The following is a 57,671-nucleotide window of genomic DNA, read 5'->3' on the forward strand; positions in this document are numbered from 1 at the left end:
TGTTTCAGGGCCTACTGTAAGCACGGCAAATAACTTCATAAGATCCTAACCTTCGTCAGGATGACGACGATTAAGGATGACAGTTATAAGAGTGACGATTATAAGTAATACGTCACCCTGAAATTGTTTCAAGGCCTACTGCAAGCACGGCAAATAACTTCGTCAGGATGACGACGATTAAGGATGACAGTTATAAGAGTGACGATTATAAGTAATGCGTCACCCTGAACTTGTTTCAGGGCCTACTGCAAGCACGGCAAATAACTTCATAAGAGCCTAACCTTCGTCAGGATGACGACGATTAAGGATGACTGTTATAAGAGTGACGATTATAAGTAATGCGTCACCCTGAACTTGTTTCAGGGCCTACTGCAAGCACGGCAAATAACTTTATAAGATCCTGACCTTCGTCAGGATGACGGCTATTTAGGATGACGACGATTAAGGATGACAGTTATAAGAGTGACGATTATAAGTAATACGTCACCCTGAGCTTGTTCCAGGGCCTACTGAAAACACCTGGATTATTAAAACGCTACTTGGTGTACGCTAATATCTCTTTGCTCACCACATATTTCAATCATAGTGTCTTCAACATAATATAAACCTAGCTTTTCTATCACTTTTCTGGAACGAGTGTTTTCAGTAAAATGTGTAGCCGCTAAGCCTTTAAGCTTATGCTGATAATGGTGCACCAGTGCATTTACAGCCTCTGGCATAAACCCTTGCCCCCAATATTCAAAGCCAAGCCAATAGCCCAATGTGCCAACGCCATTGCTAAACTCAACAAAACTCACCGTGCCAATCACGTTATCGTCACCTTGTTTAGTAATGGCGTAATTAACCCCTTCACCACTTTTAAATAGCGCGTCGTGCGTTGCAATCCAGTCAATCGCCATTTGCTCCGAGTATGGGTGGGGGATGTTTTTCGTCATTTCACTCACACGTTTATCACCCGCTAATTTAGCAACTTGCGCGGCATCAGTTAACTCAAACGCCCTTAAAGCCAGCCGTTCGGTCGTGATAATATTTTGCATGGGCTATTCCTTAATCTACTTCTGATAATTTTTATAGTGATTTAACCATATAAACACAGCCATCAAGTGCCATCTCTTCTGGGTATGGTGTAATAACAAAGCCAAACTTCTCGTATGCTTTGATGGCTGATTGATTATATTCGTACACAAACAGCGAGGATTCTCTCACTTTTAGAGACTGTAAACCCCGTTTACACAGTTCTAGCATTAATGATTTTGCCAAGCCTTTACCACGCTGTAATGGACTAACTACCAGCCTTGCCAAGTGGCAACGGCCAAGCCTTAAATAGTACTGCCCAAAGGCTAATAACTCATTGTTATCATCCACTAATGCGCAGCATTGTAGTTCATTTAGCTGTAAATCAGCTTTAAAGGTTTGCAAGTTAAACGGGTAACGAAAGCCTGGCCCTGACCACTCAGATAAAGTCTGCTCGCTATCAAACCAAGTCATCAACTCCAAGATTTCGCTATCTGTTGGGGTAACCACTTTCATCTATGCACCACTTAGTAAGCCTATTTTATATGTCATTACTAAAGTAACAAATCACCTCTTTAAATCAATATTAAAGTCTATTAAAAGCAAGACCATAGCTAACTATAAAGCTTAAAAAGACAATTTATCGATGTTTGTACCTAGTAGGTATTGATTTTCCAACACGTTATAATATAACATAATGAAAATGATATATTATAACATCACTGGAGTTATACAATGAAAATGCGTTTTGTACTTGGCTTAATTTCGCTTGCTGTTTTATCGGGTTGCGGATCTGAAAAGCACACAGTAACGCCCATTAACAATAACCAACAAGTCAATGCCGGTAGTGGTAGTGATGCGGGTAATAGTAATAATGAGCAGCCCGAAATTATTCTACCTCAAGGGCGAATTGCGCTAACTCACGACAACACGGTGCTCTTGTATAACCTAGACAATGGTAACTTAGTCGATACGCTCAATACCACCCACTCAAATGTGACACTCAAAACAAGTCCACAAGGGCGTTACATACTTGCCATTGCCCGCCAACAAGATTTGGTGCAATTTGTAGATACTGGTGTTTATCTAGAGGGCGAAGATAGTGCCGAGGTTGTTCATCAAGATAGCCCAAACTTATTGAACTTTGAATTACACGATAGCAGAGCAACCCACTACGTACCTAACGCACAAAACGCCCTGTTATTTTTTGATGGTAATAAGGATGAGGCCGCTGATGCTGGCTTTGCATTATTATCAGATAAAAGTATTGGCGACGAAGCGTTAATTGCACAGCACCACTTTAATACTTACATGCACGGTACTGGAGAAGTTCGCTCAGATTGGGTTATTGCCACTTTACGCGACGCACAAAGTGACAGCACACTGCCAAGTCAATTGGGTTTGTTTGAAATTCATGGCGACCACTTTCATCAAGAGCACACCTTTGAACCTGCCTGCCCCGACCTTCACGGCAGTGTACAAACCACCACCCATACTGCTTTCGCTTGCAGCGATGGTATTGTAAAAATAAGCCAAGAAGGAGACGCATTTACCGCCTCTCATATTGCCAACTCTCAAGCGCTACCTGAACAACATAGAATTGGAAAATTACTGGCAGGTGAGGATGACAACCACATTCTGGGAATCGCACGCAGTAACTTTTACCATGTTGATTTAGCAAGCAACGCAATATCTGCGTTTAATTGGCAACCAGAAGGCATAACAAGTTATCTAACCTATGGCATCAGTGCAATCTCTCAAAGTCTTTTGATTTTGGATGAACAGGGCTACATCAATGTATTTGATAGCGAAAACGATTGGCAAACGACTGGGCGCTTTAAGGCAGTAGAGTCTGTGGTGGCAGATACCAATGCCATGTTAATTAATAACCAAGCATATGATATTACTTACCTTGTTTACGGCCAACAAGTGATCACTCTTGATTTAGCCAAACAAACAGCCACCCCGTTACTTAACCTTGAACAACCTATTAGCTCCGCAGCTTGGAGTGGTATTACACAACAATAATTAACATACTTTCTTCCCTGACCTTTGTGCGCTAACATTAATTAGCGCACTTTTTTAGACATCAAGTAACCAACTTATACTTGAAGCAGGCTTACAAAAACACTTATCAATAACGCAATGGCAAAACCTATTCGCAGCTTTGTTGCCTGCTCAGGTTTAGCAAAAAATGGCCTAAGTTTTGCTCCTGTTGCCATCCACAGTCCATCCACAACGACTGCGACAACAAAACATATAGCACCAGTGAGCAGTGCATTCATCTGGGACGAATAGTCACTCAGCATGTTATTGGCAAAAATAGCTAAAAAAGCAGCGTATGCTTTGGGGTTGATCAGGTTTAAAATAAAGCCGTCTTTAAAACTTGGTGCTTCTGCAGTTTGACAGGCTACCCCCCCTTTTGCAGTCGCAATTTTATAAGCCACATAACACAAATACACAGCTGCAATGCCTTGGCAAATAAGTTTGGCGGTTGGATAGGTTGTGAACAAAGTTCCTAGCCCTGCTCCCACCAACACAATAACCATCAACAAGCCTGCGAGAATGCCAACCAAAAAACCAGTCCCTTCACGAAAACCAAAGCTTGCCCCCACTCCCGCTAAAGCAAGTGGCGCAGGCCCAGGGGAGCCTAGTAATAGTGCGGTTGTTAGTGCCAACGATATAACGACTTCCATGGTATTTCATTCCTATATTAAATTTAGCAGCGCTAAAAAAAGCCCATAGCGGGCCTGTATTACTATTAATACCAATTGCATTAAGTAAATGATCAGATATTGCGGCAGATAAATGGCTTAGTAACAAGGCAAATATTTCGCTATGTAGTTATTCTACATGAGAAATGTTTAACGCAGTTAATGAGTTATTTAGCTCGCTAGAATGATCAATAATTTAATAAAATTGGTATAACATCTATTGTGTATTGAATTTATACTTGTGGTACTCGCACGTTGCCTTGCATTAATACACGAGCACTGCGACTCATTACCGCCTTTTCTGCATGCCATTGACCGTTTGACTCAATTGCACTGGCTCCTACTCGCAAAGTGCCTGAAGGGTGACCAAAAGTCACATTATCGCGCGCCCCGCCTCCTGCGGCTAAATTTACCAAGGTGCCGGGAACAGCGGCTGCTGTAGCAATCGCAACAGCAGCCGTGCCCATCATCGCATGGTGTAATTTACCCATAGATAAAGCCCGCACACAAATGTCAATATCATCGACATTTATGTGTTTTCCGCTTGATGCTACATAACTTTGTGCTTTGCTAACAAATGCTATTTTTGGCGTATGTTGGCGGCTTTGTGCTTGGTCTAAATTGCTGATCAAGCCCATTTTTAACGCGCCATGAGCGCGAATAATTTCAAATCGCTCAAGCGCCTGTGCATCGCCATTAATCGCTTCTTGTAGCTCTGTGCCGATGTAACCTAGTTCATCCGCATTGAAAAATAGTGTTGGAATACCGGCATTAATCATCGTCACGGCAAACTTGCCAATATCAGGCACATCGAGCATGTCTACAAGGCAGCCAGAAGGAAACATCGACCCTTCACCATCTGCAGGGTTCATAAACTCAACCACAACTTCAGCTGCGGGAAAAGTCACCCCATCAAGCTCAAAATCACCAGTCTCTTGCACTTCACCTTGAGTGATTGGCACATGAGCAACAATGGTTTTTTTAATATTAGCTTGCCAAATACGTACCACAGCAATGCCATTATCTGGAATACGTGTTGAATCTACCAAGCCATTACTAATGGCAAATGAGCCCACCGCGGCGGTTAAATTGCCACAGTTACCACTCCAATCAATAAAAGGCTTATCTATTGCCACTTGGCCAAACAAGTAATCTACGTCATGATCAGGCTGTGTGCTCTTTGATAAAATCACTGTTTTACTGGTGCTTGATGTAGCACCGCCCATACCATCAGTGTGCTTAGCGTAAGGATCTGGGCTACCAATCACACGCAATAACAGCGTATCACGCTCAGGTCCAGCTACTTGTGCTTCAAGCGGTAAGTCAGTGAGGTTAAAAAACACCCCTTTACTGGTGCCGCCACGCATATAAGTAGCAGGCACTTTAATTTGTGGTTTAAAAGACATTATTTGTTCCTTTATATACCTATATAACCAAATAACAAGCCCATGTTATTGGGCTTTAAAGTAACGTAATGTTTATTAGCTGTGCGCGTCTAAAAAGTCTTTAGCAAAGCGCTGTAACACGCCACCAGCGGCATAAATAGAGACTTCTTCAGCGGTATCCAAACGACAAGTCATTGGCACTTCAACACGTTCACCATTGTTACGGTTAATCACTAAAGTAAGTGTGGCTCCGGGGCTTGGTTCACCTGCAACATCAAAGGTTTCTGTACCATCGATACCCAGAGTTTTTCGAGTCGTGCCCGCTTTAAATTCAAGTGGTAATACACCCATTCCGATAAGATTGGTACGATGAATACGCTCAAACCCTTCAGCTGCAATCACTTCAACACCAGCTAAGCGCACGCCTTTAGCAGCCCAGTCACGAGATGAGCCCTGACCATAATCAGCACCCGCAACAATAATCAACGGCTGTTTACGTTGCATGTAGGTTTCAATCGCTTCCCACATACGGGTTTGCTGCCCTTCTGGCTCAAGGCGTGCCAATGAGCCTTGCTTTATTTGACCGTTTTCATCACACACCATTTCGTTAAATAGCTTAGGGTTAGCAAATGTGGCACGCTGCGCGGTTAAGTGATCACCACGGTGCGTGGCATATGAATTAAAGTCTTCTTCTGGCAAACCCATTTTGGCTAGATACTCACCTGCTGCGCTACTTGCCATAATTGCATTAGAGGGCGATAAGTGATCAGTGGTGATATTGTCACCAAGTACCGCCAGTGGACGCATCCCCTTCATGGTGCGCTCTGCTGCTAATGCACCTTCCCAGTATGGTGGACGACGAATATACGTGCTCATTTCACGCCAATCATACAAAGGGTCGTTGTCTTCGCCATAATCAACCGTTAGGTCAAACATAGGCTCATACACTTGGCGGAATTGCTCTGGTTTTACACTTTTAGCGATGACTGCATCTATCTCTTCATCACTTGGCCATAAATCTTTGAGTGTAATTGGGTTACCTTGCTGATCATGACCCAGCACGTCTTTTTCAATATCAAAGCGAATTGTACCGGCTATAGCATAAGCAACAACCAGTGGTGGTGATGCTAAGAAAGCCTGCTTTGCATAGGGGTGAATACGCCCATCAAAGTTACGATTACCCGATAGCACCGCAGTGGCATACAAATCACGCTCAATTAATTCTTGTTGAATTTTGGGGTCAAGCGCACCACTCATGCCATTACAGGTGGTACAAGCAAACGCTACAATACCAAAGCCTAGCTGCTCAAGTTCTGGCAATAGGTTAGCTTCTTCAAGATACATCTTTACGGCTTTAGAACCCGGTGCCAGTGATGATTTAACCCAAGGTTTACGCATCAAACCTTTGGCATTAGCATTACGCGCTATTAGACCCGCAGCAATCACATTTCGTGGATTGCTGGTATTGGTACAACTGGTAATTGCGGCAATAATTACCGCACCATCTGGCATTTTCCCGTCTTCATTTTCAACCACACCTGAAATACCCGCTTTGGCTAAATCAGCTGTTGCAACACGCTTATGTGGGTTTGATGGGCCAGCAATATTGCGACCGACCGATGACAAATCAAACGTCAATACTCGTTCATATTGCGCTGTATCTAAACTGTCAGCCCAAAGACCTGTGTGTTTAGCATAGTCTTCAACCAAACGAACCTGCTCGTCTTCACGACCAGTCAGTTTCAAGTAATCAATAGTTTGTTGGTCAATGTAGAACATTGCAGCAGTCGCACCATACTCTGGTGTCATGTTGGAAATAGTCGCACGATCGCCAAGAGTTAAGCTAGCTGCACCCTCACCATAAAACTCAAGATATGCGCCAACCACTTTTTCAGCACGTAAAAATTCGGTGATTGCTAACACAATATCGGTCGCGGTAATACCGGGTTGTGCTTTGCCTGTTAGCTCTACACCAACAATGTCTGGCAAACGCATGTAAGAGGCACGACCAAGCATCACGCTTTCTGCTTCAAGACCACCGACACCCACCGCAATCACACCCAGCGCATCAACGTGAGGAGTATGACTATCTGTACCAACAAGAGTGTCTGGAAAAGCAACACCGTCACGGGCATGAATAACGGGTGACATTTTTTCTAAATTAATTTGGTGCATGATGCCGTTACCCGGTTGAATAACGTCAACATTTTTAAACGCGGTTTTAGTCCAGTTTATAAAGTGAAAACGGTCTTCGTTACGCCTATCTTCAATTGCGCGGTTTTTTTCAAAGGCATCTTCTTCAAAACCTGCGTGTTCCACCGCTAATGAATGGTCCACAATAAGCTGTGTTGGTACGACAGGATTCACCTTGGATGGGTCGCCCCCTTTTGCCGCAATAGCGTCACGCAAACCTGCTAAATCAACCAGTGCGGTTTGCCCCAAAATGTCATGACATACAACACGAGCAGGAAACCAAGGAAAATCTAGATCGCGACGGCGTTCGATGATCTGCGTTAAACAAGCATCTAGCTTTTCAGGTTCGCAACGACGTACTAAGTTTTCGGCGAGCACACGAGAGGTATAAGGCAAAGTGTCATAGGCACCCGGTTTTAAAAAATCAACGGCTTCGCGCGTGTCGTAAAAGCTCAATTGCGAGTTTGGCAACAGCTTACGGTATTTGGTATTCATAACTACACCCATTGGAAATTGATGACGGTACTAAAAGGCAAGCGGCTGATAAAAAATCAGCCACAACAGCGTGTATTAACGCTCAGAAATAGCTGGTACTGGGCGAATTTCTTCACCGGTATATTCAGCTGATGGGCGAATAATTCGGTTATCAGCACGCTGTTCCATAACGTGAGCAGCCCAACCTGTTAAACGAGACATAACAAAGATAGGAGTAAATAGTTTAGTTGGAATACCCATGAAGTTGTATGCTGAAGCGTGGAAGAAATCCGCATTACAGAACAACTTCTTCTCACGCCACATCACTTCTTCACAACGCACAGAAACGGGGTAAAGTACTGTATCACCTACATCTTCTGCTAACTTTTCAGACCATAACTTAATAATCTCATTACGTGGATCGCATTCTGAGTAAATTGCGTGACCAAAGCCCATAATCTTTTCTTTACGTGCTAACTTACCCATCATTTGCTCTTCAGCATGATCAGCTGAGGTGAAGCTTTGGATCATATCCATCGCCGCTTCATTAGCACCACCGTGAAGTGGACCACGTAGAGAACCAATCGCCCCCGTAACACATGAATGCATATCCGACAGTGTCGAGGCACAAACGCGTGCAGTAAAGGTAGAGGCATTAAACTCATGCTCTGCATATAAAATAAGAGATACATGCATTACGCGCTCATGCAGATCGTTTGGTTTTTTGCCGTGCAACAGATGCAAAAAGTGCGCGCCGATTGAGTCATCATCGGTTTCAACCTCAACACGTACGCCATCGTGGCTAAAACGATACCAGTAGCAAATAATGCTAGGGAAACACGCAAGCATGCGGTCGGTTACTTTACCCTGTAGGTCAAAGCTCGTTTCACCTTCTAAATTGCCTAGCATTGAACAACCCGTGCGTAATACATCCATTGGGTGCGCGTCAGCGGGAATACGCTCTAATACTTCTTTTAGTGCTACTGGTAAACCACGCATTGAACACAGCTCGCTTTTATAGCTATCAAGTTGCGCTTGAGTGGGTAAGTCACCTTTAAGAATAAGGTAAGCGACTTCTTCAAAATCACAATGCTCTGCCAGTTCTTTTACATCATAACCACGATACGTTAAGCCAGATCCTGATTTACCGACTGTTGAAAGTGCTGTTTTCCCTGCTACCTGACCGCGAAGGCCAGCACCGCTGAGTACTTTTGCCATTTTGTTGTCTCCTGAATTTTTACCTGCTGAGTATTATTTTTAGTAGTGATTGATGCAGTTAGTTACTCACTACCTACTGTTATTTTACTATTACTTGTTTTTACCTTCGGCAAACAGTGAGTCAAGCTTTTGCTCGTAATCGTGATAGCCAAGGTAATCGTATAAGTCCATACGAGTTTGCATGTTATCGATGACAGCTTTTTGATCACCATCAGTTAAAATCGTTTGATAAACCAGCTCTGCTGCTTTGTTCATTGCACGAAATGCACTCAACGGATACAACACCATATCAACACCCCATTGTCCCAGATCTTCTTTATTCCAAAGTTCCGTTTTACCAAACTCAGTAATATTCGCTAAAATTGGCACATCTAGCGCTTCGCTAAATGCGCGGTAGTGCTGCTCAGTTTGAACTGCTTCAGCAAAAATACCATCAGCACCAGCTTCAACATAGGCTTTTGCCCGTGCAATCGACGCATCTAAGCCTTCTTGAGCGAACGAGTCAGTACGCGCCATGATGAAAAAGTTAGGGTCGGTACGCGCATCAACGGCTGCTTTAATACGGTCTACCATTTCTTCGATTGATACAATTTCTTTGTTAGGACGGTGACCACAACGCTTTTGCGCCACTTGATCTTCCATATGTACCGCTGCGGCTCCCGCTTTTTCCATATCGCGAACAGTTTTAGCAATGTTAAATGCACCACCCCAGCCAGTGTCAATATCAACCATAAGTGGTAAATCACAGGCCGCTGTAATACGTTGAACATCAGCAATAACATCGTTTAACGATGTCATACCTAAATCAGGCAGACCATAAGACGCGTTTGCAACGCCGCCACCTGAGAGGTAAATAGCTTGGTGGCCGATTTTTTTTGCCATGATGGCTGAGTAAGCATTAATAGTACCGACTATTTGCAACGGCTGATTTGCCTTTAATGCCTCACGAAACTTTGTACCTGCACTTTTAAATCCTGTCATGATGTTCTCTCTTATAAGCTGTTTTGAAGTTTGGCTTCGATATTATTTTTTGAATACGTGATATGTCGGCGCATCAGCATTTCGGCCAGTTCTGGGTCGCGACTGCTAATGGCTTGAACGATATTTTTATGCTCATCAAATGCGCTTGTTACTCTGGGACCTGCCATTCCTAGTTGCACACGATACATGCGCACTAAGTGGTAAAGGCCATTTACCAACATAGAGATGAGGTGACTATTTTTACTGCCTAAAATAATGCGATAATGAAAATCTAAATCGCCGGCTTCTTGATAATAAAGCTCAGCATTTTTAACTTCATCAGATTGGCTGTTTAGTAAAGCATTGAGCTCAACTATCTCTTGCGAGGTCATATGCAGCGCTGCCAACCTTGCTGCCATGCCTTCAAGTGATTCTCTTACTTGATACAGTTCAATCAGTCCTTCAGGACTTAATGAGACGACACGTGCCCCGACATTAGCCCTACGCTCAACGATATTACATGCCTCTAAGCGGTTAATAGCTTCACGCACAACAGCGCGACTAACTTGATACTTTGTCGACAATTCCGTTTCACTCAATTTAGTACCAGATGGAATAACACCTTCAACAATCTCTTTTCTAAGGCGAAAAAAAGCTTTATCTGAAGAGGTTACAGCTTGCTCTTGAAAAAAATCCATCTTAGCCTGTGTTATTTTGAGTGATAATAAGTTGTAGACAATATAGTGATGCTTTACGTTAACGTCAACCTTGCAACGACAAGATTGTCGACAATTTAGGTTATAGCCTTCATAAATATGGTGAATACCTAACTAGCGGCCCTATTAAAACCAGCGCCAGCCATGAACATAACAAAGAGCAAAATCATATTGACTGGGTAGTCACTACGTGAAAACTATTTTGCTATACTTTAATGTACGCACATATTCTAGGTAGCACTGTGGTAAAAAATAAACAGTATTTATTTTTAGCATTAACTGGCCTGTGCTTTTTATGCTTAAGTCTTCGATGCAATAGCCATGACGTTTCAGCACTGCCAACGCTAACCGTAGTAACAGAGCTATCTCCACCAAATCAAACCTACAGTAATGGAGTTGTGGGTGGTACTAGCACTAGGCTTGTCCAAGAGCTACTGCAGCTCACTGGTTTAAAAGCAAGTTATCAGATCTACCCTTGGGCAAGAGCGTTTAAAGTTGCAAGCGAACAAGCAAACACCTTAATTTATAGTATTGCTAGAACATCATTACGAGAGCGGCACTTTCATTGGATTGGTCCAGTCGCAAAATTCGAGCTTGGCTTTGTCACTAATACATATCGTAATGATGTGATTGTAAACTCTTTAGAAGATGCAAAAAAATATAGGCTTGCTATACAAAGAGGAGATATTGCAGTTGAGAGATTAAAGGAATATGGTTTTGACTACGTGTTGACATCTGACATTACTCAGTCATATCAATTATTAGTCACTAATAAAGTCGATCTTGTACTTGATGACCCTAGATACGTTAAGTCTATGGCTGATACTTTAAACCTTCCAAAAGGCCATTTCCGTTTCTTATTAAGTGTACCAAATTTATCTTTACATGGTTATTTAGCGGCAAATATTCATACCCCAGATGAAGTCATTAAAAAATTACGCATCGCATTTGAAGGTATAAAACGCACTCAAGCTTATCAAGAAGTACTGACAGGTTACCATTAGAGCGGATTGATTGAATAAAAAGTTTAAACATAAAAAAAGCAAGCCTTAACTTGCTTCTATATGATCATATAAGCCAAAAGCTTAGATTGCAGTGATGTTCTCTGCTTGTGGGCCTTTTTGGCCTGTAGCTAAAGTGAACTCAACACGTTGGCCTTCAGTAAGAGTGCGGAAACCGTCACCTTTAATTGCGCTGAAATGAGCAAAAACGTCTGGACCATTCTCTTGAGCAATGAAACCAAAACCTTTTGACTCGTTGAACCACTTAACTGTGCCAGTTACTGTATTAGACATATCTTGATATCCTGATTTAAAAATTTAACTATGCCCATCTGGGCGCATAGAGCAAAAATTAGACGGTACTTAAAAACTTCAGGACGGTACTACAAGTATAACTTATACAACAACGTAATGGAGATTTATAAACACTGACATATATTTTTGTCTGATTTCAGTCTAACGAGATGAACTGCCAAGTCAACCGATTTTGCGGCCGATGAAATGAAATTTCTATGACACTCTATTAACACTTTTAATTTGTAATAATATTGAATTAATCACGCTAAAAAAATTAATAAAAAAGAATTTAAAAAAGAATATTTGAGCTCGTGATACCTCTGTTGGTTATCTATTCACTTACCATATCGGGACCTGTATGTAATCAAAAAAACCAGCCCCCTTAAGTGCTTGCTAAACGTTAAAATTAATTTATCCAGCGTATTTAAAATATAAGTGCTGGTTTTTAAGCAGCTTTGCACTAACTTTAGAGTACACCAAAAACTCAAAAAGGTTGAAGTCATGAGTGAAACAACATCAGACTTAGAAGAAACCGTTTTTTTTAGTCAACTTATGCAAGACTGCTCTGTGCTGCAACTTCTCAAACAAGTGCTTATGCACTCTCACCATGCTGTTCTCATAACCACAGCGGATGAATTACAAGGTTACCCCATTGTGTATGCTAATCAGGTATTTTGCGATCATACCGGTTACGAGCTGGCGGAGCTTGTGGGCGAATCACCACGCATTTTTCAAGGCCCTGATAGCAACCATACTGTGATCAGAAAAATTACACCTGCATTGAAAAAAAATGGTTACTTTTATGGCGCTTCAATGAATTATAGAAAAAATGGCTCTGTTTACCCTGTTGAGTGGAATATTTCTGAGGTTAAAAATGAAAATAATGAAGTAACACACTACATATCTATGCAAAAAGACTTAAGCAACCTCAAACGTGTGGCTGAACAAATCAAGGATACTAACGAGCTGTTTAAGCGCTTTTACGCCACTCAAGCTAAGCGAGGCACAAGTAATGAAAGCAACTCAACTATTACAACAGAAGTAGTAGAAACGCTTAAAAGTAATGAAAAGATTTATAACGCGAATTTACGTACTGAAGAAAATGAAGATTTATTTGAAAATGCGTTTTTTGACTTTTCACCCGATGAAATGGGGGCACTGGGTAACAAAACAGACAAATCTCCAATCAGTGCCGAGCAGTTTTGGAAAGAAAGCCCAATTGCAGAAGATGACATAACCTCCTTAACTGAATCCATAAAAGAATTAGATACTGAAATAGGTATGGCGGAAGCACTCAATAGCGGAGTCAACTATCAGAACATTGCAAACTATATGAAAGAAATTGCCAATAACTTGTATTTTTGCGTCGAGTTTAACGACGGTGCATTAATAATAGATGAAGTAGCAAATATATTGCGCAAGCAACCTGATAATGCTGACTTACCGATGGAAATGCTGTCAATGTTTAACAAAGATGTTGCCGATTGGGTCGATAGTGTTTTTGTTAACAGAGATGCGGATAATATTTTTTCTGGTGAAAACAATACAATTGCTGCCGGCAACCAACTGCTATCATTTATCAAATAACGAGCTGTATTGAAGCACTCTGTAACCCTGAGTGCTTCCAAGCTTTTTCACTGACAAAATTATTTTTTACTTAATATACCAAGAGCTTGTTTGTATGCTTCAACAATAAGGTCTGAGCCATTATTTTCGATAAAATTATTAAACTGAGGTGATGCATTTAACTCAATTAAGTAAAGTTCATCGTGTTCATCAATAATAATATCAAAACCTACCCAACCCATGGAAAATTCACTGTAGATAGGGGCAATAAAGTCAGCTAGTTGCTTAAACAACGTGCGATCTGTTACTAACGAAGCTTGCTCCCCTTGCTCCCAGTACTTAACATTAAAAGTAGCTGCTGCATTACCACGTAGGTAGGCCAAAACGGGTTTCCCATATACGCAAAGTAGACGATATTCAGCTTTAGGTTTTATAAATGATTGGGCAAGCGCTAAGTAATCATAATGTTCTGATTGACGGTTAAATACTGCCTTTAGCGCACTTTCTGCTTCTAATGCATCCGCGCATAAAAACACGTTTTCACCCAATGCCCCTTTATTTTGTTTTACAACAACAGGGTATTTGAGGTTATCATCTATATTAGCAAGCGCTGACGCCATACTATTATGCTGTTTATACTGATTGTACTTAGCTGCCACATTAAAATCTAAAAAGCTCAACGTAGTAGGAAAACGAACAATATCCTTCAATAACTGATAGCTATGGCTTTTATCTTTACAAATGCAAAATGCTACTTCTGAGTTAAACGGCGTTTTATTAAGCTCGAAATATTGCCAACCATTGTCCATTTTAACACGCACAAAGTTTTGTTCTGAGTCTATAAATTGGTGTTCAAGTTCCATCTCATCACAAGCTTTCACAAGGCACTTTATATTATTTTCCATATTGCTTTTTTGATCTCGCTAAATATAAAAACCAATGAGGGTTAATACGTTACCTTCATTGGCTTATTCTATGTAAAAATATGACAAATTGCAGATCATACCCTAAACACATCGTATTAATCTGCGCGACCCATAAATTTTTTCTCATCCGTATTGATGCGAATTTTATCACCTGTAGAGATGTGTTCTGGCACCTGTACTACAAGGCCTGTAGTGAGGGTTGCGGGTTTGGTACGGGCACTTGCAGAAGCACCTTTAATTGAAGGAGACGTCTCTTCTATAACAAGTTCAACGCTTGAGGGTAAATCAATTGATACTGGTGAGCCTTCAACAACCACAGCGAGTAAACCTTTCGTATCTTCATTAACAAATAGCACTTGATCTTCAATACTACTTTTATTGAGGTTGTATGGCGTGTAATCCTCATCATCCATGAAAACATACTCATCTCCATCAATGTATGAAAACATCACTGGACGACGTAATAAGTCAGCTAGGGTTAGCATTTCATCCGCTTTGAATGTTTCATCAACCTTGCCACCATTAACAACATCGTACATACGCATGCGATACAAGCTTCCTCCTGCTCGGCCTTGTGGCACTGAGCGCTCAATATCTCTTACAATCATCACGCGATTGTTATATTCAATTGCTGCATGTTTTTTTATTTCACTGGCCTTAGGCATGACTATTTCTCTTAAAATTATTTTGGCAAAAAATTACCACGTTATTGCCATATAGCCAAGCACTAAGGCCAGATAAATTAAGCTAATAGCGTTATATCGACTAGCGTAAAATCAGCCATAACGCGTGGATTATACCAGGAACAAAAAACAAGATACTTAACAAAATATTTATCACTAAGTCTTTTCCTACACCACTATTTAACGCAACTGCAATAGGTGGAAATATAATTGCCAATATGATCAACACCAATTTATTCATTGTCTTCTCCATAATTATGAATTATCAGGAGCGTAGTTCAGCACAACCAACTCGCCCACCTTAAGGCTAATGCAAAAACCCACCTTTGCAATGTAGGCGAACATTTTTAACAAAATAAAAACAAAAAAACCACCAATATGAGTGAGTGGTTTTATAGTGATTTATATATAAAATTTTTAATTGTTACTGTTTATTCGACGCACAAGAGCAAGCATCAACAGACTCATCATATATACACCAAAGCCAAATGTACCCGAGCTTGATGGTTTTTCTCCACCACTATTCGGTTTTAGTACCACCTCAGCCAACTTAGTATATTGCGCAGTGATGATAAGTGCAGTTGTCACCTCATCAAAGGGTTGGCTCCATTGTGAAAAAGTATACCCTTCACGGCTTGGGTTCACAGGAGGCACTGCCGCCAAACCGTGAGAAACACGTTGATTTTCAAGTTCTTTACCATCCCAATCTTTAAATACAACAATGTATTCATTGATACTGTACTGCGCTGTAGCCACCGTATTACCTGTTATATTAGTCAGTGCAACATCCCAACCTACAAAAGTATAGCCTTCTCTTACGGGATGAATTAAAGGAGCTGGAACGGCCGATCCGTAATTTACGATCACATCACTTAAAATAGTGCCATCCCAATCTTTAAATACAACAATGTATTCATTGATACTGTACTGCGCTGTAGCCACCGTATTACCTGTTATATTAGTCAGTGCAACATCCCAACCTATAAAAGTATAGCCTTCTCTTACAGGGTGAGTAGCAAGAGCTGGCACGGCTGCTCCATAATTTACAATCACATCACTTAAAATAGTGCCATCCCAATCTTTAAAAGTAACTGTGTAGGTATTAATCTCGTATTGTGCGGTTAGTACACTTTCGCTTTTAATCTCTTTACTTTGTCCAGACCAACCAATAAATGTATAACCCTCTCGATCTGGGTTGTTAGTTGGACCCTTTGCATCTGTACCATATGCAACTTGTTCACTAAACAACGTGCTGCCATTCCAGTCAAGATAAGTTACCGTATACTTATTAACTTCATACTGTGCGGTGATCACCGTATCTGTAACTATTTTTGACATAGCTCGATCCCAACCTTTAAAAGTGTGACCTTCTCGTATCATTGCTTGCTCTGGTGGTATGGCATTTTTACCTGCAGCAACTTCTTGTGTAGATAAAACGGTGCCATCCCAATCTAAAAATTGTACTGTATAAGTAATTGGTTCAATACCCGTAACTGTAACATCGGCCACATTGTTATTAAAAATGAGTTCTGGCACATCTGAAACTAACCTAAATTGTACTGAGGCAGAACTCAATGTTCGTGGTGTAATGTTAAATGCCACATCAGCATCTAAAGTCTCGGCAGGAACTAAGATGTTGCATGTGCCATTACCATTTACTAATGTGCACTGTGTAGTAGAATTACCGCTCACACTACTAAATAACACACTGGTATTATCATCGCTAATCACATCAATCGAGAACGCTTCTGGTAACGCTTGACCCACTAGCTCTTTAAGGCTCAATTTAATCTCAATACTATCATTAATGGTACCTTCAAAAGATTTTGCAGTTGTATCAATATTTAGATCTTTAATATCTGACTGCTCAACGTTGAAAAATACATACGGATTAGCACCTAAAGCAACAATGTCATTTGGCTTTGTTCTATCAAAGCGATTGTCATTGCCATCAAGCACCCACCAGCTTCTCACGTACCAAACACCCGCTTTATCCTCTTGAGACAATGTGAACTCAATGGTTGTTGAATAGACATCCTTTTCGGTTGTTTTTTGCCAGCTTTCAATATTCTCAATTTTATCTTTCCCGCCATCTGGGGATACTAAAGATATATACCCTGCGCCCATACCAGAGGGGTCAAAAAACGTTGCTGTAGCAGTGAGTGTTTGCTGCCCCGCTAAAAGTGCTACCTCATTAGTAGATAGCACTAAGCTTTTCAATTTAGGAGGGGTAGTATCTACAGTAGATGTATTTAAGATTGTAATATGTGGGTCAAAGCCTGCATCAACTATCTTTTGTGAACTTATTCTCTCGTAATTGTTCAAGTCATCATAAACGCTAACTCTTGCTCTCCAAACACCAGCAACATCTGTGTTATCCAGCGTGAAACTGACATTTGCTTCAACAATGCCTTGCTCTTGTGTCTCTTTAAATTCAGTAACAGTGTGTATTTTACTTAACGTGTAACTGTACTCTTTTGGTGGCTCTAATGACATGAAAACGCTGTGGACCCCTGTATCATCAAAGAGTTGAATTGTTGCATTAATAGTTTGTTGCCCTTGGTCAACGTTGACCTCTTGTTTTGAAAGTGAAAACGCTTTAATCTTAGGCGCTTTCACATCAATTTGAGTGCTATTTACGATGATTAGGTAAGGATTAAAGCCCATCGCTTTAAGTTGCTGATGATTAGCACTTCTCATTTTATCGTTAATACTTCTGATCCACCATACACCAGCACGCCACTGACCTGAAACATCAGTTTGCGTCTCAAAGCTTATTGAAGCTGACGCTTGATAGACATTATCTTCTGCAGTGCTTTGCCAATCATCTAACGTCACACGCTTTTTTTGCAGCGAGTCTGAGTTATCTGGGGGAAGAATAAGTACAGTTGCTGTTTTTATTCCGTTTTCATCATATGCTTTTAGGGTTACAGTGATATTTTTATTACCTGAATCCAAATTTAGGCTGCTATGAGATAATTTAAAGTCCGTTATTTTTAGCTGAGGTTGTTCGATACTATCGGCTAATAACTGCCTACTAAATTTGGGTTTTGCTAAATAGCATTGCGATTTGAAGTAATTGAGTGCATCGTTTAAGTGTGCTTGCCCATAATGTGCAACCAAGTCTAACCGTTCATGTAACTGCCGATCATTTAGCTGACATAAATTATTGTCAGTATTCGTTGCGTGAACAGGAAGGACGAACAAAGTAATAGTACATTGCATTACCAAGCAAAACCATTTACAGAAGTTTTTCATGCTGTAGAGATTCCTTTCATTTTATTTTTAAATAAAAAAGGAATGGTTAGCTGCGAGTGAAAAAGCCCAAAAGTAACCAATCCTTGTTACCTAGCTTTAGGATAGTAGCATGTTTCTATATTAAATACATTAAATCTGATTTTCTAGGATAAACTAGATCAAAAATATCATTATCTCTATACCTAAGAATTTAACTCTAGAGCGTCACCAATTAGCATTTTCATTTGAAAGAGATAGAGGCTTTGAGTAAAAGCTATATTTGTCAATGGCTGATATTTTCGCTTTTACTATCAATTAATTTAACCAATTGTACGAGACTGACTTATGCTTTGATCTACTTTAATGATTGGATCAATATCTTGTGCCGATTTGGGCCTAGAAAAATAATAACCTTGCAGCTGCTGGCACCCAGCTTGGGCTAATTTTGTTGCTTGCTCAGCAGTCTCAACGCCTTCAGCAACACAGTTAACATGTAAACTCTTCGCCATATTAACAATAACAATCGCCAATTCTCCTTTCGTTCTTCCCTGAGTAAGCTCTGCAACAAACTTTTGATCTACTTTAATCGTGTCAAAATTTAGGTATTTTAAATAACTTAAACTGGAGTAGCCGGTACCAAAATCGTCAATTGCCACTTTGATCCCACACTGCTGGACCTCAAAAAGTGTTTGCTTCATCGCTTCAATATTGGACACTAATGAGGACTCCGTAATCTCTATCTCTATATTATTAGGAGGAATACTGTACTCTTTTAAAAATGTAGTAAACGCTTTAACAAATTTAGGCTCAACAAGCTGTAATACCGATATATTTACACTTAATATGAGCGTTGGCATTTTTTTAATCCAACCAGAAAAGTCACTAAACGCTTGGTTTAATAATTGATTCGATACCTTCTCAATTAAATTAGCTTCTTCGGCGATGTTAATAAAGCTGTCGGGGCTCTGTAATACGCCTTTATGATGCCAACGAGCAAGCATTTCTAGCTTTTCTAATGAGTAGCTCTGCGCATTAACAACGGGTTGATAATAAGGTATAAATTCGTTTTCTTTCACACCACTGACAATAGCCGCTTCTTGCGCTATACGAAGTTCTGCCGCCTGATCAAGCTCTATGCTGTAAAATTCATAATCACTTTTGCTGACCTTTTTGGCTCGATACATCGCCGTATCAGCATGCTTCATTAAAGATTCGGCACAGTCACCATCTTGTGGATATATTGCTATGCCAGCACTAACCGATAGTTCAACGTGAACACTGTCTAACTCATATCCACCTGACACACAATTGAGTATTTTTTTTACTACTTTCGCCACTTGATGTTTGTCCTTCGTTTTATCTAACAACAAAACAAACTCATCCCCCCCCATTCGTGACACTGTATCACAAGCGCGTACGCTCCGAGTGAAGCGACTGGCCACTTGTTTTAACAATAAATCGCCCACGTCATGTCCTAAAGAATCATTAATTTTTTTAAATTTATCTAAATCAACAAAAGCCACTGCAAATTTATGGCTTTCTCGTTTAGCTCGCTTGCAAAATTGCGACAGTCTATCTTGTAATAACAGTCTATTAGGTAATCCTGTGAGCACATCATGGTGAGCCATATGATTAAGCTTTCTAGACATTAAACGAGATTCAGACACATCCTGAAAAACCATAACTGCACCCACTATTTCACCATTTTTAAGATAAATAGGGGAGATAGAATCTTGAACTGCAAACTCAAGCTGTAAGTGGTTTCTCACACAGGTTAATTCGGGTAACCCCATTAGCTGATTGTTCTTAATGCATTGTTCGATAAGGCCCCTAATAGGCTGTTTGGTATCTTCATTATAGAGCGGCATAACTTCATCAAATGACACCCCTTCAACTTCACGAGTCAGTTTCGCTAATATCGCTTCTGCAACAGGGTTCATGTAAGTAACTTTGCCATTTACATCGGTACAAATGACGCCATCACCGATAGAGCTTAAAGTCACCTCCAACAATTCTTTTTCTTGTTCTAACACATCAGCTAATTTTATTTGCTCAGATATATCTTGCAAAAAACATAGCGTAGAATGCCCTTGCTCAAATTCAAAAACTTGGGCTTTAAAATTAACTATCAAATTTTTGCCATACTTATCGACTAAAGTTAGGGCATCTAATTTAAATTTGTGCGCGTAATTAAGTTGGTGCGATAAAAAAGATTGCTTATCTTTGTCTGATATAAAACTATCTAATCTCCTACCAATTATATGTAATCTTGAAATTTGGATAGCTGATAAAAACCCTTCGCTTACCTCCAAGATAACCCCGTCACTGTTGAGCGTGAGCAACATTTCTGGACTCAATTCAAAGGTATGTTCAAAATTAATATTGAGTTGCTTTAAACGCATACAAGAATTGTCTGTAATTTTTTTATACCGCCATAGTATTAATGCAATGCAATAACCTGAGATTAGGGTTACAAACAGCGTAAACCCTAAGTTAAGCAAATCATCATTATACAAATGCCTATTTGCATACAATACAATGCCGGCGGAGCCACCTAAAATATAGCCAACCAAACTCAGTAATTTAAAACTATACAAAACAGCACTTAATGCTAGTAAAGCCACTACCGTAATAGTAAATATGCTCCATGATAATAGCGCAGTCATGGCCATAAGACTTATCATCACGAAACATAACAAAATGTGACGAAATTTATAAACCTCTTGAAGGTATACATCGCCTCGGGCTTGGTATAATAAGATAAAAGGCGTACCTATTAACAACCCTAGCGTATTGGTCACAACCAAAACAGCTAGTAAAAATGAAAAGCTAAATGATGTATACATACTTGCTATCACACAGCTCAAAACTCCAAAACACAGTGATGGCAAGATTGTGAATTGCGTAATTTGAATGGCTATTTTTTTAACCGAACTGTGAGTCACGTCAAAGTTGCACTTATTTACTAATAATTCACTAAGTAATAAAACAGCTATCAAGTTTAAAAATATTAAAACACTTGCCAAATAGTAATTAATTGGGAGAAAAAACAAAGCAACACAAATGATTAAGCTAACAATAAAACATATTGCTGCACGTGTAGAAAATGCTTGATTGATCATCGCTCCAAGCAACCAAACACTTACGCCGCTCAAGGAGATAATAGTAAGTTCTGATGGTAGTTGAAATAATAGAGCAATGACGATTGCTAAATAACCCAAAACCCAAAAAAACAAATGTTTCATGTGGCCAACCTAACCTTGGTTTACAATACGGGGCAGTTCATTTAGTTAAAAATATGAGTCAGAGATACACATTTAGCAAGGCTGCGGCTCAATATTGCAGATTTTTATAGGTTTTTTGGGCGAATAAAGTGAAAGTTATCTATGCTCTACAAATTGCAATATGTGAGTATCTTTGATGACCAATAAAAGTAAAGTCACTTTAGCGATTGAAAATTTTGTTCGTGTCGCGAATATAGTCTCCAACTTAGACAAAATTTTGCAAGAAGCTAAAAACCTCTCGCTAACCGCTAAAAATGCGCGTGTTGTGGCACTGAGAGCGGGTGATTCAGCCTACGGGTTTAAACCTATTACAAATTTTATTGATGAATTCTCTGAACTGACAATCAAAACAACCAAAAATATTTCGCTGCTTTCCAGTAATCTATTTGCCATTGCCTTAGCCGTAGTGAGGTATAGCGAGTTTCAACAACGCTTAAATACTGCGTTTGAAATCACCAATCACCGTGACATTGCTCAGTTACAACATCAAGGAAATATAGATCTTCTAAGAACAATGAAACAACTAGAATCTGCCATTACTCATTTAGAAAGTTATTTTGAAGACATTTTAAAACAGATGCGCAGCGCAGAATATATCGCAGTCACGAGTCGTGTTGAAGCCTCTAATGCTGGAGAGTTTAGTGAGAGCTTACAATCGGTATCAAATTTTATCACCAGCGCTGCAAAAAAAATAAAGCAAGCCATCAATGACAATTTAAAAGAGATGCACCTAATAAGAGGAGCTTTACGTTGAAATCAACAGAAATTTACAGCTCAGCTACACATTCTTGGATAGTACTGGGACGGGACTCACAAAAGTCTGAGAGCATCATAGATACCAACCAATACTTAATAAAAAGTGCTGATGAAGCTATTATTTTAGACCCTGGTGGAATCGAGCTATTTTCACCTATGCTGGCAAGCCTCCTTAAACACGTAAAGCTCGAGAATATCACGGCCCTTTTTGCGTCACACCAAGACCCAGACATTATTTCATCACTTGGACTTTGGGATAAAGCAGTACCACATGCAACACTGTATGCGCCATGGCTTTGGGAAGGGTTTATCCGGCACTTTGGAATAGACAACATTCATTATCAACCTATCAAAGACGAAGGAGGTGAAGTAAAAATAGCTAAAGCAACGTTGAAATTTATCCCTGCCCATTATTTGCACTCCTCTGGTAACTTTAATGTGTATGACCCCAAAGCAAAAATTTTGATGAGTGGCGATATCGGCGCGGCATTAGAAAAAGGTGAACCTCCTATGTTCGTAGAAGATTTTGCAAGCCACATAAAATATATGGAATATTTTCATCGTCGTTGGATGCCCTCAAATCGCGCTAAAAACAATTGGATTTCACGTGTTCGCGAATTAGAAGTCGACATGATGGCACCGCAACATGGCCGAATATTTAAAGGCGACATGGTACATGAGTTTTTAGAGTGGTTTGCACGCCTAGATGTCGGTAGTGCCTGCGAATAGCTCGCACTACCGTAAACTTGCTTTTAAGAATCTGACCAAATTGCTAATTCATTGCCACTTGGTTCAATAAAATGAAACCGGCGACCACCTGGGAAGCTAAAAATTTCTTTGCTGATAACCCCACCCGCTTGTAGCACCTTCTCCTTTATCAGCTCTAATTCAGAGCTATAAAGTACCACTAAAACACTACCGTTAGCTGTGCTGGCAGCCAAGTCGCTACGATAAAAACCACCCTCTAAACCTGCATTGCTAAAAGCAATATAATCCGGTCCATAATGTTCAAACTGCCATGCAAATGCATGATTAAAAAACCGTTCTGTTTGCGCCAAGTCTGCTGCCGCAAACTCAACATAATTAATATGGTTTTGCATATTCATCTATTTCCCTGTAAAGCATCAATGCGAATAAATAATCAGCTTATTATTGTTTACTACACAATATCACTACTCTCCCATTGTATACGACCAATGTCTATTGGTTAAAAATGATACAGCACGTACATTTGACCTTGATACAACATGTTAACTACAGGAGATCATTATGATCAAGAAAATAATTACCGCGTCAGGTTTACTCTTTCTATTGCTTTTTTATTCACATAGTTATGCAAATAACTGCCACGACATCAACGAATATCCTAATTGGACTCAGAGCAATTGGGCTGGAGTTTATGATCATGCACTTGCTGGGGATAAAATGCACCATCAAGGTGTTCTATATCGTGCTAACTGGTGGACTAATGCAATACCTGGCAGCACTGGTGCTTGGCAAAAGCTGGGGTTATGTGAAACTCAACCTCCGGTAGAAGGTGGGCCATTTAGTCGCCATGGTAAGCTCAGTGTATGTGGTACAACACTATGCAACGAAAGCAAAATACCCGTTCAATTACGAGGCATGAGTTCTCATGGGCTACAATGGTTTGGCTTAAATAAATGCCTAACAACAAAATCAATGGAAGTGTTAGCACAGCAATGGCAGGCAGATATTGTTCGCTTAAGTCTTTATGTTCAAGAAGGTGGCTATATAACCGACCCTGTAGGCTTTACTGAACAAGTAAACCAACTCATTACAATGGCTTCCAACCTTGATATGTATGTACTGGTAGATTGGCACCAATTAAACCCTGGTGATCCGAACGAAAATTTACAAGCCGCTAAGCAGTTTTTCAATTATATTGTATTGGCTAATAAACATCGCAGTAATATTATTTATGATATCGCCAATGAGCCAAACGGTGTAAATTGGCAAAGTATTCATGATTATGCTCTAGAAGTAATTCCTGTCATTCGTGACTTAGACCCAGATGCGGTGGTACTGGTGGGTACGCATGGTTGGTCAACATTTGGCGCATCTGATGGAGGCAGTTATATGGATATAGTGAATAACCCGCTACCATTTGCCAATATTATGTATACCTTCCATTTTTATGCCGCATCTCATCGCGAATTTCACCGTAATATGCTAGATAAAGCCTCTGATGTACTGCCTGTTTTCGTAACCGAATGGGGCACTCAGAATTACAAAGGTGAAGATGAAAATGACTTTGTTAGTGCGCAAGCTTATATTGATCTCATGGCCAATAAAAAAATTAGCTGGACCAATTGGAACTACTCCGATGATTGGCGCTCTGGTGCTGTTTTTAAAGCAGGTGCTTGCCAACAAGGTAACTTCGATGACTCACAATTAAAAGAGGCTGGAATATGGGTAAAACAACAAATAATTAATGGTCGCTAACTGGCTCTCAATCAGTTAAAAGCTGGCTACTTGTTTAATATCGCAAGTAGCCATTAATATTTAAAACTTACCGACTACTTTGACGCTATCTGTTACCTTTGCACTATCAACATAACCAATCGCGTCGGCATTTGCTGCAACAAAGTCAATCACAGCTTGCTCACTGCCCAATGCTTCTGGAGGCGTACCTTTACCAGTAAATATCAACTTCGACCAATACGCCTTATATTGACTGCTCGATTTACCGACTACATTAGCTGTGAACTTACCCACTGAGTCGCCACTGCTTAACCCGACAGCATTAACCTTAGTACCATTACTAAAAGACTTCATTTTACCTAAATAAATCTTTGCAATGGCTTCTTTGTCTAACGCAGTATTATTGCTTGGGTTAATTATGACTGCTACTTCTGCCTGTATAGCGGCACTGACAGCTAATAGTGTGCCTGCCACAAAATATTTTTTCATATGTGCCCCCCTAAAATACCAAATCAATTGCAACGGCTATCACATCATTGTCTTGATTACTGAGGTCGTTATCTAGACGGCTCCACTCTACTTTGAGCGCAGCAGATGGATGAAAATCATAGCGCGCGCCCACAGATACTGTATTAGTGTCGTTATGAGCTGTTCGTAAAGCATTATTCATTGCATCTTTAATAAGAGGTGCATTAGGGTTAGTTGAGTCTGTCGAAACCCTTATTTGCTCTCCATTAGCTGCCGTAATGGTTTCAGGCACTTGATTAAAACGACTCGTTGGGTGTTCATCATCATTACTCTCGTAAGTTAAATGCACAGTCCAATCATTTAATCGATACCCAACTGAAATATAATATTGTGACTGCTCAGCAAGCAAGCTATTGTCTACCTCAATTTCGGTATATTCGCCATCAAGTAAAAAGTTATTATAATCAATTGCAAAACCTACCCCGATGAACGTGCCATCATCTTCATTAATTAACAACTTATTATATTCATCTTGAATCCCAAATTGCTGTAATGCATTTGCCAAACCGGTTAACTGGGCTGAGTTGTCAAGACTAATGGTAGTTTCTGCCATAACATAGGAGGCTCGTAAAGTGAGCCAATCTCGAGTCATGGTCCAATTAAAACCAAGAATATCATTTAACTTACCACGGTCTTGACCAGTAACAGCGATAAAGTCCCCTTCAAAACGCCCATAAACAGCTTGCGCAGTAGAGTCCCAATCGCCAATTTGAGTGTTATGTAAAAGACTCAGCCCCGTTGGAGTAGAAAATGCAAAGTTATATACCGACTGAGGTGGACGTATCCATCTGTATGCGTAACCTACTTCAATAAAGTCTGAATAGCGAAACAAAGGTAAACGCATTTTACCAGCACTTATACGCAATGAATCATTTATATCATAAGATACATACGCCCACTCAAACTTAGCATCATAATCATCCCGACCTCTAGAGACTATCTGAGCCGTAGCACTTAACCCATCTCCTAAGTCAGACGAAACCTGAATAGCAAACATACTTTCATTGCTAAATGATACTTCATCTTCATATCCAAATACGGCCATATTGTCATCAGAGGCAGAGCCTGCAACAATAGAAGCAAAACCGTTAATACGTAAATCGGCTCCATAAGCAGTACCATTTAAGGCGCAGCACAAAGCCCCAGCTATCAATTGTTTTTTCATTGTGTCATCCCAAGTGATAATTAATTTAATATCAATATCGACTTGAGTATAGGAGTGAATTTTATTTTTAACGTAGTAATCACGAAAAAAATCATGCCCAAGAGTTAGCCTTTAATTGATGATTCTGAATCATATTTTGAGAATGAGTACATCTTAGGTACAGCAAAATATAATAAGCCCTCTAAAAAGAGGGCTTATTAATATATGCTTATATAACTCGTTAGCCTAGTTTGCGCAGTAACCCTTGCGTATTTTGCCGCATCGTATTAGACACCATAAAATACCCAATCAGAGCAACAAAGCCCGCACCTACGGCTGGACCAAGTACCCATACATATGGGTGCATTTTTCCATCTACGTCAAACAACTGCTGCTGAATGACCAATAAAGTAACATCACTCACCAAAGCGGCAACAAGCCCTGCAATTGCACCTAATAATAAGAATTCATATAAGGTAGCCAATTTTATCAATCGCCCTCGGGCACCCAAAGTGCGTAATATCACCACCTCTTGCATGCGCTCTGCAAGACTAGCTTGGACCTGTGACACCAGTACAAGCGCGCCGCTGATCAGTACAATTGCAAGTACAAACCCAATCGCCAACGACACTTGAGCTATAATTGACTGCGCCTGTTCCAAACGGCTTTTAATGTCAATCATGCTTATAGTGGGGTAGCGTTGCAACAAGCTACTAATTGCCTTCGTATGGCTATTATCAAGTTTTGCGGCACTAAAGTATGTAACAGGCACTTTACCTGCCATATTAGGGCTTAAAATCATCACAAAGTTAGGCTTTAATGTGCCCCAATCTACGCTTCTAAAGCTGGTAACCACCGCATCAAAACGTTGCTCATTAACTAAAAAGCTAATCTCATCGCCTAACTCTAAGTCTAACCGCTCTTGCCAACCATCAAATACTGACACCTCAATACGGTCACTTTGGCTATTGTTATCAAACCACTTACCTTGCGTAATTTCATTTCCTTCAGGTAATTCAGTTAGCCAAGTTAAGTTTGGCTCTCGATTTACACCTTCTCGTTCACTATCAGCTTTTTCTTCACCTTCTTGGCGAGAAATTCTGCGAGCCAGCTCTTCACCATTAACAGCGTCAACCCGCGCATTAAAGACAGGAAAGAATGCTTCGTGTGTTATGCTATTTTGCTCAAAAAAATCATCCAAGGGCTGAACTTCACTTTGCCCAATATTAATCAAAAACATATTTGGCGCATCTGCGGGTACTTGTGTTTGCCAGTCAGAGATCATGTCATTTTTAAGTACCACCAAAAACAGCATAAGCTTGATTGCTAAAGCAAAACTAATTAACTGGACAGCGTTAGCATTTGCTCGCTTTTGCAATGTAGCAATGGCCAGTGACCAGCTAGAGCCGGGGCTAAGCCCAAGCTTTCTTCCAGCACTAAAAACAAGACGAGATATACCAAATAATACGGCAATAACCAGCAGCGTAGAACCAAACAAAATTAACGTAGTAAGTAATTGCTCGCTAAACATCCACATTAGTAAAAATATAGTCAACAAAGATAAGCCTATATGAATACGGCTCAAAGCGAGCTTATCACCTAAGCTTCGACGTAAAACACGTAACGGTGGAATATCAAACAAATCGAGTAATGGCTTTAGTGAAAACATAAGTGCGCAAACAATACCGATAAACACCGATAGTAACCAAGGCCTAACACCTGCAACAGGTAGATCTGTGCCCATAAACTTTGCTAAGTAAGCGGCTCCAATATGCTGCAACACAAAGCCTAATAACAAACCCACTAAAATTGAAAAGCCAGTAACTAAACTTAGATGCAATAAATAAATATTACGGATCACTTGCCGACTTCCACCAAGCGTTTTCATCATTGCGACGGGGTCATATTGGCGCTCGCAATAGCGCTTTGCCGATACCGCCATCGCGACAGCTGCCAGCATAATTCCGAATAAACCAGCAAGAAGGAGAAACCGCTCTGCTCGTGCTAAATTGTTACCTAGCGGTGATTGCCTATCCTTTATACCTTGCCATGATTGATTTGCTTTAAGTTGCGGTTTTAACCAAGCATAATAGTCACTTAACTGTTGCTCTTGGCCGGCAAATAGTAGCCTGTGAAACACTCGACTTCCGGGCTGTACCGCTTGTGTTGCTGCTATGTCATCGTAACTTAATAATACCCGACGATTGCCTGCTAACGAAAAAAACGGTGCATCAGGCTCGTTGACAAGAACTTTTGAAACAGTGAAGTTTCCAGCCCCAAGTTCTACTTGATCGCCAACTTTAAGACCTAGGCTATAGAACAGCCCTTCACTTAACCAAACGTTGCCTTTTTTAGGTCCACCTCTTACTTCGTAGGGAACACCATTGAGGTTATCCTTCAAAGTAACCTCTCCTCTTAAGGGATATTCCGGTGATACCGCCTTTATAGAACCTAGTATTAGCTCTTCATTAGCGAACAACATTGAATCAAAAAACAGCATTTTTGCTGTTTCAAGCCCAAATTCAGCACCTTTAGCTAAAATGTGTGGTTCGATAGGGTGATTGCTGGAAAGGCGACGATCTGCGGCGATAAAATCACTGGTTTTTTGCTCTATGTTTAGCCCTATTCGCTGCGTCACGGATGACAAACTAAAAACGGTTAACACCGCCAGTGCTATTGCAGCAAAGATAATAGACAACTCACCTCTGCGAAACTCTCTGGCAAAGAGTTTAAATGCTAACTTAATCCACATAGGCAGCCTCTCCATTACGAATAGTTTCAAGCTTTCCAGCTTCAATATGGATAATACGGTCGCATTGTTTGGCTAGATGCTCATCATGCGTAACCAATATAAGCGTTGTGCCATTTTGTTTATTAAGATCAAATAGTAACTTTTCAACTAAATGACCATTTTTACTATCTAAATTAGCTGATGGCTCATCGGCAAATAAGATTTTAGGTGAACCAATAAATGCCCGAGCTATGGCAACACGTTGTTGCTCTCCACCTGACAATTGTGATGGATAATGCTCTAAACGATGTGACAGGCCTACTTTTTCCAGCAAGCTTAAAGCTTGCTGCTTTGCATTGCTATCTCCTGCCAATTCAGCGGGTAGCATCACATTTTCAAGCGCAGTTAAGCTTTGTACCAGCATAAAAGATTGAAATACAAAACCAACTTTTTTGGCTCTAAGTTGCGCTCTCGCCTCTTCATTGAGTTCACTCAATTGCTCACCATCTAAACAAATATCGCCCTTACTCGCTACATCAAGACCAGCAAGTAAGCTAAGTAACGTGGATTTTCCAGAGCCTGAAGCCCCAACAATCGCAACTGACTCTCCTGACTTGACAGAAAAATTGATATCGCTGAGGATAGTGAGCTCGCCCTCTAGGGTATTTACTGATTTAGTAAGCCCAGTGACGTTAATAATATTTAACTGAGAAAGTACTGACATGACGCGTTTTTTCCTAAAGTTCTTAGTGCTCTTTGCGCTAGCGCTACATCCAATTAGCAGTTTTGCCAAAGATAGAATTATGATTATTGGAGATAGCTTAAGCGCAGGCTATGGCCTTAAACAAGCACAAGCTTGGGTTAATTTGTTACAAAATAAATACGATACACAGCAAAAACCGATCGAATTAATTAATACCGCAATCAGTGGGCAAACAACAGATAACGCTTTACTTAAAGTTGACGCTTGGCTAAAAGCCCACAAACCAAGTCATGTGTTGATTGAACTAGGTGGCAATGATGGCATAAGAGGTTTTCCCGTTAAACTATTAAGAAAACACTTAACTCAGTTAGTCACTAAAAGCCAGCAAGCGGGTGCACATGTTGCCCTTATGGAGATCCACATTCCTCCTAACTTAGGGCCACGGTACACGCAAATGTTTACACAAAGCTATGAAAAAGTCGCTAATAAAACCGATGCTTATTTAATGCCATACTTTATGTTGCCTATTGCTGTTAACCCAGCACTCATGCAAGACGATAACCTGCATCCAAATGCCAAAGCTCAACCGTTAATTAGAGACTTTATGGAAAAAGAGATTGCAACTTGGTTAAGTAGTAGCAAACATAATAAATGAGAAGGTTAGGATTTTGAGAAAGGAGTTGAGCTGGTAATTCCAGCTCTGCCACCAAAATTGTGACGGAGCTGGTCTTTATTTACATGTTACTCATTTTAATAAAAATGGTATTAGGCATGTGCCTGAGTCAGCCACTTTATAAAACTTCTAGCATCGCTTGATGTTGAAAAACGCGTATTTTTCAAACCCGCTTTATCTGCAAAAGTAACACTACTTTTATTGACTGAGATTGACAGCACAGGCTGCGCTATTTGGATCACAGATCCATTATATTCATATGACATAGAAAACTCACAAACTTAATGCCAGTATTTGACTGGCAAATTTATATATAAGCTTCACTACAGTTTTGACGATATTCCCAACGGTCACGGTCTTTTTTTAAGACAAGTTCTACCAGCGAGGATGTGCTGGCTATTTGGTCGCCGTACAATAATTCAGCTTTCGATTTTTTAATGCTGGCTTACTGGATCAGGGTAAGAAAGGACATTACAAGTCGCTCTTAAATTCACAAGAGCAAAACCAAGTTGATAAATATACCATTAAATAAAACTTACGCACAAGTAATATTTACAACATTTTACGTAAAACCCAACTAACAGCTCCAATTTACCCATGTTGTTTATAATCCTATTACTTTAGACAGGTGTGTACTCAAGCTTAAATCTACTTGATCATTTGGGGCTTTTAGTTCAACCAGTGCATTATCAAAGTCACCTTTACTAAAGTGATCATAAATATTGTTTGATAACGCGTAAGGCTCACTGGGCATACCTAAAAATGGAAAGATCATCCTATCTAGCTGACCGTCACTGTCTTTGTCGTGAATCACATTTATGGCATATTTTCCTGCAGGTAGATTATTGAATACCACTAAAGTGTTTGGTTTCGTTGGAGTGACTACTTTTTTGCTAAAATAATGAGCCTTCGGGTCGTTAATATTTAAATCAGCATGGAAGTCTGCACTATTGTCATGGATCATCACAAGTAGTTGCCCTTCTTCACTATCAACATTGCTGATGTTTATCACCAGTTTCGTTGCCTCTCCCCGCTTCGTATTCACGCTTTGCTTGGTTGTTGATTGGCACGCCATTAAAACCACACTAGCCGCCACCATTGTCAATATTTTATACATAAACTAACCTCCTTATTTTAGGGCATGTTGATCTTTACTGTGTGTTTTTAACATAACAGCATTCATGTGTGATAAATATCATATCGATACGCTATTTTTGTAAAAATATGTAGACTTAGCAAATACCTACAAAAGTTCACCCAATATTGAGATTTTATACAGACATGAACAGACCTAATATCACGATACATTATTGTGTGTTATGCCAATGGCTACTTCGTAGCGGCTGGCTAGCGCAAGAGTTACTTTCAACATTCTCCGATGAATTACAACAAGTTGCGCTGTCTCCAGCATCAAAAGGTATCTTTCAAATTTACTATAACGATGAACTTATTTGGTGCCGAGTGCTGGATGGTGGTTTCCCTGATGCCAAAGTTTTGAAACGCAGAGTGAGAGACAAATTAGATCCTACGAGAAATCTAGGCCATATAGATAGCTAAAATATATATTTAGAGATTGATTATTAAATGGCATTTGGTTAATTTAATTAAACTTTCACAATACATTAGAAAGCTGCACTTAAAAATTAACTGTAAATTCACCGTGCTTTTGCAATAGAGGTGATATGCTGATATAACATGTAAAAAAGGTACATCCATCAATTGGATTAAATAATAAAAATGAAATTTAGTTTTAGCCATTTTGAATTTGACTGCGACGCTTTAGTACTCACTAATAAGGGTAAAGTTTTTTCGCTAAACGAAAAGCCAGCCAAATTACTCGCACTTCTCATCATGGGTGCCGATCGTATTCACAGTAAAGATGAAATATTAGAGGTAGTTTGGCCTGGTCGTACTGTGACAAACCAAGTTGTCTTCCAAAGTATTGGTCACCTTAGAGCTCTGTTTGGTGATGATGCAATTAAAACCTTTTCTCGTAAGGGGTATCAATGGCAATTGCCCTTGGTTCCGGTAAAAGACGATGATCATGCTAATAACAAAGCGCCAGAGCAAGAGGAACTACCAAAAAACAACTCCAATGAAAGACATGATAATTCAAGCGATGAGCCCGCTGAACCATCGACACCATCAGCAAGAATTAATAGATCGACAGCAATTTGGCCTGTGGCAGCAGTTACAATATTGGGTGTACTCGCTGGCGTTTACTTCTTAGTTTGATCAATTTAAGTTAAACGCTCATTATTTAGGTCACAATGCCTAAACAATGGAAGCGATATGTTAAATACATCAAACTGCGGACTAATCGTTATAGATATACAAGGAAAGCTGGCTCACAAAGTTGCCAATAGTTCAGAGCTTATCGCCAACACCAGAACGTTGATTCTCGGTTGTCAGGCGCTCAAACTGCCTATTCTTTGGCTGGAACAGACGCCTGATAAATTAGGTATTACAGTTAAAGAACTTGCGCAGCTAATGCCTTTTGAGCAGCCCATTGCGAAAACAACGTTCAGTGGGTGTGCTAATCACACGTTTATGCAGCGATTAAGACATACCAATAAATGCCATTGGCTAATTTGTGGCATTGAAGCACATATTTGTGTGTACCAAACTGCCTCTGATTTGCTTGCATTGAACTTCAATGTAGTACTCATAGATGATGCTATTTCATCTCGTAGTGCCAGTCATAAAGCACTCGCCTTGCAAAAATTACAGCATAACGGTGCGCAATTAAGCAATATTGAAATGTGTCTGTATGAGCTACTAGCTGACTCACTACACCCCGAATTTAGAACTATTTTACAACTAATTAAGTAAAGAAACACAACATGCTACTTACTCAGCATGTTTTATATACAGGTATCCATTCATGGCAAGAGAGTATAAATCCTCTCTATTAAGTGGAGGTTACTGAGTAAAGGGGAGCATGATGTATAAAGATGTGACCCCTTTTACGGCTCAAGGCTCATTCGTTACTTAACTCCATAGCTTGACTGGCAAGTACCGTTTGCAAAGCTTCATCCATTTTCTTTATGAAATCATGTTTATAAGGGAACTTACTGAGTGAATCTTTAACATAGCCTATATGTGCCGTGTGTCTAACAACGACTCTGTCTTCTGAAAGGTTATTTAAGTCAAACCCCGGGTGTAAGCGTTTAACATTTCTAAGCCCAAGCAGCGTCGAAAGCCTATCATTCACATAGCAATCAATACGCCGTTTTGCTAATTTTATTATGTTTGAATAAGTATCTTTATTTTCCCATAACTTGATCTTGCCTTGCTTACTGGCCTGTTCTAGTCCGTCATCTAAGATCATATACCCCGCATTTAAACCCACATTAATAGGACTTGCCGTGGTGTCTCTAGTTTCTATATCAACCAACGAAACACCTTTATTACAAAAGGCGACCACCACTTCTTCAAGCAGTGGAACAGAATATGGCCAAATAAAGGGTCTGCGCTTAATATGTTTGTAAGGTGGCATTAATGCAAAGCTATCACCATTTTCAAGGGCAGCTAATCCTCTCTTCCAAGGTACAGGGTGTAATTCTACAATATATTTATCATCAATTAACTTGATTGCTTGGCGGACTAAATCTACATAAACACCGGCAAGTTCGCCGTTATTTACATAAGTATAAGGTGGGTAACTTTCGTCAACCAAAATGGTCACTCTGTATTGTGGTTCAGCTTGAATTGGCCAGATAATCATCGCTATCAAAAGCGTCATTAATAGCGACCAAAAGTGCGCTTTTTTTCGCATAATAATCACTTACCCGCTTTCACAATGAATTTCTACTAAGTGTGAAACCACTCTAATAACATCACACATTTAAATCATCTCCTCACAAACTACGTTATAGGCAGCGCCTGATGCTACAAGGTAAACTTAGACAGTAATGTTTCTTGTTCGTGTGCGTGTTCGGCCAATTTATCGCTAGCACGGTATTGCTTGTCAGCAAAACTGCCCACTTCAACACTAATATCATTAATATAGTTAGTGTTTTTATTAATTTCCTCAATAACCACACTTTGCTGCTCTATCGCAGTAGCAATTTGAATATTCCTATCCATTAGCTCTTTCACCGCTTCCGTAATTTCGTCTAGCATATCCGTTGCTTGTTCTGTTTGCTCCACACATAACTGTGTTTTATCACGGCTACTCCCCATTGACTGTTGCACTTGGCCAGAAGACACTTGAATTTGGTCAATCATGGCTTTAATTTCAGTTGTAGATTCTTGTGTTTTTGATGCTAAAGAGCGAACTTCGTCAGCCACAACTGCAAACCCCCGACCTTGCTCACCGGCACGTGCTGCTTCAATTGCAGCATTTAGAGCCAATAAATTTGTTTGTTCTGCAATTCCGTTGATAACGGATAAAATATTCTCAATACTTTGACTATATTCAGCCAACTGTGTACTGAGCGTATGTGACTGCTCAATATCCTGCGCAAGTGCAGTTATCTGCTCTTTGGCTTGCAAAAATACACTTTGCCCTTCGGCCGTTTTATCATTTACATGCGTTATAGAACTGGCTGCTTGCTGAGCATTGCCTGCAATTTCAGTAGACGTGGTACTCATTTGGTGCATTGCAGTGGCTAAGCTCTCAATTAAGCTAACTTGCTCATCGAGTTTTTTCATTGAATCAGTAGAAAGTGATTTGGCAGAATCACTACTACTGACTACCTGATCAGCACGTTCTTTTACACTAGAAACTAACTGCTGAAGAGATGCCAAGAAAAGGTTAAATTGGCGCGCAACCACACCACACTCATCCTCATTAACAATTTTAAGACGACGTGTTAAATCTCCACCACCGCTTGCCATGCCTGTAATTGCCTGCTCTAAATCTTTTAATGGTTTAAGTAAGTGTAGTGCTAAGGTCCGCACACAGATAACGCCAAATAATACTGCTATTACTGCAATGATCAGTGAATTTATCGTAATATCGAATAATGTTTCGTAAGCTAGCGATTTATCTATTAACACAGCTAGATACCAGTTTGTACCAAAATCATTATCCAAAGCATGTAAATAAAATAACTTTATACCATCTTTAGTTGCTACTTCGGTCAATATATCCTGCTTTGAAATCGACAGTTCAGGATAGATTTTATCAATGCCTTGACCATTAAATTTTGGATTCTGGTGAGTTATAATTTTGCCATTACTGTCAACAAGAAAGGCATATCCAGTATTGTCAAAATTCACAGCATTAACGCTTTTGGCGATAACATCAAGGCTTATATCTCCACCAACAACGCCTTTTAATTGACCATTAGCTGTGATGGAGGATACCACTGACAGTAACAATTCCCCAGTTGCTGCGTCTATATAAGGACTTGTAAAAACAGTGTTTTCTTGTTTTTTACCAAGTTGATACCAGCCTCGCTGACGAAAGTCAACACCAGGAGGGTTTTGTCTATTTGGGTTATTTGAACGCAACTGGGATTCATTTTCTAAGGTGCCAAAAGCAAGTAAAAACTCTTGCTTTAAAAACGGTGTGTTTAGCTTTTCTTGAAACTGCTCAACACTAAAATTTTGCGCCAGCTGGCTTTTTATCACATTAATTTGGCTTGCTTTTATCGCTAACCAATTATCAATACTAATGGCTAGCAGTTGCGTACTGTCACTGACGTGAGCGTGTGTCTTAGCTTTGACTGAGTTACTCACAAACCAATACGTAGACCATGTGGTAATTGAAATTATAAGTAAAATAACGACAGCAGAGGTAACGGAGAACTTGGTGCGGATCTGCATTTTTTGACACCTAAACAAAAATTAGCCTGATTTCAAAAGTGTTGTCTATAATTCGGTGAATGGCAACTATCTAAAGTGAAAGCGATGCGAATTATTAATCAATATATATTTGCTCTAGTAGCTCTTGCAGTTTTATTCACCAGCCAAACGGTAAGTGCAGCACCTGCTGTTACCATGGCAGATATTAAAGCATTAGAAGCTCAGCTAGAAAAACTAAAAGCACTACTACTAGAACAAAACAAACAACCCAAAACTGTTCATAAAACACCCCAAAGTACGACAATAAAACCCCAGCAATCGACCCAAACCAAACCTATCACAGAAACAACGATAGATGTTTATGCCACCATCAGGCCAACCTTTGGCTTAATTGATGAACAAACACAAAGCAATTGGGACATACGTGACGCACTGTCTCATAGCGGTTTTAAGGTGACACATGAATTTGCTGATGGATGGGCTGCTGAACTGCACGGCGAGTGGGGGATAGATTTAGCTAACGAAGGTAACTTTGGCAAATCTAGGCGTGCTTATACCGCTATTTCAACACCCTACGGTCGCTTTGGCATTGGTAAACAAAGGCCAGCACAATACCTATTTATTGCCGAATACGTGGATATTTTTAACCATTCAGCCAGCCCTTTTGCCTATGACCCTGAAAGCATTTTCTTTGTTGATAACTTGCTCAGTTACCGTCTAGATAAAGGCCCATTTACTTTTGTTGCCGTGGGGCAATTTGATGGCAATAATGGCGATAATCAAACTGATTTATTTAATACCGGGCTAAGTTATGATGCGAATGGCCTTCATGCTGCAATCACTTATCAACACAATGACGTTTATGACAAGGATCTTCATCTAGGGGAGAACAGTATTTGGGCCAGCTCTTTCGCCTATGAATTTACAGATAAGTTCTATGGTGCGGTGTCTTATCAAGATAAAGACTATGACCGAATTAACAATACCTTATCTAGACAAGGACATACATTTGACTTGTCACTCGCTTATCGATTAGCCAAACATTACAAACTTAAAACGGGTATTTTTGATTTTAGCGACGGTTACCATAGCAATGATGCCAATAATCAAAGCTTTGATGGCTACAACATCACACTTGAATGGCTACCAACTCCGCCATTGAGAGTGCACCTAGAGTATTTAAATAAATCGTTCGATAACCAACATGATATGCAATCAATATCCGTTGGCTTTCGTTATGACTTTAAGCATCAGTGGCAATATCAATAGGTCGGTTTAATTACCAAGTTACTGCATCTAAGAATGCAGAATTATTTAGGTTCCATTTAGATCTGTATTTTAAATGTGATCTGTGGCTGAGACTGCTCATTTGTTTTGCTGTAATGAGAGGAAAGTAGCTGATTCTTTGCCAACTTACAAAACATAAATATTTTATCAGGAGCTGTTGCTCTTAAAAGTATGAATTTTGTTCAAACCAAAGGCTTTCAGTACGTGAAATGAGCAATGCTGCATAATAGTTTATGTCAGTTGCGAATGACAAAGTAGTGAAAGCCTTTAGTTGAACCCTTTGGGTATTTTTTCTTCGTTATCACTTGGCTTACATAGACTAACTATGGATGCAGGCTCTGCCTAGGGAGAATACCCGAATGACTGCAGCAAAAGCACACAGAAAAGTTCACCCCCTACTCACTCAATTTTTTTAATGCTAAATCATCAAAAGAATAAGCAAGTTAAGTAATTAGCCAACAAATAAACCGACGGCGTAAAAACGAATGAGTTTATTTGCGAGTGACTCTATCATTGGCTACCTTTACATACAGCCATATGGAAATAATCAAAATTAGGAAAGCTTGTGAATATACTGTCCGTTGACGATAACCCTCAAAATAGAATGGTTCTTGAAAAGGCGCTCTCTAAGCAATACGACATTACTTCTTCCAATGGCAGTGATCCCATACTTGAGCTAATGGAAACACATCAGCCTCAAGTCGTTCTAATGGATATTATGCTAGGCACTAACTATACAGGTTACGACTTAGTCAAAGAAATCAAAGCACACGGTGCATACAACGAATGTGAAATTATCTTTATCTCGGCATTAACATCAAGCGAAGACAAATTAACCGCTTACGGCAGTGGTGGAGATGACTACATTGCCAAACCAGTAGACTTCAAAGAGTTACGTGAAAAGCTCAAGCGGGTTGAGCTACGTATATCCGAGCGCAATGACTTAAAAGAAATGTTTGAAATGGCCTCCTCCACCGCTTTTACTTCCATGCAACAAGCAAGTGAGTTGGGTGAACTGGTTACATTTTTTACCGACAACCTTGAGGTGTCTGACCTTAACATACTGTTTGAAAACATAAAGCACTACTACGCAAATGCAGGCGTAACTTGTTGTATTGAATTTCGAGTCGCGGGCCAACATGAGCAATTCCCCAAGCAAACTATCACCGATTTGGAAAAAGAAATTCTCGAATTAGGACGAAACGCTAAACGTATTGTGCCCTTTGGTTCGAACTTATTATTTAACTCTCCAAATTGCTCAATGCTCGTTAAGGGTATCCATGCAAATGATGAAGATGTTATTGGCCGTCTTCGCGATAACTTTGCCATTTTACTTACAATTATTGACAGTCGAGTCGACTTTATTGAAGAACAAGTTGAAAAAAGCAATATACGACAAAAAGCACTCAATAACCTTAAAAGCCAGCTGACCGATGATTTTGGTACGATCAAAACGCTCTGCTTCAACCAAGATGCGCAAATAAAGCAACTCGTTAATGACTTATCCCAAGCGGTACAACTTAAAATTATTACCTTAGGCTTAGATGAAGAACAAGAATCAGAGTTGATGTGCTTAGTAGATGAAACAAAAGAAGTTGTTGAAGAAACATTGGGATTATCTTTTGTGCTAGAAGACAAACTTAGAAATATCACTGATCGCCTAAAAGCCGTTGAATAACGGCCAATATAAAGCAATCTACAACCAAAAAAGTTATTTTATATTCATAAACTAGGTCACTAACAGTGGAAGAGATACGACACAATTCAGTTATCCTTGCTATTGATGATAACCCAACAAACTTAAAGTTATTGCACCGGTTGCTAAGCGCTAGGGGTTATCAAAATGTGCATTTACTGTCTGACTCTCGCGAAGCTGTGAATACCTTTTTAGATTTACAACCTGATCTCATTTTGCTTGATATCAATATGCCTGATTTAGACGGCTTTGAAGTCATGGATGCATTATTTGCACTCAACTTAAAATTAATGCCTCCAATAGTCATTATCTCTGCACAACAAAGCATTGAAAGTACATTAACAGCTTTAAGAAAAGGTGCGCGAGATTATGTTTCAAAACCATTTGAAAAAAATGAACTTCTCATGCGAGTACAAAACTTATTAGATGCGCATCTAGCCCACAAAATGCTCAACGATCAAGCACAAGTACTTGAGCAAATGGTCAACCATAGGACAAAGGAACTGCATAGCACACGGTTGAGTGTTGTACAAAGGCTCGGTATGGCCGCTGAATATAAAGATGAAGAAACAGGTAACCATATTCTACGTATGAGTCATATTTGCATGCTGCTGGCACAACAACTTGGCTGGTCAGATTACAGGTGTAAACTATTACTCCATGCAAGCCCTATGCATGATATCGGTAAGATTGGTATCCCTGACTCCATCTTATTAAAGGAAGGCCCATTAGACCCACAGCAGTGGGAAATAATGAAAACACATGCTCAAATTGGAGGAGAGTTGTTAGGTGGTGACAACTCAGATTTGATGATTATGGCAAGAAGTATCGCCTTAACACATCATGAAAAATACAATGGTACAGGCTACCCGCATGGACTCCAACAAGAAGAGATCCCTATAGAAGGCAGAATTGCTGCAATTGCAGACGTATATGACGCCTTAACCTCTGCTAGGCCCTATAAACAAGCTTGGAGTACCGAAGCGGCTTTAAATTACATAAAAGAACAAAGTGGACAGCATTTTGACCCAACTATCGCGGAAATATTTTTGAGTAACGTGCAACATGTTTTACATATTAAAAACCGATTTCAAGACTAAGCTTATTGTCAGCAGCATAGTGGTCATTAATTTTATTGAGCCCAAGAATAATCAGGAGTATAAGTAAAATGTATACCGAACAAAGCTTACTCCACAAGCTGAAAACTTTAAGCACACAGCTCAAAGGTATAAATGAAATACAACCAACATCCATAAAAGAAGTGCTCGAATTAAGCAAGGAACTTAGTAAGGCTCAAAGAGGTGTTGGTATATTCCCTGAGTCCGCTTTACAGGATTTATTATCTAGTTTAGACACATACCTTGAGCAACCTAATGCTTCCCTTACTTATCTGCTCATAGAAAGAATTGAAGAAATTTGCCGCATCCTAGCTCAAAATAATATGTTCGTTAATAATATGCATGTTGAAGTGATAAAAAAAAATACAACACAGTTGTATAACAAAGCACTGATCATTGACAGTTGCCATGAAGACGGAGCAAAACTAGTCTCAATAATCAATAAATGTGATTACGATGCCGTATTAATTAGTAATACGAATGAATTAAGCGCCTACCTTCATGCTCACGAGCATTCATCATCTCCCCTTATAGTTATTTTAAAGTGGAATGATGCTGTAAATGAGCCTGAATTACTTAGAAAAATAACAGAAATAAAAAGCGTACTTCCTGCCAACGCTTTATTACTATTAATGTGCCAAGCCATAGATATACAATTTAGGCTCAAAGTACTCAGAACAGGCGTTGATCGATACATCCGCATACCTAACCATGAGACTTACATTACTTCAATCGTTAACTCTGTATCAGATATGAAAAAACAGTCTCCATATCGTGCACTGATTGTTGATGATAATAAAATTTTTTTACGCTTGTACGCTGATTTACTAAAGTCACAAGGCTTTGAGACCTATGAGTTTCTAAACCCCATGGAGGTACTCGAACATTTAGAAAAAATGCAGCCTGACGTTATTATACTTGACTATCATATGCCTGATATCATGGGACCAGAGCTGGCAATTTTACTTCGGGAACAACCCCAATATGTTGACGTACCTATTGTTTTTATCTCAGCTGACACCGATTATACGTCTCAGTTATATGCTCTAAAAACTGGCGCTGACGACTTTTTATTAAAACCGGTTGAAAATGAACATTTTTGCGCATCAGTTTTAGTTAGGGCCAGACGGTACCGCTTAAAAGCAACGTTAAAAGAAAATCTACAAAAAGAAGTCTATGAGAGAGACAAAGAACACCAAGCCATTAATTCACACGCCATCGTAAGTATTACCGATAAAAAAGGAGATATCATATATGTAAATGACTATTTCTGTCAGATCAGTGGTTATACAAAAGAAGAAATAATCGGAAAAAACCACCGTCTTATTAAATCTAATGTGCATGATGAAGCTTTTTACAGAGAAATTTGGAGCACAATAAAAAGTGGCAAAACTTGGCGAGGGGATATTTGTAATAAACAAAAAGAAGGTGGCCTATATTGGGTAAATTCTACCATCACCCCCATGGTAGACAAAGAGGGTAAGCCTTATCAATACATCTCTATTAGAACCGATATAACTGCCAATAAAATGCTGCAACAAGCGCTCCAAGCCATGGTAATTAGCACATCCACAACCATTGGCACGGAATTTTTTGAACAAACAACACAAGGGCTCACTTTAGCAACAGGTGCTACTACTAGCTTTATCTCTGTGCCAACAAATAACCCCGGCATAATGAAAGCAATTTCATTATTTCATGAAGGTGAATTGCTAAATGAATTTGAATATGAACTTAACGGAACACCGTGTGAGCAAGTAAAAAATAATGAAATCTGCTTTTACAAAGAGAATGTACATAACCAGTTTCCAAAAGACACATTTCTAAAAAGTAATAATATTGAAGCTTATATTGCTGTGCCACTCATATCAGCTCATGGTGAAAGGTTAGGTCATATTGGCTTAATGAGCGATAAAAAGCTGTTTAACTCTGATTACATAGTGTCGTTATTAAGCCTATTTGCAGATCGTGTTTGCTTAGAAATGCTCCGACTCAGAAACGAAGCAATGCTTGTTCAAGCTAAAGAAGAAGCTGATAGAGCCAATAGAGCTAAATCAGAGTTTCTATCTAATATGAGTCACGAACTACGCACACCTCTTAATGCCATTTTAGGGTTTGGCCAATTGCTTGAAGCCTCAGACAGTATAGCTCAGAGTGACTTAGAAGATGTTGATGAAATTCTCAAAGCCAGTAGGCACTTACTACATTTAATAAACGAAATTTTAGATTTATCAAAAGTAGAGGCAGGTAAGTTTAACATTACAAACAAAACCACAGACGTCACCCAAATCGTTGCAGAATGTACTAAATTAATTGCAGCTCAATGCGCTGAAAAAACACTTACTTTGCATGTTGAGCAAACTTCAAAAGTCTTCGCCTTATGCGATCCTTTGCGACTAAAGCAAGTACTTATCAATTTGCTCTCCAACGCCGTAAAATACAATCGTAGTAATGGAGAGGTATGTATTTCAGTCTCAAGTAATGATTATGGTTGCTCTATCTCAGTTGCAGATACAGGTGTGGGTATGACTGAACAAGATTTAGAAAAAATTTATGAACCCTTCAACCGCCTTGGTGCTGAAGACTCAGAAACAGAAGGTACTGGTATCGGACTCACACTGACCAAAAAGTTAGTTGAGTTGATGAATGGAGAGCTACTCGTAGAGAGTGAACTTAATGTAGGCAGTACCTTCACAATAATGTTGCTAAAAGAGCAAGTTAAGCCAGATTATTAACGGCAAAAATAAGTGCAGCAGCATTCATGAGGTATATAAGCAATAATGAAAATATCTGAATCAGTCCCCTACCCATATATGGTTACGCTACTTGTAACAATGTGCATGGCTACCTTGTATTTTTTCGCGCAGCAACGTTTTACTGAAAACTCAATTAATACACTCTCAGCAAACCAACTACAGCAATTAGAAAATACGCTACAACGATTTGAGGCTTCATCAAAACATCAAAACTCAAAAACTTTATTTCTTGCATGGTCAGCTCCCTCGGGCATAAAGCACACACATACGACGTATGAGTATTTAATTTCAACAAAAAGCACCAAGGTACTGGCTACCACAAACAATGTAGATATGAGTAAGCGACTAGCAGAAATTAGCCCTTCTGCGAGTCGTTTTGAAGGCTTAAAAGAGTCTGAACTGGCCATTTTTAGTGATAAAACTGTGCTTCATGGCGCAATAAAAGTGTGCAGTACAGATGCCTCGGCTCAAAGCTTGTGCTACCTCTACTATGTAAAATATAATTTACCGCAGCGTTTAACTGCATTACAGTTCGACTTTTTACTGCTTTTTATCGGATGTGGAATACTCTTAATAGTACTCATCACCAGTTATATAAAGTTAAAAGTTCGCCCGCTAAACAAAGCACTTTTTAACTTTCCAAGCTCTCAAAAGTTCGACAATAAAACAGGAGATGAATTTTCCAAAATTGTACAAAACCTTTCCTCCATAGAAGCACAAAGTAAGGCAGATAAACTACAACTAGAAACTGAACTATCGCAAAAAGAAATCCTATCTTCTCAGCTTCACTCTCAATATTCCCGTATATCAGCCATTATCAATACGGTTGTAGATGGCATTATAACGATAGATAAAAATGGTATTGTAGAAACCTTTAACCCAGCAGCACAAACCATATTTGGCTATCAATCAAGTGAAGTCATTGGCAAAAACGTGAAAATGCTTATGCCCTCTCCTTATCAAGAAGAACACGACCATTATGTTGCGAATTACTTAAAAACAAATAAAGCAAAAATAATTGGCTCTGGAAGGGAGGTACTTGGTCAAAGAGCCAATGGTGAACTATTCCCGATGGAGTTATCCGTCAGTGAGATGAGCGTTGACGGCCAAAGAATGTTTACAGGGATTGTCAAAGATATTTCAGACATTGCGCAGCAAAAATCACTTTTAAGTGACCAGGTTGCTCGAATAAAAGCCATTATTGAAACAGTTATTGACGGTATTATTACCATTAATGACAAAGGGCTAGTCGATAGCCTTAACCCGGCGGCAGAAAGAATATTCGGTTACAAAGAACATGAAGTCATTGGTAACAACATAAAAATGTTAATGCCTGCGCCATATCAGCAAGAACATGATCAGTATCTAGTTAACTACATCACTGGCGGCGAAAAAAAGGTAATTGGTTCTGGGCGCGATGTGTTAGGCAAACGAAAAGATGGGTCCATTTTTTCTATGTCACTGGCCGTCAGCGAGATGGATGTAAATGGCGAGCGAATGTTTACCGGCATAGTCAGAGATATATCGGGTATCGCCCAGCAAAAAGCACTACTTGACGACCAAGTGTCAAGAATCAAAGCGATTATTGAAACCGTTATCGACGGTATTATTACAATCGATGATAAAGGCCTAGTAGATAGTTTTAATCCTGCCGCAGAAAAAATATTTGGCTACCAAGAACATGAAGTGATTGGTAAAAACATTAAAATGCTTATGCCTGCGCCTTATCAACAGGAGCATGACCAGTACCTAGCTAATTACATGACCAGTGGCATAAAAAAAATAATTGGGTCCGGCCGTGAAGTATTAGGAAGAAAAAAAGACGGCTCCGTTTTTTCTATGTCACTCGCCGTGAGTGAAATGTTTGTCGGTGACAAGAAAATGTTCACTGGTATTGTGCGTGATATTACCGAACAAAAAAAATATGAAGCAGCATTGAACCAATACCGCCAAGACTTAGAAGAACAAGTTATACAAAGAACCAGTGATCTTGAAGCTGCCACTAAACAAGCACAATCAGCAAGCCATGCTAAGTCTAAATTTTTATCTCGAATGAGCCATGAGCTTAGAACGCCACTTAATGCAATCATTGGTTTTACACAACTTTTAGAGGAGGAAAACTTAACCCTAAGTCAAACTGATAGCCTTAAAGAAATCTCAACGGCTGGCAAAGATCTAGCTCTTATGGTCAATGAAATTTTGCAAATCGCATCAATTCAAACGGGTAATCTATCACTGAGTTTGGAAGAAGTGTCACTCAACGAAAGTTTGCAAGAATCTATTGAGCAACTATTATCCGCTGCAAATAATAAAAACATCTCAGTGTCATTTGATAATGATATTCAATTTTACGTCAAGGCAGACTATGCAAAGTTAAAGCAAGTTATTACCAGCCTTATTGATAATGCCATTCGATATAGTAATGACCACAGTAGCATCTCAATCAAATTAGTGAGAAATAGTAATGATGTCAGCACCCACATTATCGATACAGGTATTGGCATATCAGCTCGAAGACTTAAGCATATATTTGAACCATTTGAGCGTGGGGGCGATCAGTACACTGGTGAAGAGGGGGTTGGTATTGGATTAACAATCGCAAAAGAGTTTACCGAGGCTATGGGCGGCTTCATGCGTATTCAAAGTACAGAAGGTGAAGGTACCACTGCTACTTTTGACTTACCACTAATAAGAGAAGAAACACTCTGCGAGACTAATGTTAATAGCGTACTCTACATCGAAGACAATGCGACAAATAGAAAATTGATGAAGCGACTTGTTAATCGCTTTGACAATATTGTGTACCATGAAGCAGTCAACGGCTACAGCGGTATAGAAGCCGCTAAATCGCTCAAACCCAGCTTAATTTTATTGGATATAAATTTACCCGATATTTCAGGCTATGAAGTATTTCAAGCCCTCAAAAACCATGAAGATACCAAAAACATTGCTATTGTAGGTATCTCAGCAAACGCGATGTCTACAGATCAAGACAAGGCAAAAGACCTTGGTTTCACAAGCTATATTACCAAACCCATTGAGCTTGATGAATTGAAAGCAACGTTTGAAACCTTGCTACATTAGGATTCAGTTATGACGGGTTATTTTACGTTTCTTGTGTAACTGCCTGAGGTTTGGATAAGGTTTTTTAATAGGAAAAGCTATAACTTACATTTCTTATATGAAAATAATGATATTTCATTCCCTCCCAAGGTGTTTTTATACCAATTGAATTAAATAAATGAGCAGATATTACGATAGATAAATCATTTAATAACTAGGCAGGTGTACTGGTATCCATTGACGCAATGGGCTGCCAAACTGATATTGCCGAGAAAATTATTGATAAGGGAGGAGACTATTTATTAGCACTAAAAGCAAATCAAAGCACCTTATTTGAAGCGGTAAAACGAGCATTTAAAGCCCAGCGTCAGCAGCCGATGGATGGCATTATTATAGAAAAAATAAGGGTCGAATTGAGGCCAGAATCTACTATACACAAGATGCCAGCGCGCTAGCAGAGCAGTTTCCCCAATGGCCCCAATTGCTTACACTAGGCATGAGCATTCGCTTTCGGGCAACCAAAGGCAAAGAGCCAGAATTAAGCTACCGATATCACATCAGTTCAGCCAATTTAAATGAACAGCAACTGGCTAATGGCGTTCGCCACCATTGGCAAATAGAAAACAGTCTGCATTGGGTACTGGATGTGAGTATGAATGAGGATAATTGCCAAATTTATCAAGATAATGGAGCAGAAAATCTCGCAGTATTACGGCAGTTGGCATTGAACATGCTCAGACAAGAGCCATCCAAATTAAGTATTCCAAAAAAGCAGAAAAAAGCTTGGATGAAAACTGAATATTTAGAGGCTATTTTGACGGCGGGAATAACCGCTGGGTAAAAAGTGCTCACTCAGGCGGTTGCCCTGCAACTTACCCTCTGCAGTGAGTAAAATAATTTTATTGTGCTAACTCACTTATCCAGAGCTAAGGTTATATAGCCATACTATTATGACTATATAACCCTAGTGAATTTTGGTAATCCATCAAGTGAAAGCTGATACCTTAAGTTCTGCATTGCTATATTAATGCATCTAAATGTTGCAACGACCACTTTGCACTTCTGGCACGAAGAGGACTGCCAAATAAAGTTTATATTTACTCATGTGAACTCTCAAATTGCAGCTGGCATAAACGCTTATATAACGGGTCTGAGTCGATTAAAACGTGATGTTTACCACGATTAACAATTTTTCCTTTGTCCATCACAACAATACTATCAGCGTGCTTTACTGTAGATAAGCGATGCGCAATTATCAAGGTTGTTCGTTGCTTCATTAATTCCACTAAAGCAGCCTGAACATGATACTCACTCTGGGAGTCAAGGGCGCTTGTTGCTTCATCCAGTAATAGGATTTTGGGATCTTTTAAAATAGCACGCGCAATAGCAATGCGCTGCTTTTGACCACCTGATAGTCTTACGCCCTGTTCTCCTAAATAGCTGCTATACCCTTGTGGTAATGCCTCAATAAACTCATGAGCATGCGCTTTTTTTGCAGCTCTAATAACTTCCTCATCACTAGCCGACGGTTTTCCATAGCGAATGTTATGCATTACATCCGCACTAAAGAGTATCGGGTTTTGAGGCACTAATCCCATAAGCGCCCTCAGGTCAGATAACGATATATCACGAACATTCACGCCATTAATGCTTATCATTCCCTGCTGCGGATCATAAAAACGCTGTAACATTTCAAACAACGTACTTTTCCCCGCCCCAGATGGACCAACAATGGCCACCACCTCACCGTGATTAATCGTTAAATCAATTTGATCCAATGCTATCTGCGTTGGCCTTGAAGGGTAGCTAAATGATAGCTGTTTAATGTCAATGGTCATATCTGCATTCAAAGCCAATTTTTCTGGTTGTAACGCATTGGGTAAATTACTATCTACTTCAAGCAAATGTAATAACCTTTGGGCTGCGCCTGCGGCACGCTGTAGCTCAGAGTAAACCTCAGCGATGGTTGCAACCGACATAGCCACCAGAACTGCATAAAACGCAAATGCAGCCAATTCTCCTGCGGTAATTTTGGCTAAGATCACATCATTACCCCCGACCCAAAACATCGCCGTAATCGCACTAAAAATAAAGAAAATAGCAGTCGCAATTAACAACGAGAAGTGCCTAATTCTTGCTTTGGAGATGATAAATGCTGATTCCACTTCATTTGAAAATGCCTGATACTCAGATTTTTCTTGTGTATAGCTTTGTACCACTTTAATGTTTTGGATTATTTCACCTGCATAAGTACCTATATCGGCGATGGCATCTTGACTACTGCTAGCGAGCTTTCTTACTTTTTTACCAAAAACAAGTATCGGCAGCAACACCAAAGGAACAAACGCAATGACAATGATCGCTAGTTTAAAATTAGTGATAAATAACATTATCACACCACCTATTAGCATTAGCGTACCGCGCAGTGCCATTGAAAACGATACGCCTATAATAGATTGCAGCAAGCCCGTATCAGTGGTTAATCGAGAAGTTATTTCACCGCTGCGATTATCTTCAAAATAGCTAGGATGTAAAAAGACTATTTTTTCAAACACCGCTTTACGAAGATCAGCAACTACTCGCTCTCCTAACCAGCTCATTAAATAAAAACGAAAAAATGTGCCAATAGCTAATAGCAGTATTAATACAATCATGCTCAGTACGGCGCTTTGTAGTTGCGCTGATGAATTTGCTACAAAGCCACTATCAACAACAAATCGAACACCTTGACCAAGAGACAAAGTTACTGCCGATGTTACAAACAACGCAAGCAAAGCTAATAACACCATTAGTTTATAAGGCTTAACAAATGAAATAATTGGTAGGATACTTTTTATTGGTTCTTTTGTATTCGCCACATTTTTTGCTGCGGTTAAGTTACTCATTAACTATTTTCTCCTTTGCTGAATTCTATTTTCTCCAGCGTTTATAAACAATAAAATACCATGTTATGGTATTAGTCCATATTAAACGGTTCAGGGCACTTTAAGATAAAATTAAAAGATAATCTCTACTTGGGTGCCAGAGCTATCGCTCGTTAATGTATATTGCAAGGCCAGCTTTTCACACAAGCGTTTAACGATATTTAAACCTAACCCCAAACCTTGACTGTTTTTCCCTTTAACACCTTCGTCAAAAACCAATAACTGTTCGTCATTCTTAATGCCTTGCCCTGTATCTTCTATAAGTAACGTATTATTTGCAAAAGAAATAGTAATACGCCCTTGCGATGTATATTTAAATGCATTGCCTAGTAGATTATTTAATAAAATTAACAAACTTGTTTTCTCTACAGGTACTTCTATGAGGCTACCAACATCAACTGTTAGTTCAATGTCTTTACCATCAAGGTGATCGTATTGCTGTATTATGCTTTGCTCAATTGCAGCCAGTAGCCGACTTTTTCCTTGCCCTAACTGATCTTCACGTGCCAGCGCAAGCAAAACCGTGAGGCTTTGCTCTATTTGTTGTTGAGCTGAATCAATGCGCTGAACCAAAGATGTTTGCTGTTGATCTAAACTGGTTTGCTTTAACAATGTTAAAGCGCCTTGACTTATCGTCACAGGCGTTCTTAATTCATGAGAGACATCTCGGGTAAAGACCTGCTCTCGACTAATGAAAGCCCGAATTCTATCTAGGGCTGATTCTAGCGTTTTTGCAAACGTGCCTATTTCATCGTTTTTGAACTCAGTTGCAAACCCTTGAGGCAGTTTATCAACAGGCGCATTGTTGAGTATAACCATTAAATTATCTAAGGGTTTGAGCAAACGCTTCGCTATTTTATATGAAGCAAAGCCCATAATAATGGCGATCAAACAGGCAAAAGCACAAACAAAAAGCAAAAAGTACACCATCCCCTCAGTGATCTTTCGAACCACTAAATGATCACTCACTTCTGCCAGTAGATATCCCTGCTGCTGTTTTAACTTTAAAAGATGAAAGTGTTGATCATTTTCACCGGCAAACTCTCTGCGATTTGGCTCTTCAAGCAACAAACTCAAGACCACGCTAGGTAGCTGCGCTTGGGTTTGAAAGTAACGAATAAAGTCAAGCTTGGGCTGGGCAGCCTGCCCTTGAGAGAGCTGTGTTTGCACAACCTTAGCTTCATCTTTAAGTAAGTCGTAAAAAAACTGATCCTCAATGTTATATGCAAACAAAAAGCTACTTAGACCAAATAGAGCACTGGTAAGTAGCGTGCTCCCTACAAAATAGATAACGATACGGTTACGTAATTGAGCTGTTTTCATCACTAACCTACTTAATTTACTCAGAAACTGAAATGTCTAAAGCAAAGCCCACGCCGTGAAGCGTTTTGATAACCGCCTTAGGGAATGGCTTATCTATAGCCTTACGCAATTGGTAAATGTGTGAACGTAATGCATCCGAATCAGTGGGCTCATCAGCCCAAATTTTGTCACATAACTCGCTACGGCTTAAAGCTCTTGGATGTGCTTCCATCAGCACACGTAGGATTTTCAGTGGAATGGGCTGCAAACTAATTTTTTTTCCTAAACGCTCAACATGGTGTGTTTGTTTGTTAAAAGTAATATCTCCAATGGTAAGCGTATGCGTAGTATTGAGCATATGACGTTGTGTCAGAGCCATACAGCGCACCCACAGCTCCTCCAGCGCAAATGGTTTAGTTAAATAGTCATCAGCACCTTGCTCAAACCCTTGTAATTTATCTGCCAAAGTATCACGTGCTGTCAACATAATAATCGGAACGTGCCTATCAGCATGTTGCCTTATTTTTTCACAAACCTGTAGCCCATCAATTTTTGGCAACATTAAATCAAGTACAATGCAATCATAATAATGTTCAAGCGCTAACGACAATCCTTGCTCTCCGTTGTACGCAAAATCCACCACAGCGTGCTTTGATTCAAAATAATCGGCAATATTACGGCTGATATCTTGTTGATCTTCAACTAGCAATACTTTTATAGAGTTTGCAGGCATCGTTACTTCTACCCTGTATTTATTAAATCAAAAAAATAATATAGCTGCACTTGTGAAAGCAACGTGAAACCTGCTTTCACACTGTCTTCACACCCAAGTTGGCACCTTAACATGATATCTATATAGGATCATATGTCATGCATAAAAACTCAGGTATCACCCTAACAGCATCAGCGCTCTGTCATCAGGTAAAAGTTAACGCTGGTGACACTCTAAGTTTAATTAATAAGTTATCGCTAAGTATAAAAAGTGCTGAACAAATCGCTATCACGGGCGCATCGGGTAGTGGCAAGTCCACCTTACTTAGCTTACTTGCAGGCCTTGAAAACATTCAACAAGGCACTTTAACCGTTGAGCATCAAGGTATTTCTGTTGACGATAATTATCTTCGTCAACATAGTGGCTTTGTTTTCCAGCAATTTCACCTATTGCCCGAGCTTGACGCTATCAATAATGTTGCATTACCACTGAAGTTGCGAGCCGTCAAAAATGCTGATGAACAAGCCGCCCAATGGCTAGAAAACGTGGGCCTATCACACAGAAAAAACCAACCTATCAGTAAACTCAGCGGCGGTGAACAGCAACGTGTTGCCATAGCAAGAGCATTTGTTAATCAGCCAAGTATTATTTTTGCTGACGAACCAACGGGTAATTTAGATGAGCAAACAGCTGGGGAGGTTGCTTCACTTATGTGTGATTTTGCACGAAAAAACCACACCACATTGGTTTTAGTTACGCATAATTTAGCGCTTGCCAAGCAATTAGATAGCCAGTATTGCTTAGTACAAGGAGCACTAGAAAAATGCGAATAAGCCACCCGAATCAGCTACTTTCAATATGTATGCTATCGCTACAACAAGTATATTTACACACTAAACGAGGGCATAATTTGCTGACTGTTTTAAGCCTTAGTGTGCTATTTTTTTACTTCAGCTTTATTACATTAGTCGCACAAGGCACCCACAATTACCTAACGCAAAACTTGCAGCAGCTATTAGGGGCCGATACGGTAATTCAAACCAATCGTCTTATTCCTGAAGATGACTTAACCAAGCTGGAAAACTTAACGAGTAACGTAAGCATAGGTCAACTATATAAGCTCACGTTAACCCACAAAAATCGGCATCAATTCATACAACTTAAAGCAGTTGATGATAACTACCCACTGCAAGGCCAATTAAAATATAGCCAAGATACCAACCTCAATGGAGAAAATATAGCGTTGCCACCTAAGCTGTCGCAAATATGGCTAGAACCGAGACTTGCCTCTGCATTAGGCATAGAAATAGGAGAGACACTAACCTTAGGTAGTACTGAATTACTCTTCTGCGCTTACCTTATTCATGAGCCTGACAGGTTGCATGAAGGTCATTCTAGTGACATGCGTGCTCTAGTTCATAAAGCGAGTATCGAGCGTGAACACCTCAAAGTGAGCCAACACCGTTACTCATTTAATCACCCAGATGAAGTCATAGATAAAATACAAAATATTCAGCGTAATATGAGCGACAGCCGCCTATTTAGCAAAGCTCTTGGCAGACACCCCGTCTCAGCTATTTATCAAAGAGTTGAGAAATTTCTAGGGCTACTAAGCGTGTTACTTATCATTTTGGTCGGGATTATTTTATTGTTAGCGAGTAATAAAACCAGTGAACCATTAAGCCGCTTTATCGCAATCTGCATGGCCAATGGTATGAACAAAAAATACAGACTCCCTGTCATTACGGTTAATTGTTTATTTATTCTCATCGTAAGCTTTGCGCCAGCATTTATACTGGCACTTTTAAGTGCATTATACTTCGAGCAGTTTGTTCAACAACACATGCTTGGCTTTGCACTTATCTGGCAGCCTATCGATTTAATCAAAGTGTTACTATTATCATCAATGGTCTATATCGGCCTATCAGCACCTATTTGGTTTAAAGTCTATCAAGCACAAACCATGCAATTGCTATGCGCACATACTCCAAGTAAAAGTCAATTAGTAGTAAGTGGCCTTTTTCTGTGTTTTGTGATGACATGTATTGTTTATTGGTATTCAGATAATTGGACCTTAACGGCTCTATTATTGGGTAGCCTTAGTGTATGCATCGTTGGATTATTAATAATTAGCACCTTGGTGCTAAATCTAGGGCGATGGGGACTCGGCAAGCATGGAAAGCTGATTGGCTTTGCGCTTTATTTAATGCGAAAAAGGATCTATATAAAAACGGCTCAAATGATGTCTCTGGGCCTAAGTATTACACTCGTTTTAATGTGTACCAGAATACACCAAGATGTCAGCTCTATGCTTGAACACTTTAAGTATACACAACAAGGAAACCTTTTAATTACCCAAGTTGATAAACAACAACAACACTCACTTGAACAGTTTTTAAAAACACACAAAGGAGAACTTAAAGAACTTTATCAATACCAATATGCGCAACTGACCCACATCAATAATGTACCATTAAATGACGTTGATATTTCAGTCAGTGATACGTTGAGCACAGTACAAAAGCCAATCAGGCTTCATTGGAATCATGCTACTCCTCATAACAATAAGCTTGAGCGTGGCAATTGGAATAAAAAAGTACAATCAAATGCGCTGAAAAGTATTTCTATTGAAGACGAGGTATTTAATGAACTAAACCTAAAACTTGGCGATACCATTCAAATGCAAATGCTGGAACAGAGCGAAATATTTAGAGTGTCTTCAGTTCATAGCTTTGTGCCAGGTAGCAGTAATGTTACTTTTTGGTTTGTAACACACGCAGCCAATCCGATAGAAGGTGTACCCATATATAACATTGGCAGTGCACAAATACCCGATGATGCGTGGCAAGCTCTTGCAACACTTTGGCAAGCACACCCATCAATGCGGTTGCATTCTATCGATACACTCCTCAGTCAAACACGTAAATACCTCAATATTTTGACCAGTGCAATACTCACCTATAGTACTTTAATCAGTTTACTGACGATATTGCTTCTCATCGCAGCAATACAAAGGCACTTGCAGCAAGATCAAAAGCGCAATGGTTTACTTATTAGCTTTGGGTTAAGTAAAAATCAACAATACAAACTAGCGCTCTATGAGTGGCTAATAATTGCGACATTACCAACTGTTAGTGCGTTTACTTGTGTGTATTTTACGATTGATGCATTTTATCAATATGAATTAGGACTTGATTACAAACCTGACCATTTAACGCTATTACGCCATGCTGCCAGTGCTGTATTAGTGATTACTTTAATAGGATTGATGGCCACAAAAAAACAATTTGCGGATAGCGTAGCATCGCTGCTATTAAATAAATAAGGGTGTAAATGCCCTTTACACCCTTATTTATAAACAGTTATGCCCGTTAGCATAAGTAACAAGCAAAGTTACTAGTGAGAAATTTATGCTAATTGGTATGACTGAGCGCATATCCACCTTTAAGGTGACCAACATGCTCAAAGCCCAAGCGCGATAGAGCCTGCGCTGCTACTTGAGAGCGACTGCCACTGCGGCAAACTAAAATGAGCTCTTGTGATTTATCGTGTTGCTGTTGACAAATAAAGTCTGTTAACCGCGTTAATGGCACATTCACGTCAAACTCTTGGCTGTGATTAAGTGCATACTCGTGTGGCTCTCGAATATCAATAAGCTTAGCCTGAGAATTGGCTTGCAACTTTGCTTTAAGTTCAGGAGCATTATACTCTTGCAACTGTTTTTTGTTACATGCGCTTGTGAACGCACCACACATAATTTCTTCACCAATGTCATCATTGATATTTTTATCTAAATCTTGTTTGCGCTTCACAAACTGTTCAACGCTCACCTCTGAAGTTAAAACATCATTGAGCAACGAATTCCTGCTTGCTTCTGCTTTAAAATTAGTCACAAATTCATTATGGTAATCATGGCTTGGGCAAAGCAAGCTTTGTTGCCCTACAAGTTGCGCAAGCATTTTCAAGCTCTGATACATTTGCTTCGTGTTGCTGCTTGAAAAATTTGTTCTTCCAAGGCTGCCCATTAACACCAGATCACCACAAAAAACATAGTTTGGCACCAGTTCGCCAAGTTGTAATTGCTCTTTTTCACATAACACTATAGTAATACTGTCATCAGTATGTCCGGGCGTAGCAACACGTAACAAGTATTTATCACCTATTGAAATGGCTTCAAACTGCTGATTATTTAATTCTACTCTGGTAACTTCTGTAGGCCAGCCAAGATGATCAGCATGCTGTTGTACTAAATGCTGTTGTGCTAACGCAACACGACCTGACTGATGATCAGCATGTCCATGGGTATCAATCGCGGCAATTAATTGTAATTGCTGACATTGCAAGATAGTAAGTAAACGCTTACTCAATTCAGGTAAAGGATCTATGATCACTGCGGTTTTGGTTAATGGGTCTGCGTATAACCATGTACAACTGCCACCCATTTTAAACTGTACTAACCCTTGTAATTGTGACTTATCATCGATACTGCCGGTGGCATTTAATAAGCAACTATGACCTAACGCTTGTGCACAATGGTGAATACGATCACAGGCTTGATCTATTTGCTGCTGAGTAACCGCAGGGCCAAATGACATTCTAATCGCAGACTCACTTTGCCAAGCGGGCAACCCCATTGCATCAAGCACAAAACTACGTGTTACTTTAGAACTACAAGCCGAGCCTGAACTGACTCGAATATTGGCCGCATCAAACAAGTCCATTATTTCTTTTGAACTAAAGCCTGGAATAGCAAAGTTAAGCGTTGTTGGTACACTGTTGGCAAAATCGTGATTAAATAAAACAGTCGGAAAGGCATTTTTTAATGCTAATGCCAGTTGAGAGCGAAACAGCTGTAGCTTACCCTCACTTGCAAATACGCCATCACCATTACCTTGCAGCTCATCAAAAATAACATTCAATGCCGCTAAACCTGGCAAATTTTCAGTGCCAGATCGCAACCCCCCCTCTTGGCCGCCGCCTGCAATAAACGGCGTAAAAGGCGCGCCTTGGCGAATGTATACAAAGCCAATTCCCTTAGGAGCATATAGCTTATGACCACTAAAAGGGGCATAATCTATACTGGTTTTTGCCAACTCTAAACCACGTTTTCCCAATGCTTGAACACAATCTACAAGCCAATAAACATCTGCATTGTTAGCACGAATAACCATTTCAAGCGCATTTAAATCTTGATATACGCCGGTTTCATTATTAACAGCCATAGTGCAAATCATCAGTGCGTTTGGCACTTCTTTGGCGATAAAGTCGTAATCAAGCGTGCCCTTTTCATCTACAGGGATTGCTTTAATTGTGGCGTTAATTTCTAACACTTGGTTCCAGTGCTTTAAAGATTCAGGTACTGCTTTATGTTCCGTTGCACCATATAAAATGCTGTAATTTTTACCCGGTTGCATTTTTTTTCTTGCCGCGCAAAGGGCCGATAAAATACCAGTTTGGATCCCTTCCGTTGCGCCACTGGTAAAAATAACTTGCCCATTGCCTGCGCCCAAAACTTCACCCGCTTTACTGCGCGTTTCATCCATAACTTGTTTTGCCTGCAAACCACTAATGTGACTGCTACTTGGGTTGCCAAACATAGTTTCCATCGTGGATAAAGCCGCTTTTGCAGCCTTTGGTAATACGGGTGTTGTCGCGTTTGCATCTAAATAAATTTGACTTAACGCTTGTTGATCAGACATGGCTGGACCTTTCTTTATATCGAATTGGCTAGTTATAACTAAAAATTATATCTAATTACTTATTGCTATATTAGCAAGTTTAGCTGCTTATTCAACCATTAATTTTCTTAAAATGCCGTGCAATTGCTCTAGCTGTAAGCTTTTCATTGAGTTGTAGTGAATGTTTTTCGACCCCCCCCTTATAACATTGTTGTGCATTTTAGGTTAAATTAAAGTTAAAAAAATATAACAATGCAGTTTATTTTTTGTTCATTTTAGGTCATCGTAAATGTGAATCCACTTCAAACAACATGTAAAGGAAATAATATGACAAAGCTAAACACTCTCACTTTAGCCGTTACTTTAGGTTTGGCTGCAAACAGTTACGCAGCACAAATGCTACCAGTAGACCCTGATAAAGCGATTGAAGATAAATATATTGTGGTCTTTGACACACCAACTGTGGTTGACCAAAAAGATGCAAATCGCATATCGGCTTATTTAAGTACACAAGGGAATGATTTAGAGACTAAGTATAATGTACGTGTAGAGCGTAACTTTGGTACGGCACTAAATGGTGTGCTCGTTAAAGCAAGTAAAAAACAAATCCATGAAATGTTAAAAGATGGCAACATCAAATACATTGAACAGGATCAGGTAGTTTCAGTAGAGCCAATGGTTGATACTAAAGTTGAGCAAAAAGCAATTGACATACAAGGCGACCAAAATAACGCGG

General features: G+C 39.7%; 45 protein-coding genes and 1 pseudogene (1 of these 46 running past the window's edge). 19 read left to right on the forward strand and 27 right to left on the reverse strand.

The annotated features are described in order from the left end of the window. Positions 1–527 precede the first annotated feature (527 nt). Together OCI93_RS06085 and OCI93_RS06090 are read right to left on the reverse strand one after the other, a co-directional pair. Positions 528–1,037 (reverse strand): GNAT family N-acetyltransferase, encoded by a 510-nt coding sequence (locus OCI93_RS06085; protein ID WP_261626024.1) that lies wholly within the window; start codon positions 1,035–1,037, stop codon positions 528–530. Between the two features lie 31 nt (positions 1,038–1,068). Continuing rightward, positions 1,069–1,530, reverse strand: a complete 462-nt coding sequence (locus tag OCI93_RS06090) for a GNAT family N-acetyltransferase (protein WP_261593639.1) — start codon at positions 1,528–1,530, stop codon at positions 1,069–1,071. 219 nt (positions 1,531–1,749) lie between these two features. Between OCI93_RS06090 and OCI93_RS06095 the strand changes: the two genes are divergently transcribed. Beyond that, positions 1,750–3,042: a hypothetical protein gene (locus tag OCI93_RS06095; protein WP_261626025.1), complete on the forward strand. Its 1,293-nt coding sequence runs from the start codon at positions 1,750–1,752 to the stop codon at positions 3,040–3,042. A gap of 74 nt (positions 3,043–3,116) precedes the next feature. On the opposite strand, the gene OCI93_RS06100 is transcribed toward OCI93_RS06095, so the two are convergent. The 6 genes from OCI93_RS06100 to OCI93_RS06125 all read right to left on the reverse strand — a co-directional run bounded on the left by OCI93_RS06100 (position 3,117) and on the right by OCI93_RS06125 (position 10,656). Beyond that, positions 3,117–3,710, reverse strand: coding sequence for a LysE family translocator (locus tag OCI93_RS06100; protein WP_261626026.1), 594 nt, complete (start codon positions 3,708–3,710; stop codon positions 3,117–3,119). A 251-nt stretch (positions 3,711–3,961) separates the two neighbouring features. After that, complete coding sequence (gene prpF / locus OCI93_RS06105) at positions 3,962–5,134, reverse strand: 2-methylaconitate cis-trans isomerase PrpF (protein WP_261626027.1); 1,173 nt, start codon at positions 5,132–5,134, stop codon at positions 3,962–3,964. A gap of 75 nt (positions 5,135–5,209) precedes the next feature. Continuing rightward, complete coding sequence (gene acnD / locus OCI93_RS06110) at positions 5,210–7,801, reverse strand: Fe/S-dependent 2-methylisocitrate dehydratase AcnD (RefSeq protein ID WP_261593634.1); 2,592 nt, start codon at positions 7,799–7,801, stop codon at positions 5,210–5,212. 75 nt (positions 7,802–7,876) lie between these two features. Further along, positions 7,877–8,998 (reverse strand): bifunctional 2-methylcitrate synthase/citrate synthase, encoded by a 1,122-nt coding sequence (gene prpC / locus OCI93_RS06115; protein WP_261626028.1) that lies wholly within the window; start codon positions 8,996–8,998, stop codon positions 7,877–7,879. A 90-nt stretch (positions 8,999–9,088) separates the two neighbouring features. Further along, positions 9,089–9,979: a methylisocitrate lyase gene (gene prpB / locus OCI93_RS06120; RefSeq protein ID WP_261626029.1), complete on the reverse strand. Its 891-nt coding sequence runs from the start codon at positions 9,977–9,979 to the stop codon at positions 9,089–9,091. 11 nt (positions 9,980–9,990) lie between these two features. Further along, positions 9,991–10,656, reverse strand: a complete 666-nt coding sequence (locus tag OCI93_RS06125; protein ID WP_261593629.1) for a GntR family transcriptional regulator — start codon at positions 10,654–10,656, stop codon at positions 9,991–9,993. A 260-nt stretch (positions 10,657–10,916) separates the two neighbouring features. Between OCI93_RS06125 and OCI93_RS06130 the strand changes: the two genes are divergently transcribed. Then, on the forward strand, positions 10,917–11,678 hold the full coding sequence (locus OCI93_RS06130) for a substrate-binding periplasmic protein (RefSeq protein ID WP_261626030.1): 762 nt from the start codon (positions 10,917–10,919) through the stop codon (positions 11,676–11,678). 81 nt (positions 11,679–11,759) lie between these two features. Here OCI93_RS06130 and OCI93_RS06135 read toward each other — a convergent pair whose 3' ends face one another. After that, positions 11,760–11,969 carry a cold-shock protein gene (locus tag OCI93_RS06135; protein ID WP_261593627.1) on the reverse strand — a complete coding sequence of 70 codons (210 nt, stop codon included), beginning with the start codon at positions 11,967–11,969 and terminating at the stop codon, positions 11,760–11,762. 504 nt (positions 11,970–12,473) lie between these two features. Between OCI93_RS06135 and OCI93_RS06140 the strand changes: the two genes are divergently transcribed. Further along, positions 12,474–13,559 carry a PAS domain-containing protein gene (locus tag OCI93_RS06140; RefSeq protein ID WP_261626031.1) on the forward strand — a complete coding sequence of 362 codons (1,086 nt, stop codon included), beginning with the start codon at positions 12,474–12,476 and terminating at the stop codon, positions 13,557–13,559. 59 nt (positions 13,560–13,618) lie between these two features. Here the strand turns inward: OCI93_RS06140 and OCI93_RS06145 are convergent, their stop codons facing one another. From OCI93_RS06145 to OCI93_RS06165, 5 genes are all read right to left on the reverse strand, one after another. Then, on the reverse strand, positions 13,619–14,419 hold the full coding sequence (locus OCI93_RS06145; RefSeq protein ID WP_261626032.1) for an ATP-grasp domain-containing protein: 801 nt from the start codon (positions 14,417–14,419) through the stop codon (positions 13,619–13,621). Between the two features lie 140 nt (positions 14,420–14,559). After that, entirely contained in the window at positions 14,560–15,129 is a 570-nt protein-coding gene (efpL, locus tag OCI93_RS06150) for an elongation factor P-like protein EfpL (RefSeq protein WP_261626033.1), read from the reverse strand. 100 nt (positions 15,130–15,229) lie between these two features. Beyond that, positions 15,230–15,388, reverse strand: coding sequence for a YqaE/Pmp3 family membrane protein (locus tag OCI93_RS06155; protein WP_261593622.1), 159 nt, complete (start codon positions 15,386–15,388; stop codon positions 15,230–15,232). A gap of 176 nt (positions 15,389–15,564) precedes the next feature. After that, a complete protein-coding gene (locus OCI93_RS06160; RefSeq protein WP_261593621.1) occupies positions 15,565–18,405 on the reverse strand; it encodes an InlB B-repeat-containing protein in 2,841 nt (946 codons plus the stop codon). A gap of 299 nt (positions 18,406–18,704) precedes the next feature. Further along, complete coding sequence (locus tag OCI93_RS06165) at positions 18,705–21,629, reverse strand: bifunctional diguanylate cyclase/phosphodiesterase (protein WP_261626034.1); 2,925 nt, start codon at positions 21,627–21,629, stop codon at positions 18,705–18,707. A 175-nt stretch (positions 21,630–21,804) separates the two neighbouring features. Between OCI93_RS06165 and OCI93_RS06170 the strand changes: the two genes are divergently transcribed. Continuing rightward, positions 21,805–22,422 carry a chemotaxis protein gene (locus OCI93_RS06170; RefSeq protein WP_261626035.1) on the forward strand — a complete coding sequence of 206 codons (618 nt, stop codon included), beginning with the start codon at positions 21,805–21,807 and terminating at the stop codon, positions 22,420–22,422. Further along, the gene (locus OCI93_RS06175; RefSeq protein WP_261626036.1) at positions 22,419–23,153 is read left to right on the forward strand and encodes an FprA family A-type flavoprotein; all 735 of its coding nucleotides are present in this window, start codon (positions 22,419–22,421) and stop codon (positions 23,151–23,153) included. The genes OCI93_RS06170 and OCI93_RS06175 overlap by 4 nt, the downstream gene beginning before the upstream one ends. Before the next feature lie 23 nt (positions 23,154–23,176). Here OCI93_RS06175 and OCI93_RS06180 read toward each other — a convergent pair whose 3' ends face one another. After that, a complete protein-coding gene (locus tag OCI93_RS06180) occupies positions 23,177–23,524 on the reverse strand; it encodes a VOC family protein (RefSeq protein WP_261593760.1) in 348 nt (115 codons plus the stop codon). 169 nt (positions 23,525–23,693) lie between these two features. Between OCI93_RS06180 and OCI93_RS06185 the strand changes: the two genes are divergently transcribed. Next, on the forward strand, positions 23,694–24,887 hold the full coding sequence (locus OCI93_RS06185) for a cellulase family glycosylhydrolase (protein ID WP_261626037.1): 1,194 nt from the start codon (positions 23,694–23,696) through the stop codon (positions 24,885–24,887). Between the two features lie 60 nt (positions 24,888–24,947). On the opposite strand, the gene OCI93_RS06190 is transcribed toward OCI93_RS06185, so the two are convergent. The 4 genes from OCI93_RS06190 to OCI93_RS06205 form a co-directional block, all read right to left on the reverse strand. Then, positions 24,948–25,355, reverse strand: coding sequence for a type 2 periplasmic-binding domain-containing protein (locus OCI93_RS06190; protein ID WP_261593616.1), 408 nt, complete (start codon positions 25,353–25,355; stop codon positions 24,948–24,950). Between the two features lie 10 nt (positions 25,356–25,365). Next, the gene (locus OCI93_RS06195) at positions 25,366–26,559 is read right to left on the reverse strand and encodes a porin (RefSeq protein ID WP_261593615.1); all 1,194 of its coding nucleotides are present in this window, start codon (positions 26,557–26,559) and stop codon (positions 25,366–25,368) included. A 220-nt stretch (positions 26,560–26,779) separates the two neighbouring features. Beyond that, positions 26,780–29,290, reverse strand: coding sequence for an ABC transporter permease (locus OCI93_RS06200; RefSeq protein WP_261626038.1), 2,511 nt, complete (start codon positions 29,288–29,290; stop codon positions 26,780–26,782). Beyond that, on the reverse strand, positions 29,280–29,993 hold the full coding sequence (locus OCI93_RS06205; protein WP_261626039.1) for an ABC transporter ATP-binding protein: 714 nt from the start codon (positions 29,991–29,993) through the stop codon (positions 29,280–29,282). The genes OCI93_RS06200 and OCI93_RS06205 overlap by 11 nt, the downstream gene beginning before the upstream one ends. Here OCI93_RS06205 and OCI93_RS06210 point away from each other — a divergent pair. Further along, entirely contained in the window at positions 29,992–30,627 is a 636-nt protein-coding gene (locus OCI93_RS06210; protein WP_261593611.1) for an arylesterase, read from the forward strand. The two genes, OCI93_RS06205 and OCI93_RS06210, sit on opposite strands and share 2 nt — an antisense overlap. A gap of 110 nt (positions 30,628–30,737) precedes the next feature. Here OCI93_RS06210 and OCI93_RS06215 read toward each other — a convergent pair whose 3' ends face one another. Both OCI93_RS06215 and OCI93_RS06220 read right to left on the reverse strand, forming a co-directional pair. After that, the gene (locus OCI93_RS06215; protein ID WP_261593610.1) at positions 30,738–30,911 is read right to left on the reverse strand and encodes a hypothetical protein; all 174 of its coding nucleotides are present in this window, start codon (positions 30,909–30,911) and stop codon (positions 30,738–30,740) included. Positions 30,912–31,249: 338 nt separating this feature from the next. Beyond that, complete coding sequence (locus OCI93_RS06220) at positions 31,250–31,762, reverse strand: DUF2141 domain-containing protein (protein WP_261593608.1); 513 nt, start codon at positions 31,760–31,762, stop codon at positions 31,250–31,252. 164 nt (positions 31,763–31,926) lie between these two features. Here OCI93_RS06220 and OCI93_RS06225 point away from each other — a divergent pair, with 164 nt between their 5' ends. From OCI93_RS06225 to OCI93_RS06235, 3 genes are all read left to right on the forward strand, one after another. Next, the gene (locus tag OCI93_RS06225; RefSeq protein WP_261593607.1) at positions 31,927–32,202 is read left to right on the forward strand and encodes an Rdx family protein; all 276 of its coding nucleotides are present in this window, start codon (positions 31,927–31,929) and stop codon (positions 32,200–32,202) included. 180 nt (positions 32,203–32,382) lie between these two features. Next, a complete protein-coding gene (locus tag OCI93_RS06230; protein WP_261593606.1) occupies positions 32,383–32,880 on the forward strand; it encodes a winged helix-turn-helix domain-containing protein in 498 nt (165 codons plus the stop codon). A gap of 57 nt (positions 32,881–32,937) precedes the next feature. Continuing rightward, entirely contained in the window at positions 32,938–33,477 is a 540-nt protein-coding gene (locus OCI93_RS06235; protein WP_261593605.1) for an isochorismatase family protein, read from the forward strand. 148 nt (positions 33,478–33,625) lie between these two features. Here OCI93_RS06235 and OCI93_RS06240 read toward each other — a convergent pair whose 3' ends face one another. Next, on the reverse strand, positions 33,626–34,423 hold the full coding sequence (locus OCI93_RS06240; protein ID WP_261593604.1) for a substrate-binding periplasmic protein: 798 nt from the start codon (positions 34,421–34,423) through the stop codon (positions 33,626–33,628). A 113-nt stretch (positions 34,424–34,536) separates the two neighbouring features. Then, entirely contained in the window at positions 34,537–36,420 is a 1,884-nt protein-coding gene (locus OCI93_RS06245) for a methyl-accepting chemotaxis protein (protein WP_261626040.1), read from the reverse strand. A gap of 84 nt (positions 36,421–36,504) precedes the next feature. On the opposite strand from OCI93_RS06245, the gene OCI93_RS06250 reads away from it, so the two are divergent. From OCI93_RS06250 to OCI93_RS06275, 6 genes and pseudogenes are all read left to right on the forward strand, one after another. Next, the gene (locus OCI93_RS06250) at positions 36,505–37,668 is read left to right on the forward strand and encodes a porin (protein ID WP_261626041.1); all 1,164 of its coding nucleotides are present in this window, start codon (positions 36,505–36,507) and stop codon (positions 37,666–37,668) included. A gap of 583 nt (positions 37,669–38,251) precedes the next feature. After that, the gene (locus OCI93_RS06255) at positions 38,252–39,364 is read left to right on the forward strand and encodes a response regulator (protein WP_261593601.1); all 1,113 of its coding nucleotides are present in this window, start codon (positions 38,252–38,254) and stop codon (positions 39,362–39,364) included. A gap of 65 nt (positions 39,365–39,429) precedes the next feature. Further along, positions 39,430–40,482, forward strand: a complete 1,053-nt coding sequence (locus tag OCI93_RS06260) for an HD-GYP domain-containing protein (RefSeq protein ID WP_261593600.1) — start codon at positions 39,430–39,432, stop codon at positions 40,480–40,482. A 68-nt stretch (positions 40,483–40,550) separates the two neighbouring features. Next, a complete protein-coding gene (locus tag OCI93_RS06265) occupies positions 40,551–43,235 on the forward strand; it encodes a hybrid sensor histidine kinase/response regulator (RefSeq protein WP_261626042.1) in 2,685 nt (894 codons plus the stop codon). A gap of 45 nt (positions 43,236–43,280) precedes the next feature. Next, the gene (locus OCI93_RS06270) at positions 43,281–46,340 is read left to right on the forward strand and encodes a PAS domain-containing hybrid sensor histidine kinase/response regulator (protein WP_261626043.1); all 3,060 of its coding nucleotides are present in this window, start codon (positions 43,281–43,283) and stop codon (positions 46,338–46,340) included. Between the two features lie 200 nt (positions 46,341–46,540). Next, positions 46,541–47,160: pseudogene (locus OCI93_RS06275) on the forward strand (ISAs1 family transposase); the annotation flags it as partial. Between the two features lie 256 nt (positions 47,161–47,416). Here OCI93_RS06275 and OCI93_RS06280 read toward each other — a convergent pair. The 3 genes from OCI93_RS06280 to OCI93_RS06290 all read right to left on the reverse strand — a co-directional run bounded on the left by OCI93_RS06280 (position 47,417) and on the right by OCI93_RS06290 (position 51,278). After that, positions 47,417–49,204, reverse strand: a complete 1,788-nt coding sequence (locus tag OCI93_RS06280) for an ABC transporter transmembrane domain-containing protein (protein ID WP_261594419.1) — start codon at positions 49,202–49,204, stop codon at positions 47,417–47,419. 111 nt (positions 49,205–49,315) lie between these two features. After that, positions 49,316–50,566 (reverse strand): sensor histidine kinase, encoded by a 1,251-nt coding sequence (locus OCI93_RS06285; protein ID WP_261594420.1) that lies wholly within the window; start codon positions 50,564–50,566, stop codon positions 49,316–49,318. 16 nt (positions 50,567–50,582) lie between these two features. Next, the gene (locus tag OCI93_RS06290) at positions 50,583–51,278 is read right to left on the reverse strand and encodes a response regulator transcription factor (RefSeq protein WP_315942722.1); all 696 of its coding nucleotides are present in this window, start codon (positions 51,276–51,278) and stop codon (positions 50,583–50,585) included. A gap of 137 nt (positions 51,279–51,415) precedes the next feature. Here OCI93_RS06290 and OCI93_RS06295 point away from each other — a divergent pair, with 137 nt between their 5' ends. Together OCI93_RS06295 and OCI93_RS06300 are read left to right on the forward strand one after the other, a co-directional pair. After that, positions 51,416–52,090 (forward strand): ABC transporter ATP-binding protein, encoded by a 675-nt coding sequence (locus OCI93_RS06295; RefSeq protein ID WP_261594421.1) that lies wholly within the window; start codon positions 51,416–51,418, stop codon positions 52,088–52,090. Beyond that, complete coding sequence (locus tag OCI93_RS06300) at positions 52,081–54,582, forward strand: ABC transporter permease (RefSeq protein ID WP_261594422.1); 2,502 nt, start codon at positions 52,081–52,083, stop codon at positions 54,580–54,582. Before OCI93_RS06295 ends, OCI93_RS06300 begins: the two co-directional genes overlap by 10 nt. 88 nt (positions 54,583–54,670) lie before the next feature. Here the strand turns inward: OCI93_RS06300 and OCI93_RS06305 are convergent, their stop codons facing one another. Next, a complete protein-coding gene (locus OCI93_RS06305) occupies positions 54,671–56,956 on the reverse strand; it encodes an aminotransferase class V-fold PLP-dependent enzyme (protein WP_261626044.1) in 2,286 nt (761 codons plus the stop codon). A gap of 306 nt (positions 56,957–57,262) precedes the next feature. Here OCI93_RS06305 and OCI93_RS06310 point away from each other — a divergent pair, with 306 nt between their 5' ends. Then, positions 57,263–57,671, forward strand: partial view of a S8 family peptidase gene (locus OCI93_RS06310; RefSeq protein WP_261626045.1) — the beginning only. It continues 1,469 nt past the right edge of the window; the window shows 409 of its 1,878 coding nt (coding positions 1–409); it begins with the start codon at positions 57,263–57,265; the stop codon falls past the right edge of the window.

Source organism: Pseudoalteromonas holothuriae, from assembly GCF_945859825.1.
Lineage (GTDB): Bacteria > Pseudomonadota > Gammaproteobacteria > Enterobacterales > Alteromonadaceae > Pseudoalteromonas > Pseudoalteromonas holothuriae.

Bases quoted from the DNA above. Each gene is read 5' to 3' on its own strand.
- OCI93_RS06200 (WP_261626038.1), bottom strand. From the start codon at position 29,290: ATGTGGATTAAGTTAGCATTTAAACTCTTTGCCAGAGAGTTTCGCAGA.
- prpC (WP_261626028.1), bottom strand. From the start codon at position 8,998: ATGGCAAAAGTACTCAGCGGTGCTGGCCTTCGCGGTCAGGTAGCAGGG.
- OCI93_RS06195 (WP_261593615.1), bottom strand. From the start codon at position 26,559: ATGAAAAAACAATTGATAGCTGGGGCTTTGTGCTGCGCCTTAAATGGT.
- OCI93_RS06250 (WP_261626041.1), top strand. From the start codon at position 36,505: ATGCGAATTATTAATCAATATATATTTGCTCTAGTAGCTCTTGCAGTT.
- OCI93_RS06085 (WP_261626024.1), bottom strand. From the start codon at position 1,037: ATGCAAAATATTATCACGACCGAACGGCTGGCTTTAAGGGCGTTTGAG.
- OCI93_RS06170 (WP_261626035.1), top strand. From the start codon at position 21,805: ATGACCAATAAAAGTAAAGTCACTTTAGCGATTGAAAATTTTGTTCGT.
- acnD (WP_261593634.1), bottom strand. From the start codon at position 7,801: ATGAATACCAAATACCGTAAGCTGTTGCCAAACTCGCAATTGAGCTTT.
- OCI93_RS06180 (WP_261593760.1), bottom strand. From the start codon at position 23,524: ATGCAAAACCATATTAATTATGTTGAGTTTGCGGCAGCAGACTTGGCG.
- OCI93_RS06090 (WP_261593639.1), bottom strand. From the start codon at position 1,530: ATGAAAGTGGTTACCCCAACAGATAGCGAAATCTTGGAGTTGATGACT.
- OCI93_RS06190 (WP_261593616.1), bottom strand. From the start codon at position 25,355: ATGAAAAAATATTTTGTGGCAGGCACACTATTAGCTGTCAGTGCCGCT.
- OCI93_RS06100 (WP_261626026.1), bottom strand. From the start codon at position 3,710: ATGGAAGTCGTTATATCGTTGGCACTAACAACCGCACTATTACTAGGC.
- OCI93_RS06230 (WP_261593606.1), top strand. From the start codon at position 32,383: ATGAAATTTAGTTTTAGCCATTTTGAATTTGACTGCGACGCTTTAGTA.
- OCI93_RS06285 (WP_261594420.1), bottom strand. From the start codon at position 50,566: ATGAAAACAGCTCAATTACGTAACCGTATCGTTATCTATTTTGTAGGG.
- OCI93_RS06270 (WP_261626043.1), top strand. From the start codon at position 43,281: ATGAAAATATCTGAATCAGTCCCCTACCCATATATGGTTACGCTACTT.
- OCI93_RS06220 (WP_261593608.1), bottom strand. From the start codon at position 31,762: ATGTATAAAATATTGACAATGGTGGCGGCTAGTGTGGTTTTAATGGCG.
- OCI93_RS06225 (WP_261593607.1), top strand. From the start codon at position 31,927: ATGAACAGACCTAATATCACGATACATTATTGTGTGTTATGCCAATGG.
- prpB (WP_261626029.1), bottom strand. From the start codon at position 9,979: ATGACAGGATTTAAAAGTGCAGGTACAAAGTTTCGTGAGGCATTAAAG.
- OCI93_RS06280 (WP_261594419.1), bottom strand. From the start codon at position 49,204: ATGAGTAACTTAACCGCAGCAAAAAATGTGGCGAATACAAAAGAACCA.
- OCI93_RS06140 (WP_261626031.1), top strand. From the start codon at position 12,474: ATGAGTGAAACAACATCAGACTTAGAAGAAACCGTTTTTTTTAGTCAA.
- OCI93_RS06205 (WP_261626039.1), bottom strand. From the start codon at position 29,993: ATGTCAGTACTTTCTCAGTTAAATATTATTAACGTCACTGGGCTTACT.
- OCI93_RS06155 (WP_261593622.1), bottom strand. From the start codon at position 15,388: ATGAATAAATTGGTGTTGATCATATTGGCAATTATATTTCCACCTATT.
- OCI93_RS06295 (WP_261594421.1), top strand. From the start codon at position 51,416: ATGCATAAAAACTCAGGTATCACCCTAACAGCATCAGCGCTCTGTCAT.
- OCI93_RS06290 (WP_315942722.1), bottom strand. From the start codon at position 51,278: ATGCCTGCAAACTCTATAAAAGTATTGCTAGTTGAAGATCAACAAGAT.
- OCI93_RS06125 (WP_261593629.1), bottom strand. From the start codon at position 10,656: ATGGATTTTTTTCAAGAGCAAGCTGTAACCTCTTCAGATAAAGCTTTT.
- efpL (WP_261626033.1), bottom strand. From the start codon at position 15,129: ATGCCTAAGGCCAGTGAAATAAAAAAACATGCAGCAATTGAATATAAC.
- OCI93_RS06135 (WP_261593627.1), bottom strand. From the start codon at position 11,969: ATGTCTAATACAGTAACTGGCACAGTTAAGTGGTTCAACGAGTCAAAA.
- OCI93_RS06210 (WP_261593611.1), top strand. From the start codon at position 29,992: ATGACGCGTTTTTTCCTAAAGTTCTTAGTGCTCTTTGCGCTAGCGCTA.
- OCI93_RS06245 (WP_261626040.1), bottom strand. From the start codon at position 36,420: ATGCAGATCCGCACCAAGTTCTCCGTTACCTCTGCTGTCGTTATTTTA.
- OCI93_RS06165 (WP_261626034.1), bottom strand. From the start codon at position 21,629: ATGAAACATTTGTTTTTTTGGGTTTTGGGTTATTTAGCAATCGTCATT.
- OCI93_RS06240 (WP_261593604.1), bottom strand. From the start codon at position 34,423: ATGCGAAAAAAAGCGCACTTTTGGTCGCTATTAATGACGCTTTTGATA.
- OCI93_RS06305 (WP_261626044.1), bottom strand. From the start codon at position 56,956: ATGTCTGATCAACAAGCGTTAAGTCAAATTTATTTAGATGCAAACGCG.
- OCI93_RS06235 (WP_261593605.1), top strand. From the start codon at position 32,938: ATGTTAAATACATCAAACTGCGGACTAATCGTTATAGATATACAAGGA.
- OCI93_RS06185 (WP_261626037.1), top strand. From the start codon at position 23,694: ATGATCAAGAAAATAATTACCGCGTCAGGTTTACTCTTTCTATTGCTT.
- OCI93_RS06095 (WP_261626025.1), top strand. From the start codon at position 1,750: ATGAAAATGCGTTTTGTACTTGGCTTAATTTCGCTTGCTGTTTTATCG.
- OCI93_RS06160 (WP_261593621.1), bottom strand. From the start codon at position 18,405: ATGAAAAACTTCTGTAAATGGTTTTGCTTGGTAATGCAATGTACTATT.
- OCI93_RS06300 (WP_261594422.1), top strand. From the start codon at position 52,081: ATGCGAATAAGCCACCCGAATCAGCTACTTTCAATATGTATGCTATCG.
- prpF (WP_261626027.1), bottom strand. From the start codon at position 5,134: ATGTCTTTTAAACCACAAATTAAAGTGCCTGCTACTTATATGCGTGGC.
- OCI93_RS06265 (WP_261626042.1), top strand. From the start codon at position 40,551: ATGTATACCGAACAAAGCTTACTCCACAAGCTGAAAACTTTAAGCACA.
- OCI93_RS06215 (WP_261593610.1), bottom strand. From the start codon at position 30,911: ATGTCATATGAATATAATGGATCTGTGATCCAAATAGCGCAGCCTGTG.